At 60.3% G+C, this 57,671-nt stretch carries 47 protein-coding genes and 4 pseudogenes (1 of these 51 running past the window's edge); 37 read left to right on the top strand and 14 right to left on the bottom strand.

What is annotated here, in order from left to right; translation table 11 throughout:
• Together M0814_RS27530 and M0814_RS27525 are read right to left on the bottom strand one after the other, a co-directional pair.
• A protein-coding gene (locus M0814_RS27530) for an FUSC family protein (protein ID WP_177434786.1) crosses the window boundary here: on the bottom strand, window positions 1-374 show its 5' portion. Its footprint begins 667 nt before the window's first position; the window shows 374 of its 1,041 coding nt (coding positions 1-374); it begins with the start codon at window positions 372-374; its stop codon lies off the left edge, out of view.
• A gap of 46 nt (window positions 375-420) precedes the next feature.
• Entirely contained in the window at window positions 421-2,046 is a 1,626-nt protein-coding gene (locus tag M0814_RS27525) for an NADP-dependent glyceraldehyde-3-phosphate dehydrogenase (protein ID WP_003224452.1), read from the bottom strand.
• 372 nt (window positions 2,047-2,418) lie between these two features.
• Between M0814_RS27525 and M0814_RS27520 the strand changes: the two genes are divergently transcribed.
• From M0814_RS27520 to M0814_RS27450, 15 genes are all read left to right on the top strand, one after another.
• Window positions 2,419-2,781 carry a c-type cytochrome gene (locus M0814_RS27520; RefSeq protein WP_103485611.1) on the top strand — a complete coding sequence of 121 codons (363 nt, stop codon included), beginning with the start codon at window positions 2,419-2,421 and terminating at the stop codon, window positions 2,779-2,781.
• Between the two features lie 76 nt (window positions 2,782-2,857).
• Window positions 2,858-4,186 carry a D-arabinono-1,4-lactone oxidase gene (locus M0814_RS27515; RefSeq protein WP_177434787.1) on the top strand — a complete coding sequence of 443 codons (1,329 nt, stop codon included), beginning with the start codon at window positions 2,858-2,860 and terminating at the stop codon, window positions 4,184-4,186.
• 74 nt (window positions 4,187-4,260) lie between these two features.
• The gene (locus M0814_RS27510; RefSeq protein WP_177434788.1) at window positions 4,261-5,469 is read left to right on the top strand and encodes a DSD1 family PLP-dependent enzyme; all 1,209 of its coding nucleotides are present in this window, start codon (window positions 4,261-4,263) and stop codon (window positions 5,467-5,469) included.
• Between the two features lie 147 nt (window positions 5,470-5,616).
• Complete coding sequence (locus tag M0814_RS27505) at window positions 5,617-6,063, top strand: hypothetical protein (protein WP_247868555.1); 447 nt, start codon at window positions 5,617-5,619, stop codon at window positions 6,061-6,063.
• Between the two features lie 271 nt (window positions 6,064-6,334).
• Window positions 6,335-6,946 carry a transposase gene (locus tag M0814_RS27500; protein ID WP_080593238.1) on the top strand — a complete coding sequence of 204 codons (612 nt, stop codon included), beginning with the start codon at window positions 6,335-6,337 and terminating at the stop codon, window positions 6,944-6,946.
• Window positions 6,947-7,020: 74 nt separating this feature from the next.
• Window positions 7,021-8,619 (top strand): ShlB/FhaC/HecB family hemolysin secretion/activation protein, encoded by a 1,599-nt coding sequence (locus M0814_RS27495; RefSeq protein ID WP_103485608.1) that lies wholly within the window; start codon window positions 7,021-7,023, stop codon window positions 8,617-8,619.
• A gap of 12 nt (window positions 8,620-8,631) precedes the next feature.
• Entirely contained in the window at window positions 8,632-10,431 is a 1,800-nt protein-coding gene (locus M0814_RS27490) for a MotA/TolQ/ExbB proton channel family protein (protein ID WP_103485607.1), read from the top strand.
• A gap of 11 nt (window positions 10,432-10,442) precedes the next feature.
• Window positions 10,443-10,868: a biopolymer transporter ExbD gene (locus M0814_RS27485; protein ID WP_003224462.1), complete on the top strand. Its 426-nt coding sequence runs from the start codon at window positions 10,443-10,445 to the stop codon at window positions 10,866-10,868.
• Between the two features lie 3 nt (window positions 10,869-10,871).
• Window positions 10,872-11,573, top strand: coding sequence for an energy transducer TonB (locus M0814_RS27480; RefSeq protein ID WP_103485606.1), 702 nt, complete (start codon window positions 10,872-10,874; stop codon window positions 11,571-11,573).
• 53 nt (window positions 11,574-11,626) lie between these two features.
• The gene (locus M0814_RS27475; protein WP_103485605.1) at window positions 11,627-13,324 is read left to right on the top strand and encodes a putative porin; all 1,698 of its coding nucleotides are present in this window, start codon (window positions 11,627-11,629) and stop codon (window positions 13,322-13,324) included.
• An 18-nt stretch (window positions 13,325-13,342) separates the two neighbouring features.
• On the top strand, window positions 13,343-13,972 hold the full coding sequence (locus M0814_RS27470; RefSeq protein WP_003224466.1) for a hypothetical protein: 630 nt from the start codon (window positions 13,343-13,345) through the stop codon (window positions 13,970-13,972).
• Window positions 13,973-14,001: 29 nt separating this feature from the next.
• On the top strand, window positions 14,002-14,472 hold the full coding sequence (locus M0814_RS27465) for a YbjN domain-containing protein (protein ID WP_003224470.1): 471 nt from the start codon (window positions 14,002-14,004) through the stop codon (window positions 14,470-14,472).
• Window positions 14,469-15,416 (top strand): peptidylprolyl isomerase, encoded by a 948-nt coding sequence (locus M0814_RS27460; RefSeq protein ID WP_103485604.1) that lies wholly within the window; start codon window positions 14,469-14,471, stop codon window positions 15,414-15,416. Before M0814_RS27465 ends, M0814_RS27460 begins: the two co-directional genes overlap by 4 nt.
• Window positions 15,417-15,576: 160 nt before the next feature.
• Window positions 15,577-16,557, top strand: coding sequence for a LysR family transcriptional regulator (locus M0814_RS27455; RefSeq protein WP_103485602.1), 981 nt, complete (start codon window positions 15,577-15,579; stop codon window positions 16,555-16,557).
• Between the two features lie 192 nt (window positions 16,558-16,749).
• Complete coding sequence (locus tag M0814_RS27450; protein ID WP_103485601.1) at window positions 16,750-17,259, top strand: GNAT family N-acetyltransferase; 510 nt, start codon at window positions 16,750-16,752, stop codon at window positions 17,257-17,259.
• Between the two features lie 19 nt (window positions 17,260-17,278).
• Here M0814_RS27450 and M0814_RS27445 read toward each other — a convergent pair whose 3' ends face one another.
• A complete protein-coding gene (locus M0814_RS27445) occupies window positions 17,279-17,971 on the bottom strand; it encodes an aspartate/glutamate racemase family protein (protein WP_103485600.1) in 693 nt (230 codons plus the stop codon).
• 205 nt (window positions 17,972-18,176) lie between these two features.
• Between M0814_RS27445 and M0814_RS27440 the strand changes: the two genes are divergently transcribed.
• A complete protein-coding gene (locus tag M0814_RS27440; RefSeq protein WP_103485599.1) occupies window positions 18,177-18,668 on the top strand; it encodes a hypothetical protein in 492 nt (163 codons plus the stop codon).
• A 132-nt stretch (window positions 18,669-18,800) separates the two neighbouring features.
• Here M0814_RS27440 and M0814_RS27435 read toward each other — a convergent pair whose 3' ends face one another.
• A complete protein-coding gene (locus tag M0814_RS27435) occupies window positions 18,801-19,022 on the bottom strand; it encodes a CcoQ/FixQ family Cbb3-type cytochrome c oxidase assembly chaperone (RefSeq protein ID WP_103485598.1) in 222 nt (73 codons plus the stop codon).
• 15 nt (window positions 19,023-19,037) lie between these two features.
• Window positions 19,038-20,465 (bottom strand): cytochrome-c oxidase, cbb3-type subunit I, encoded by a 1,428-nt coding sequence (gene ccoN / locus M0814_RS27430; RefSeq protein ID WP_103485597.1) that lies wholly within the window; start codon window positions 20,463-20,465, stop codon window positions 19,038-19,040.
• A gap of 225 nt (window positions 20,466-20,690) precedes the next feature.
• Here ccoN and M0814_RS29215 point away from each other — a divergent pair.
• From M0814_RS29215 to M0814_RS27405, 5 genes and pseudogenes are all read left to right on the top strand, one after another.
• Window positions 20,691-20,780: pseudogene (locus M0814_RS29215) on the top strand (metal ABC transporter ATP-binding protein); the annotation flags it as partial.
• A 39-nt stretch (window positions 20,781-20,819) separates the two neighbouring features.
• Complete coding sequence (locus M0814_RS27420; RefSeq protein WP_103484512.1) at window positions 20,820-22,493, top strand: nitrite/sulfite reductase; 1,674 nt, start codon at window positions 20,820-20,822, stop codon at window positions 22,491-22,493.
• Window positions 22,490-22,969: a DUF934 domain-containing protein gene (locus M0814_RS27415; RefSeq protein WP_103484511.1), complete on the top strand. Its 480-nt coding sequence runs from the start codon at window positions 22,490-22,492 to the stop codon at window positions 22,967-22,969. The genes M0814_RS27420 and M0814_RS27415 overlap by 4 nt, the downstream gene beginning before the upstream one ends.
• Before the next feature lie 283 nt (window positions 22,970-23,252).
• The gene (locus M0814_RS27410; RefSeq protein ID WP_003224487.1) at window positions 23,253-24,227 is read left to right on the top strand and encodes a hypothetical protein; all 975 of its coding nucleotides are present in this window, start codon (window positions 23,253-23,255) and stop codon (window positions 24,225-24,227) included.
• Window positions 24,228-24,408: 181 nt separating this feature from the next.
• Window positions 24,409-25,080, top strand: coding sequence for a DUF3313 domain-containing protein (locus M0814_RS27405; RefSeq protein WP_003224489.1), 672 nt, complete (start codon window positions 24,409-24,411; stop codon window positions 25,078-25,080).
• Between the two features lie 119 nt (window positions 25,081-25,199).
• Here M0814_RS27405 and M0814_RS27400 read toward each other — a convergent pair.
• Window positions 25,200-25,832, bottom strand: a pseudogene (locus tag M0814_RS27400) (spermidine synthase); the annotation flags it as partial.
• A pseudogene (locus M0814_RS27395) lies at window positions 25,831-25,977 on the bottom strand (DUF1254 domain-containing protein); the annotation flags it as partial. The pseudogenes M0814_RS27400 and M0814_RS27395, both read right to left, overlap by 2 nt.
• Before the next feature lie 326 nt (window positions 25,978-26,303).
• Between M0814_RS27395 and M0814_RS27390 the strand changes: the two are divergent.
• Window positions 26,304-26,519 carry a cold-shock protein gene (locus M0814_RS27390; protein WP_103484514.1) on the top strand — a complete coding sequence of 72 codons (216 nt, stop codon included), beginning with the start codon at window positions 26,304-26,306 and terminating at the stop codon, window positions 26,517-26,519.
• A 105-nt stretch (window positions 26,520-26,624) separates the two neighbouring features.
• On the opposite strand, the gene M0814_RS27385 is transcribed toward M0814_RS27390, so the two are convergent.
• The gene (locus M0814_RS27385) at window positions 26,625-27,050 is read right to left on the bottom strand and encodes a YciI family protein (protein ID WP_103484510.1); all 426 of its coding nucleotides are present in this window, start codon (window positions 27,048-27,050) and stop codon (window positions 26,625-26,627) included.
• A gap of 557 nt (window positions 27,051-27,607) precedes the next feature.
• On the opposite strand from M0814_RS27385, the gene M0814_RS27380 reads away from it, so the two are divergent.
• The 11 genes from M0814_RS27380 to M0814_RS27330 all read left to right on the top strand — a co-directional run bounded on the left by M0814_RS27380 (window position 27,608) and on the right by M0814_RS27330 (window position 43,260).
• The gene (locus M0814_RS27380; protein WP_103484508.1) at window positions 27,608-27,976 is read left to right on the top strand and encodes a DUF6124 family protein; all 369 of its coding nucleotides are present in this window, start codon (window positions 27,608-27,610) and stop codon (window positions 27,974-27,976) included.
• A 248-nt stretch (window positions 27,977-28,224) separates the two neighbouring features.
• A complete protein-coding gene (locus M0814_RS27375) occupies window positions 28,225-28,728 on the top strand; it encodes a PAAR domain-containing protein (protein ID WP_103484507.1) in 504 nt (167 codons plus the stop codon).
• A complete protein-coding gene (locus tag M0814_RS27370; RefSeq protein ID WP_103484506.1) occupies window positions 28,728-29,426 on the top strand; it encodes a hypothetical protein in 699 nt (232 codons plus the stop codon). The genes M0814_RS27375 and M0814_RS27370 overlap by 1 nt, the downstream gene beginning before the upstream one ends.
• A gap of 91 nt (window positions 29,427-29,517) precedes the next feature.
• Window positions 29,518-29,877, top strand: coding sequence for a hypothetical protein (locus tag M0814_RS27365; RefSeq protein WP_247868553.1), 360 nt, complete (start codon window positions 29,518-29,520; stop codon window positions 29,875-29,877).
• Window positions 29,878-30,106: 229 nt separating this feature from the next.
• Entirely contained in the window at window positions 30,107-30,607 is a 501-nt protein-coding gene (tpx, locus tag M0814_RS27360; RefSeq protein ID WP_003224497.1) for a thiol peroxidase, read from the top strand.
• 176 nt (window positions 30,608-30,783) lie between these two features.
• Entirely contained in the window at window positions 30,784-32,091 is a 1,308-nt protein-coding gene (locus tag M0814_RS27355) for an MdtA/MuxA family multidrug efflux RND transporter periplasmic adaptor subunit (protein WP_003224499.1), read from the top strand.
• Entirely contained in the window at window positions 32,088-35,189 is a 3,102-nt protein-coding gene (locus M0814_RS27350; protein ID WP_103484504.1) for an MdtB/MuxB family multidrug efflux RND transporter permease subunit, read from the top strand. The genes M0814_RS27355 and M0814_RS27350 overlap by 4 nt, the downstream gene beginning before the upstream one ends.
• Before the next feature lie 136 nt (window positions 35,190-35,325).
• A complete protein-coding gene (locus M0814_RS27345) occupies window positions 35,326-38,433 on the top strand; it encodes an efflux RND transporter permease subunit (RefSeq protein ID WP_103484503.1) in 3,108 nt (1,035 codons plus the stop codon).
• The gene (locus M0814_RS27340) at window positions 38,430-39,899 is read left to right on the top strand and encodes an efflux transporter outer membrane subunit (RefSeq protein ID WP_103484502.1); all 1,470 of its coding nucleotides are present in this window, start codon (window positions 38,430-38,432) and stop codon (window positions 39,897-39,899) included. Before M0814_RS27345 ends, M0814_RS27340 begins: the two co-directional genes overlap by 4 nt.
• A 288-nt stretch (window positions 39,900-40,187) precedes the next feature.
• Window positions 40,188-42,269 carry an EAL domain-containing protein gene (locus M0814_RS27335; RefSeq protein WP_103484501.1) on the top strand — a complete coding sequence of 694 codons (2,082 nt, stop codon included), beginning with the start codon at window positions 40,188-40,190 and terminating at the stop codon, window positions 42,267-42,269.
• Window positions 42,270-42,513: 244 nt separating this feature from the next.
• Window positions 42,514-43,260: an SDR family oxidoreductase gene (locus tag M0814_RS27330; RefSeq protein WP_003224509.1), complete on the top strand. Its 747-nt coding sequence runs from the start codon at window positions 42,514-42,516 to the stop codon at window positions 43,258-43,260.
• Between the two features lie 125 nt (window positions 43,261-43,385).
• Here the strand turns inward: M0814_RS27330 and mapR are convergent, their stop codons facing one another.
• The 3 genes from mapR to M0814_RS27315 form a co-directional block, all read right to left on the bottom strand.
• Window positions 43,386-44,795: a GntR family transcriptional regulator MpaR gene (gene mapR / locus M0814_RS27325; protein WP_008087199.1), complete on the bottom strand. Its 1,410-nt coding sequence runs from the start codon at window positions 44,793-44,795 to the stop codon at window positions 43,386-43,388.
• A gap of 168 nt (window positions 44,796-44,963) precedes the next feature.
• Window positions 44,964-46,394: a cytochrome c oxidase accessory protein CcoG gene (ccoG, locus tag M0814_RS27320; RefSeq protein WP_103484500.1), complete on the bottom strand. Its 1,431-nt coding sequence runs from the start codon at window positions 46,392-46,394 to the stop codon at window positions 44,964-44,966.
• 195 nt (window positions 46,395-46,589) lie between these two features.
• A complete protein-coding gene (locus tag M0814_RS27315; RefSeq protein WP_103484499.1) occupies window positions 46,590-46,838 on the bottom strand; it encodes a DUF3203 family protein in 249 nt (82 codons plus the stop codon).
• 122 nt (window positions 46,839-46,960) lie between these two features.
• Here M0814_RS27315 and M0814_RS27310 point away from each other — a divergent pair, with 122 nt between their 5' ends.
• Window positions 46,961-47,473, top strand: a complete 513-nt coding sequence (locus M0814_RS27310; protein ID WP_103484498.1) for an MgtC/SapB family protein — start codon at window positions 46,961-46,963, stop codon at window positions 47,471-47,473.
• A gap of 41 nt (window positions 47,474-47,514) precedes the next feature.
• On the opposite strand, the gene M0814_RS27305 is transcribed toward M0814_RS27310, so the two are convergent.
• Window positions 47,515-47,673 (bottom strand): hypothetical protein, encoded by a 159-nt coding sequence (locus M0814_RS27305; RefSeq protein WP_003224520.1) that lies wholly within the window; start codon window positions 47,671-47,673, stop codon window positions 47,515-47,517.
• A 217-nt stretch (window positions 47,674-47,890) separates the two neighbouring features.
• Here M0814_RS27305 and M0814_RS27300 point away from each other — a divergent pair, with 217 nt between their 5' ends.
• The 3 genes from M0814_RS27300 to glgB all read left to right on the top strand — a co-directional run bounded on the left by M0814_RS27300 (window position 47,891) and on the right by glgB (window position 55,647).
• Window positions 47,891-49,888 carry an alpha-1,4-glucan--maltose-1-phosphate maltosyltransferase gene (locus M0814_RS27300; protein WP_103484497.1) on the top strand — a complete coding sequence of 666 codons (1,998 nt, stop codon included), beginning with the start codon at window positions 47,891-47,893 and terminating at the stop codon, window positions 49,886-49,888.
• 183 nt (window positions 49,889-50,071) lie between these two features.
• On the top strand, window positions 50,072-53,413 hold the full coding sequence (gene treS / locus M0814_RS27295) for a maltose alpha-D-glucosyltransferase (protein WP_103484496.1): 3,342 nt from the start codon (window positions 50,072-50,074) through the stop codon (window positions 53,411-53,413).
• Window positions 53,414-53,415: 2 nt separating this feature from the next.
• On the top strand, window positions 53,416-55,647 hold the full coding sequence (gene glgB / locus M0814_RS27290; protein ID WP_103484495.1) for a 1,4-alpha-glucan branching protein GlgB: 2,232 nt from the start codon (window positions 53,416-53,418) through the stop codon (window positions 55,645-55,647).
• A gap of 147 nt (window positions 55,648-55,794) precedes the next feature.
• On the opposite strand, the gene M0814_RS27285 is transcribed toward glgB, so the two are convergent.
• Together M0814_RS27285 and M0814_RS27280 are read right to left on the bottom strand one after the other, a co-directional pair.
• The gene (locus tag M0814_RS27285; protein WP_103484513.1) at window positions 55,795-56,577 is read right to left on the bottom strand and encodes an endonuclease/exonuclease/phosphatase family protein; all 783 of its coding nucleotides are present in this window, start codon (window positions 56,575-56,577) and stop codon (window positions 55,795-55,797) included.
• A gap of 331 nt (window positions 56,578-56,908) precedes the next feature.
• Window positions 56,909-57,671: pseudogene (locus tag M0814_RS27280) on the bottom strand (hypothetical protein); the annotation flags it as partial.

Below are 57,671 nucleotides of genomic sequence, written 5' to 3'. Positions count from 1 at the left end.
AGCAGGGCGGTGTAACCGCCCTTGCCGATGGCGTGATAGGAGAAGAATCCGCAGACCACGGCCATCGCAAAGTAGGTCAGCCACGGCATGCCGAGCCATGCCTGTTGGGCCACCAGCAGCAGACCGACGCCGGCACCGATCAGGGTGCCGGTGGCGCGTTCGGCGGCTTTCTTGCCGATGTTGCCGTGGTGTTGCAGACCGCCGATCACCACCAGCATGGTCACCGAAGCCCACTCGCCGTGGGGCAGGTTGATGCCGGTGGTCAGCAGAATGGTCGCCAGCAGCCCCAGTGCTACCCGCACCGCGTGAATCACTCGGGCGTGCTGGTAGCGGCGGTACGGGTCCAGCAACGGACGCAGGATTCGCCGCAGCAGCGGTGGCAGTCGGTGGGTGCTGAAGGTACTCAGTGCAAAGTCCTCGTCAGAAGATGTAGTCGGTGGTCAGGAAGCTCGAATCGCGGCCGCGAATGATTTCGCTGATCAGATCCTTGTTGCTGTCCTGGAACTTGGTCGCCACCAGTGTGCGGATCGAAAACACCCGCAGCGCATCGTGTACCGACAGCGTGCCTTCGGCGGAGTTCTTGCGCCCGTTGAACGGGTAGGTGTCCGGCCCGCGCTGGCACTGGGCGTTGAGGTTGATCCGCCCGACCTGGTTGGCGAAAGTGTCGACCAGTCGGCCTATCGCCACCGGGTTGGTGCCGAACAGACTCAGTTGCTGGCCGAAATCCGACTCCAGCACGTAATCGATCACGGTATCGAGATGACGATACGGAACGATTGGCACCACCGGGCCGAATTGTTCTTCGTTGTACACGCGCATTTGTGGCGTCACCGGGTACAGCACGGCTGGGTAGAAGAACGACTCACGACTTTCGCCGCCGTTCGGGTTGACCACTTGTGCGCCCTTGCTCTGCGCATCGGCCACCAGACCGTGCAGGTAGTCGACCTTGCCCGACTCCGGCAGCGGCGTCAGCGCCACGCCGCTGTCCCACGGCATGCCCGGCTTGAGCGTGGCGAGTTTGGCGTTGAATTTTTCGATGAAGGCGTCGACCACGTCCTCGTGCACAAACAGGATCTTCAGCGCGGTGCAGCGCTGGCCGTTGAACGACAGCGAACCGGTGACCGCTTCGCTGACTGCGTTGTCCAGATCGACTTCCGGCAGGACGATGCCGGGGTTCTTCGCATCCAGACCCAGCGCGGCGCGCAAACGGTGCGGTTTCGGGTGCAGTTTCTTAAGATCGCTGGCGGCCTTGTTGGTGCCGATGAAGGCGAAGATGTCGATCTTGCCGCTGGCCATCAGCGCGCTGACCGTCTCGCGGCCGCTGCCGTAGATCACGTTGATCACGCCAGTCGGGAAACTGTCGCGGAACGCCTCAAGCAGGGGACGGATCAGCAGCACGCCGAGCTTGGCCGGTTTGAACACCACGGTGTTGCCCATGATCAGCGCCGGAATCAGCGTGGTGAAGGTTTCGTTCAGCGGATAGTTGTAAGGGCCCATGCACAGTGCGACGCCGAGCGGCACGCGGCGGATCTGGCCGAGGGTGTCCTGCTCCAGTTCGAAACGGCTGGAGCGGCGGTCGAGTTCCTTCAGCGCGTTGATGGTGTCGACGATGTAGTCGCAGGTGCGGTCGAACTCTTTTTCCGAGTCCTTGAGGTTCTTGCCGATCTCCCACATCAGCAGCTTGACCACGGCTTCGCGCTGCTGGCGCATACGCCCGAGGAACGCTTCGACGTGCTGGATCCGTTCGGCCACGCGCATGGTCGGCCACTGGCCCTGACCGCGATCGTAGGCGCGCACGGCGGCGTCGAGGGCGGTGAGGGCGGTGTCGGCGTCGAGCAGTGGCGTGCTGCCGAGGATCACTTGTTCATCGCCGCTTTCGCCATGGATGTAGACCGGGCTACGCACTTGTGCGAGCGGGCCGTCCCAGCGCCGCAGTTCGCCATCGACGAGGTATTCGCGTTGCTCGACCTGACCGTCGAGGCGGTATTTTTCCGGGATGTCGCTGACAGAAGGGAACAGATTGCCAAGGATATTTGCTGTGGTCATGTCGCTACCCCGTATTGATGTCCGTATACAGATCAAAAAGTCTTTACAGGTTATACGCCTGAATGCGCCGACATTTAAACCCGCCAATGTCACGCGAATGTCACGCAGAGATGCGGAACAGAGCTCTGACTGGTTTATGAAATCCAATGTGGGAGCGGGCTTGCTCGCGAATGCGTCCTTTCAACTGACATCCTCATGGCTGACACACCGCATTCGCGAGCAAGCCCGCTCCCACAGTTGAATTGTATGGTTTGAACATTTTCTGCTGGCCCCCGAAGTTCCCCTCACTGTCCCGCAATGCCCTCAACCCGCTGGCGCCGCTGCCTTAAGGTGGGCTCACAACAATAAACGGCATCCCACGCGAGGATCGTTATGCGGGCATTGCGATTGACCTTTTTGCTGGCGCTGGCGATTGCGCTGCCTGGCTGCGGCGATGACGCCAAACCTCCAGCCACCCATCGCGTTGCGAGCAACGCCACCCCCTCCGACCCGGCACTGGCGCAGATCTACGCCAACAGCTGCCAGCTGTGTCACGCCAATCCGGCCGCCAACGCACCATTGACCGGTGACCGTAAAGCCTGGGAACCGCGTATCCAGCAGGGCGCCGACACGCTGCTCGACCACGCCATCAACGGCTACAACGGTATGCCGCCGATGGGCCTGTGCGTCGAGTGTTCGGAAGAACAATTCCTGCAACTGATCGGCTTCATGGCCGACCAGCCCCTCCCACAATAAGGGTGCGCGCATGAGCATGGATCTGACACGCCGGCAGTTGTTGCAGCGGGCAAGCATCGTCGGCGCATTCAGTGCGCTGGCGGCCAATCCCGCGCTGGGGCAATTGATGCGCGCGCCGCGACTGATTCCCTGGCGCAACTGGTCGGGCGGGCAGAGTTGCCTGCCGGCGGCGCGATTGGCGCCGAAGAATCTCGATGAACTGAGCGCTGCGATTCGCCAGGCCCAGGGCAAAATCCGCCCGGTCGGTTCGGCGCATTCGTTCAGTGCGCTGGTGCCCACCGACGGCACGCTGCTGTCTCTGAGCTATTTCACCGGGCTGCTCAATCACGACCCGAAAACCCTGCAGGCCGAATTCGCTGCCGGCACGCCGATGTCGCGCATGGGTGTGCCGCTGAAGGACGTCGGCCAGGCGCTGCAAAACATGGCCGACATCGACTACCAGACCCTCGCCGGGGCGATTTCCACCTCGACCCACGGCACCGGCAAAACTTTTCAGTCCTATTCCGCCCACGTCTGCGGCATGCAATTGGTGACGGCCAATGGTGAGGTGCTGGACTGTGACAGCCAGCGCCATCCCGAGGTGTTCAACGCTGCGCGGGTGTCCTTGGGCGCACTGGGCGTGGCGACGAAAATCCGCCTGCAAAATCGCCCGGCCTATCGCCTGCGCGAACGCCAGTGGATCGCCAAGACCGAAGAGCTGCTGGAAGACCTCGACAAAAACACCCGCGAAAATCAGCACTGGGAAATGCTCGTGGTCACCCATTCCGATTACGCCTTGTCTATCGCCCTCAACGAAACCAGCGACCCGGCCACCCCGCCAATCCCGCCCGAAGAGGAGGGCGGCAACGAGTTCGTGACCCTGATCGAGAAGATCGACAAGTACGGCAGCGATTTCCCTGAGCTGCGCAGCACGCTGCTCAACAGCCTGCGGCATCTGGCGAATTTTGATGATCGGGTCGGTGACTCGTTCGACATCTACGCCAACGTGCGCACCGTGCGCTTCAACGAAATGGAATACTCGGTGCCTGCCGAACACGGCCCGGCTTGCCTGCGCGAGATCCTCAAACTGATTCGCGACAAAGACCTGCGCACCTGGTTTCCCATCGAGTATCGCTACGTGAAAGCCGACGATATTCCGCTGAGCATGTTCGAGGGCCGCGACAGCTGTTCGATTTCGGTGCACCAGCACTATCAGATGGATCACCACAACTTTTTCGCGGCGGTCGAGCCGATTTTCTGGAAGTACAACGGTCGCCCGCACTGGGGCAAGTTGCACACGCTCAACGCCCGCACGTTGCAGCCGCTGTATCCGCGCTGGCGCGAGTTTGTCGAGGTGCGTCAGGCGCTGGATCCGAGCGGACGCTTTCTCAATGCGCATCTGTCGTCAATTCTGGGGGTAAGCTGATGGCGGTCAATCGACGCAATTTCATGCTGGGCACGTTGGGTGTCGGCGCTTTACTGGTGGGCGTGGGCGCCTGGCTGCGACCGGGTGATCGAGGTGCGCCGTACAGTGAATATTTCCGCGCGCTGAATAATGAACTGAAAGACAAAGGCCCGATGCGCCCGGTGCTGTTGATCGATCTGGATCGCCTCGATCACAACATCGACGTGGTGATGCAGTCGGCCAAACGCGGCGGCAAGCAATTGCGTCTGGTGGAGAAGTCCCTGCCGTCGCCGGGGCTGTTGAGCTACATCGCGCAACGGGCCGGGACGCAAAAACTCATGTCGTTTCACCAGCCGTTTCTCAATCACGATGCGGTCACGTTTCCGCAGTCCGACATTCTGCTCGGCAAGCCGTTGCCGGTGCGTTCAGCCGAGCTGTTTTATCAAAACCACAAAGGCTCGTTCGATCCTTCCAGGCAACTGCAATGGCTGCTCGACGGGCCTGAGCGCCTGCAGCAATACCTCGCGCTGGCGCAGGGGCTGGGCGCGCGGATGCGCATCAACATCGAGCTGGATGTCGGCCTGCATCGCGGCGGGGTCAGTGATGTGAATGTGCTGGGGCAGATGCTCACGCTGATCAGCGCCAATCCGCAGCATCTGCAGTTCGCCGGGTTCATGGGTTACGACCCGTTCGTGGGCATGGGCGTGCCGGGGATTCTCGGTTCGCCTGAAGAGCTGTTCGCCAAGGTGATGGTGATTTATCAGCGCTGCGTGGATTTCACCCGCCAGCAGTTTCCGACGTTGTGGAATGACAACCTGTGCCTGAACACCGCCGGCAGCCCGAGTTACCGCATCCATGAAAACGAGCAGATGAGCACCGAGGTTTCGGTGGGCACGGCGATGCTCAAACCGACGCACTACGACCTGCCGTCGCTGGTCGATCACGTGCCGGCGACCTACATCGCCACGCCTGTGTTGAAGAGTACGGGGGCGGTGAACATTCCGGCGCTGGATGACAAGTCGCGGCTGTTCTCCTGGTGGGACACCAACCAGCGCCAGACCTTTTTCATTTACGGCGGCAACTGGATGGCCGAGTTCGAATCGCCGGCCGGACTACAAAGCAACGGAGTGTATGGCCGCAGTTCGAATCAGGAGATGGTCAACGGTTCGAATGCCGTGGGCCTGAACGTCGAAGATCAAGTGTTCCTGCGTCCGACCCAGACCGAAGCGGTGCTGTTGCAGTTCGGTGATTTGCTGGCGATACGCGACGGAAAAATCATTGAAAGATGGCCGGTATATTCCTGAAGTGCTGTTCGTTGTGGTCGTTCAGATTTTCAGTTGTTTGTCCACTGTCAAGTTTGACAGTAGACCCGATAAGGCAGCCGGCGTATTAAACCCTACAGAAGTGTGGTTCATGCTTCTACTTTAATCTCAACTAACAAATGACAGGACATGCGCTTGTCATGGGAGAACGAAATGGCGACCAGTGGAGAATCAGAGACGTCGGGCAGCTTTGAAGTGAAAACCGATGAGCGCGGTGACGTAAGAGCCGATGCACTTTCATTTGAAGATTCGGGTAATGGCTTCAAGGTTTCGGTCAGGGAGGGGGTTGGGGGTCATATGGAGCCTAAGAAATATTTCGAATTGGGGTTTCCGAAGAAGGCTCTTTCGGCCACTTATCCTGTCAGTCAACTGTCTGTTGCGAGATATCTGGATTATTCCGATATGCACAATTTCGCCTATGTTGCCACATCGGGCGAAGTCACTGTCGCGTATACGGACTCACCTCGAAAAACGGAAGGCAAGTTTGATATTTTGATGAAACTAGAGGGTAATCCCAACCCACCTGGCCCTAAAGAGTTGAAAGTTTCCGGAACTTTTAGTCTGAAAACGGTTTGAATTCTTCAACCAAACATGTTGATGCCCGTTGTCATCCAGCTTTGGCGCTTTGCTGAACCGCAGTCTCAGCGAAGCGTCATCTGATTCAGCACCCGCCCCCGGAACAATTCCTTCCTTTGCTGTCGACGCAGCCAATCTCAATTTTTGAAATGAAGCTTTTATGACAAAAGTTCGGTAGCACATAGCCAGTCCGGTCATGCCTATGTAACGCGCTTGAGGGGCCCAACGGGGCGCTTTTCACAAGCCGAGGCGGGACGCCGGGAGTGAGGCAATGGGGACTATGGAACGCTACTCGAAAGTGGGCATGCAGGAACTCGATCAGCGCCTGTCGAAGATCGTCGAAGCGGCGCGCAAGAAGCCGGTTTCGGTGTATCGCTACGGTGCGCCGTGGGTCTGGATCGTGTCGCAGGATGACTGGCAGGGTGCCTTGAAAGAGGTCTCCAGCTACATTCCGCCAGGCCATTCGCTGGTCTTGCTGCGCCCGCAGATCGACGACTTGCTCGATGCCCATCAAGACCTGCTGCACGAACTCAATGCCGAGCCCGGCATGCTCATCCCCGCGCAAACCGTCATGCACATCCTGCTCCTGCAACTGCTGTATTCGGTGCCCAGCGAGCAGCAACTGTATGAGCAGCTCAATTACAACCTGCTGTTCCGCTGGTTCGTCGGTCTTGGCCTGAACCAGAAAGTCTGGAGCTTCAACGTCCTCAGTCGCGACATCGCCACGCTCCTCAACAACCCGCGTGCGGTGCAGCTCATTCAGAAAATCATCGGCGAAGTGTTCTGCGGTGCCTTGCTGCAAATGCCCGAGTTCTCCTTGAACTTCGCGCTGTTGCATACCTGGCTCGGCAAGCACAGCGGTGCCGCGCACGTCAGCAATTAGCCGCGCCAGCCATTGGATGCAACACACAAGGCGTGCAACAGCGCCAACAGGTCATCGCGAATTCAGGGGGTAGTGTGGATCAGATTTTCACGTCACGGCTGGCGCTGTGGGGCTGGCTGCTGGTGACGGCCGGCGCGCAACCGGCATTCGCCGAAGAGGCTGCCGAAGCCGCTGCGCCGCAACGTCTGGTGGACGTCAACGAATACTTCGTGCGCGGCAACACCGTGCTCGACGCGCGGGCCATCGAAGAGGCGGTGTACCCGTTTCTCGGCCCGCAGAAAGCCATGAGCGACATCGAAGGCGCCCGCGATGCCTTGCAGAAGGCCTATCAGGAGCGCGGCTACCAATCGGTGTTCGTCGAACTGCCGGAGCAAGCGGTGGCGGACGGCATCGTCTATCTGCAAGTCAGCGAAACCAAGGTCGGCCGGGTCCGCGTGGTCGGCGCCAAACACTATTCGCCGCTGGACATCCGCGACAACGTCCCGGCCCTGAAAGAGGGCGAGGTGCCGGACTTTGCCAAGGTTCAGGGCGAACTGGCGCAGCTCAATAAAACCCCGGGCCGTCAGGTCATGCCGCTGGTGCGCGAAGGTCAACGCCCCGGCACCATGGACGTCGATTTGCAGGTCGAAGACCAGAACCCCTGGACCGGCAGCATCGGCCTCAACAACGACTACAGCGCCGACACCGAAAAGCTCCGCGCCGTGACCAGCCTCGGCTACAACAACCTGTGGCAGCTCGGCCACAGCATCAACCTGACATTCTTCACCGCGCCGCAAGACACCGACAACGCCAAGGTCTGGTCGGGCTCCTACACCGCGCCATTGACCGAGCGCTGGAGTGTGCAGTTCTCCGGCTACCAGTCCGACAGCAACGTCGCCACCATCGGCGGCAGCAACGTGCTGGGCAAGGGCCATTCCTACGGCGTGTCGGCGATCTACACGTTGCCGTCCAGTGGCAACTGGTCGAACTCGCTGTCGGCCGGTATCGACTTCAAGGACTTCGACGAACGCCTGACTCTGTCCGGCGAGAGCGACAAGGTGCCGCTGAAATACGCGCCGTTCACCTTCGCCTACAACGGCTTCCGCTACACCGAAAAAAGTCAGCTTGGACTCGGCCTGAGCCTGGTCGCTGCCACCCGCAGCATTTTTGGTTACGGCAGTTCCGACCAAGACTTCGACTACAAACGCTACCGCGCCAACCCGAGTTTCGCCGTGCTCAAGGGCGACAGCAACTTCACCTGGACCTTCGACAACGACTGGCAGAGTGCGAGCAAAGGCGCGTTCCAGCTGGCGTCGGGGCCGCTGGTCTCCAACGAACAGTTTTCCGCAGGCGGCGCGACCTCGGTGCGCGGCTATCTGGCGGCCGAGCGCACCGGCGATGACGGCGTGCTGCTCAGTCAGGAACTGCGCACCCCGTCGCTGGCGAAATACGCCGGCAGTTGGATGCAGGAATGGCGCTTCTACGCCTTCGCCGAAGGCGCGCAACTGTACCTGCGCGACGAACTGCCGGACCAGGACGCCAGTTACGCCCTGGCCAGCGTCGGCCTCGGCACCCGTGCCAGCCTCAGCAAATGGCTGTCCGGCAGCCTCGATTGGGGCTACCCGTTACTCGAAGGGCCAAACACCTCGAAGCAGGAATCGCGCCTGCACTTCAACCTTCAAGCCACTTTCTAAAGGAGCACGTTCATGCAGCGCCTCATTCTTTCGTTGTTGATCTGCCTGGGCTTCGTGCTCCCGGCCACGGCTCAGGCCTGGTGGCAAGATGACTGGCATTACCGCAAACAGATCGCCGTCGACACCACGCCGCAGGGCGCCGGGATCAATCAGGCGCTGGGCCGCACCGCGTTGCTGGTGCGCCTGCACACCGGCAACTTCACCTTCGATGGCGTCAAGGAAGACGGCGCGGATTTGCGCTTCGTCGCCGCCGATGACAAGACCGTGCTCAACCACCAGATCGAAAGCTTCGACGCGCTGATGGGCATGGCGCTGATCTGGGTCGATGTGCCGAATGTCGAGGGCGGCCAGCGTCAGGACATCTGGATGTACTACGGCAACCAGAAGGCCCCGGGGACTGGCAACGGCCAACTGACCTTCGATCCGAATTACACCGCGCTGTATCACTTCGACGGCGCTACCGGCACCCCGGCCAAGGACACCACCGCTTACGGCAACACCGCACAAAGCGCCACTGGCGCGGCGATTGACGGTGTGATCGGGCGCGCCTTGCAGTTCAGCGGTCAGCCGTTGTTGCTGCCGGCCAGTCCATCGTTGCAGCACAGCGCGGGCAGCGCGTTCACCTTCAGCGCCTGGCTGCGTCTGGATCAGGCCAATGGCGAGCAACTGATCCTGGCCCGCCGTGAAGGCGCCAACAGTCTGCTGGTCGGGGTCAATCAGGGTGTGCCGTTTGTGGAGATCGACGGCCAGCGCGCCGTGGCCACTCAGCCGCTGAACCCGGGCCAATGGCAGCACGTCGCGCTGACCGCCGAAGGTTCGAAAGTCAGCCTGTACATCAATGGTCGTGAGAGTGCGACCCTCGCTCAGGCGATGCCGGCGTTCAATTCGGTGATGGCGATTGGCGGCGATCTGGCCGCAGGCCCGTACCAGCCATTCGTGGGCGCCATCGACGAACTGCGCCTGTCGAAAGTCGCGCGTCCGGCGCCGTTGCTGCTGGCCGACGCCACCGCGCAAGGTGCCGAGTCGAAACTGGTGGCCTACGGGGTCGATGAAGAACAGTCCGGTTTCGGCTTCGGCAGCCTCGGTTTCCTGCTCAACGCGGTGCCGGTCGACGCCTGGGTGATCATCGCCGTGCTGGTGCTGATGATGTTCCAGTCGTGGATCATCATGCTGCGCAAGAACCGCACCCTCAGCCGCGTGAGCAAGGCCAACGAGGATTTCCGCGAGCAATTCGCCAAGGTCGGTACGCGTCTGGAAATGTTCGCTGACGACGCGCAACTGGCTCAGCTTCTGCAGCATTCGCCGCTGTGGCGCCTGTACTCGGTGGCGGTCAAGGAAATCCGCACCCGCCGCGAGCAGGGCGCCGATACCTCCTCGGTGTCCGCCGCCACCATCGAAGCCATCCGTTGCTCGATGGACGGCGTGCGCACCCGCGAGAACCAGGCGCTCAGTTCGAAACTCTCGACCCTGTCCAACGCGATCGCCGGTGGCCCGTACATCGGCCTGCTCGGCACCGTGCTGGGGATCATGGTGGTGTTTCTCGGCACCGCGATGGCCGGCGACGTCAACATCAACGCGATCGCGCCGGGCATGGCCGCCGCATTGCTCGCCACCGCCATGGGCCTGTTCGTCGCGATCCCGGCGCTGTTTGGCTACAACCGCCTGATCACCCGCAACAAGGAAGTCAGCGCCGACATGCGCGTGTTCGTCGACGAGTTCATCACGCGTCTGGCGGAGATGCACGGCGAGAGCCAGTTCAGTGAGGCGTCGCATCAGCGCGGTCATCACGCCAACCACTCCGTACCGGCCTGAGGAACACTGCCATGGCGTCCGTAAATGCCTCCCACGACGATGACGAAGATGCAGCGGTGGACAGCATCAACATCACCCCATTGGTCGACGTGCTGATGGTGGTGCTGGTGATGTTCATCCTCACCGCCACCGCGCAGGTCTCCGGGATCCAGATCAACCTGCCCAAGGCCAGCGCCTCGGTGTCGCTGTCGGAGGCCAAGACCAAGGCGATTTCGGTCAACGATGGCGGCCAAGTATTTCTCGACGCCTACCCGGTGACCCTGGCCGAGCTGGAGGAACGCCTGCGCATCGAGAAGGCGCAGAGCCCGGACTTCCCGGTGATCGTGCGCGGTGACGCGACCGTGCAGTACCAGAAGGTCATCGAAGTGCTGGATCTGTTGCGCCGGCTCGAACTGTCCCAGGTCGGTCTGGTGACCGGCAAACCGACGCAGGGTTGAGTGATGACCGCACAACTCCCGATCGAGCCGCTGCCGGTGAAGCGTTCGCCGTTGCGTTACCTGAAGTGGGGTGCCGGGCTGCTGCTCGGCGCGCTCGCCGCGTGGTTCCTGTGGCAGTGGGCCAATGACATGAGCGGCGTGCGCCGTGAAGCGCCGAAGGTGCCGACGATCATTCCGTTGCCGCCGCCGCCGCCACCTCCGGAAAAACCACCGGAGCCGGAAACCCCGGTGGAAGAAAAGGTCGTCGAGCCTGAGCCAACGCCCGAGCCGCAGGAGGTCAAGCCTGAGGAAGAGGCGCCGCCATCACCGGCGGACGATCTGGCCAACCCGATGCAAATGGACGGTGACGCGCAGAGTGGCAACGACGCTTTCAACATCGGCGCCGGCAAGGGTGGCGGCATGGCCGGTGCGGGTGGTGGACGCCTGGGCACCGGCACCTACAGCCAGTTCCTCGCGTTCACGTTTCAGCGCTTGCTGCGCGAGAACCCCGACCTGCGCAACCTCGCATTTTCGCTGCAGGCCGATGTGTGGCTGAGCAGCGTCGGCGAAATCACCCGGGTCGAGCTGGTCAAGTCCAGCGGCAATTCCGAGATCGACACCCAGGTGCTGGCGGCGCTGCGTAACGCGCCGCACCTGAGCGAACGGCCACCGGCCTCCATGACTTTGCCTGTGCGCCTGTCCCTGCAAGGGCGGCGTCCGGGTTAACCCACTTATTCATTGCCAAGCATTCAAGCTTTGCCAAAAGGAGTTGTGTGCAGATGATTTCCAACGTGAATCGATTGTCCCTGGCGGTCGGCATGGTCATCGCGACCCTGGTCGGCCAGGCCGCGGCAGCGCCTGCGCCCTCGGAGAACGCCACGATCAATCTGATCCGCTTGCTGGTCGAGCAGGGCATTCTGAAACAGGACAAGGCCGACGCGCTGATCGCCCAGGCGCAGAACGAAGCCGCCCAGGCCAGGCAGGCAGCGGCTTCGACTGCGGTGGCGGCAGGTCCGGTCGCAGCGCCGGGCGATGTGCGCGTGCAGTACGTACCGGCCGCGGTGCGCGACCAGATCCGCGATCAGGTCAAGGCCGAGGTCATGGCCACCGCCAAGCAGGAAAACTGGGCGGCGCCCAACACCTTCCCGGACTGGGCTTCGCGTATCAGCTTCGATGGCGACATCCGCCTGCGCGACGAATCGCGCTACTACTCGGGCAGCAACAGCAACGAAATCGTCGACTTCGCCAAGCTCAACAACAACGGCCCGTACGACGTGAACCCCAACAGCAGCACCAGCCTGCCGCCGCTGCTCAACACCCGTGAAGACCGCACCAACCTATTCCGCCTGCGTGCGCGTCTGGGCATGAAAGCGGTGATCTCGCCGGAGTGGACCGCCGGCATCCGTATCGGCACCGGTTCGGACAATAACCCGGTGTCGACCACCCAGACCCTCGGCGGCGGTTTTGCCAAGAAGGACATCTGGCTCGATCAGGGTTACCTGAACTGGAAACCCACCGATGAGCTGACCTTGACCGGCGGGCGCTTCGCCAACCCGTTCATGTCCACCGACATGCTCTATTCCAATGACCTGAACTTCGACGGTGTAGCGGCGATCTTCGACCACAAGCTCAATCGCGATTGGGGCGTGTTCGGCACCGTTGGCGCGTTCCCGGTGGATTACACCAACGACACCACCACCAGCAACGGTTTCGACAAGGAAGAAAGCGACAACAAGTGGCTGTACGGCGCGCAGATCGGCGCCAAGTGGGCGATCAACAGCAACAACCGCCTCAAGGGCGCTTTGGCCTACTACCGTTTCGACGACATTCAAGGGCAACGCTCCAGTCCTTGCGAACCGTGGGCCGGCGCTCCGGGCTGCGACACCGATGGCACCCGTGCAGCGTTCATGCAGAAGGGCAACAGCGTGTTCCTGCTGCGCGACATCACGCCGAACCCGGCCAACCCGACCACCACACCGGAGCCGCAATTCGTCGGCCTGGCGTCGGAGTTCAACCTGCTCGACCTGAACCTGGTGTGGGACGCCGACCTGCCGCAAGACTTCAAATTGCGCAGCCAGGGCAACTACATCCACAACCTCGGTTACGACGAACGCGACATGCGCAAACGCGCCGAGGGGCAGATCGTCAACAACCTCAACAGCAGCGGCGACATCGAAAGCGGCGCCAATGCGTGGATGGTGCAGTTCACCCTCGGCAACGCGCTGGACCTGAAGAAGCAGGGCGACTGGAACCTGTTCGCCGGCTACAAGTACATCCAGCCGGATGCCTTGCCCGACGGCTTCAACGATTCCTCGTTCCACCTCGGCGGCACCAACGCCAAGGGCTACTTCCTCGGCGGCAATTACGGTCTGGCAAAGAACGTCTACGCCACTGGCCGCTGGCTGAGCACCGAGGCGGTGTACGGCGCGCCGTTCGACATCGACGTCTTGCAGCTTGAGATCAACACGCGCTTCTAAGGCGCCGGGAGTACGGTCATGCACGCACGAGTTTTACTGTTGGGGCTGAGTTTTTTCATGGCTCAAGGGGCCAGTGCCGAAGGCATGGAGGAGCGCTTGCGCACCCAGTTGCGCAGCACCACCCAGCAGTTGCAGGCCCTGCAGAGCCAGCAGGCCCAGGCCAGCGCCGCGCAACTGGCGGCGCAGAACGAGGCCAAGGCTGCGCAGGCGCAGATCAAGCAATTGACCGCCGAACTGGCCAAGGCCAAAGGCGTGGCCGAGCAGCTGGCCGGCCAGCAGCAAAACCTGCACAGCCAGGCGCAGGCGCAAATCGCCGCCAGCAGCGAACAGGTCGGCAAGTTCAAGAAAGCCTACGACGAGTTGTTGGTCATGGCCCGTGCCAAAGAAGCAGAACGGTCTAAGCTTCAGGCGCAATTGGCTGAACGTGACACACAAGTGCAGCAATGTTCAGTCAAGAATCAGCAGATGTATGGCGTCGCCAAGCAGATCCTCAGCGCCTACGAAAACATCGATGTGGCCGAGGTGATGAAGATCCGCCAGCCCTTTGCGGGCAGCGCCCGGGTCAAGTTCGATGAACTGGCTCAGGGCTTTGGCGATGAACTGTACAAGACTCAATTCGATGCGCCGCAAGCTGCGATTGCGCACTGATTAATAGACTCATAGACAAGGAAGAAGTAATGACTCAATTGATCTCCCACGTATCCCCACAATCCCTGACCGAAGTCCTGCAAGCGGCCGGTTATCGCGTCAACCAGACCGAACAGAACGGCATCGTGCAGTTGCTCAGCGCCAGTCAGGGCATTGGCTATGCCGTGCGTTTCGGCAACCCGGCGGTGGAGCAGGGCAGCTACGTCGATTTCACTTTCAGCTGTGCGCTGCGGGTGCAAGGTGAGTTGCCACAGGGCGTGGCCGAACAGTGGAACGCCACCCGGCGTTTTGCGCGGTTGTCGTTGCAGGGCGAGTTTCTGGTGATGGAGATGGACGTGGTGCTGGCGGCCGGTGTGAGCCACGATCACCTGCGCGGTAACCTGGAATTGTGGGATCGCCTGTTGCAGGAGTTCATCGTCTACCTGCGTGATTTCAGCCAGGCCGCACAAGCTTCGACGGCAAAAGTCGCCACCGCTGAGCAAGAGGAAGTCGCGCTGTGAAAAAGCCTGCCATGGTGATCGGCGCCGGGGCAGTGGCGCTGTTGGTGGTAGCCGTGGCGCTGGTGCTGCGACCGGGTGCTGACCCGGTTGCCGCCCAGCAATCGTCGCCGTTGGCGGCGGTTGCTGCGGGGCCTGCGGTGGCGCGGTTGGGCAATCAGCAAGTGACGCCGCAGGAGTTGCAGGCGCTGCTGGCGACCGTCCCGCCGGCGACTCGCGAGCAATTGCGCGGCAACCGTGAAGCGCTGGAGCGCTGGATTCGTTCGCGGTTGGCGGAAAAAGCCGTGCTGGAGCAGGCCGACGCTCAGGGCTGGGCGCAGCGTCCGGACGTGGTGCGGCAAACCCGCGCGGCCAGCGAGCAGATCGTCTTTCGCGATTACTTGCGCTCGGTCAGTACAGTCCCGGCGGACTATCCGAGTACGGCCGAGTTGCAGCAGGCGTATGACGCCGGCAAGGCCAACTGGCAGACTCCGGCGCTGTATCGGGTCAGCCAGATTTTCCTCGCGGTGCCAGATGCCCAGAGTCTGGAAAACGTGCGCAAACAGGCGTCTGAGCTGAGCAGGAAAGCCCAAGGCGCGCCGGGGGATTTTGCCGCGCTGGCGACCCAGTATTCACAGGATCGCCTGACCGCCGAGCGGGGCGGTGATAGCGGGCTGCAACCGTTGCAGCAACTGGTGCCGGAGGTGCGGGGGGCGGTGGCGAAATTGAAGGTTGGTGCGGTGTCCGATCCGGTGCAGAGCGCGGCGGGTTTCCATGTGATCAAACTCACCGAACAGCAACCGGCACGTACCGCGACCCTCGACGAACTGCGCGATCAACTGACCCAGGCCTTGCGTGCGCAACGTCAGGAGCAGATTGCCCAGGCGTATCTGGACGGGATGCTCAATACCGCGACGTTGAGTATTGATGGGGCTGAGCTGAACAAGGTCCTGGAAGAGAAGCACTGATCGTGATTCTCCGCAGATCCGGGTGGGAGCGGGCTTGCTCGCGAAAGCGGTGGGTCATTCAACAAACAAGTTGGCTGGCATGGCCTCTTCGCGAGCAAGCCCGCTCCCACATTAGAACCGTGGCGTTTTCCAAAATACAAAGATCGACAGGGAGTCATCGATGTCATTCACCGAACCCGCAGGACGACAGGGTAGCCCCGACTATCGCTGGGCACAGGGCGAGCGCGAGCCATGGCTGGCGCAAGCTGCGACCATCGATGCCGATGTCGCACAATACTTTCTGGTCAGTGCCCGCTGTGGCTGCTTCATGCAGGCGGCGCGCAGCCTCAACGTGCGTTCGACTCTGCTGCGCAAACAACTGGCGCAGCTCGAGCAGGAACTGCAGCACTCGCTGTTCAGCTTTCAGGGCAGCGCCCTGAGCCTGACCCGCGAAGGCCAGCAGTTGCAGGCGCAACTGGTCGCGCTGGCCCACGAGCGAAAACTGCCGGTGGTCGAGCAACCGTTGATCCGCCTGGCGGTTGCCGAATCGATCCTGCATGACATTATCGGTCGCGACCTGATCGCGTTGCTGCGCCGCAATGCCAGCGTGCGCCTCGAGATCATTGCGCTGGACAGCGAGTTGGCCTTGCGCGCAGTCAGCGCCGACGTGGTGCTGTGGCTGGCTCACGGCGAAACCCCCAGCCCCGGCCCTACCTTCGCCACCAGTCAGCCGCAGGCCCTGGCGCGTCTGGATTACCTGCCGCACATCGCCAAACGCTATTCCCGCGTCACCGCACGCCCGGAGAGTGCCGAAGACCTCAGCGATTTCATGCTGGTGCAATGGCAACACGACCGGCAGATCGACAGTTTCCGGCCGTGGAATCACCTGGTCGAACAGCGTCTGGCGGGTGTGGTGCAGATGCAGTCTTATGAACTGATGCTGGAGATGATCCGTTGCAGCGCTTGCATTGGTTTGCTGCCGGCGTACATGAGTCGTTTCGACCGGGGGCTGGTGGCGTTGCCGGGGCTGTTTGATGAGCCGATGCAGCTACAGGCGTGGCTGGCGGTGAATGCTGAATCCCTGAACGTCGCCGAGGTGCAAACCCTGGTCGAGCTGATCCAGCACACCTTCAATGAGCGCCAGGAGTGGTTCCAGACCTGAGCCAATCCTTCCAACACCCCCAATCCCCTGTGGGAGCGGGCTTGCTCGCGAAGGCGTCAGCACATTCAATATCCGCGACACTTGGCACACCGCTTTCGCGAGCAAGCCCGCTCCCACAGTTTGAAACCTCGCCAAATTGATAACCGGCAGTTTAGAGTGATCAGCCACACATCGATCCAGGAAGGATCTGCCATGCCCGACCACAACCCCGCCATCACCCTCGAACGCTTCAACGAATCCCACATCGAGGCCGTTACCGCGCTGTACAACGATCCGGCCGTGACCCGGCAGGTGTTGCAGATGCCGTTTCAGTCCACCGAGATCTGGCGCCAACGGCTGCTGGCGGAGAACGAGCGGATGGTCAAACTGGTGGCGCTGCATCAGGGCGCGGTGGTCGGTCATCTCGGGCTGGAAAACTATTCGCGGATTCGCCGCGCGCACGCCGGCAGCGTCGGCATGGCCGTCGCTGTGGCGTGGCAGGGCAAGGGGGTCGGGTCGAAACTGCTGGCGGCGGCGCTGGACATCGCCGACAACTGGATGAACCTGCACCGGGTCGAACTCTCGGTGTACGCCGACAACGAGGCGGCCATCGGCCTGTATCGCAAGTTCGGCTTCGAGAACGAAGGCCTGTTCCGTGACTACGCCGTGCGCGACGGGCAATGGGTCGACACCCTGAGCATGGCCCGTCTGCGTCGTCGATAAGCCAAAAAGTCCTGTGGAGTCAATCGTCCAAGGCGAACGCCACCGCCGACTGCGCATGCAGCTCGGTGGTGTCGAGCAGGGGCAGGGCGCTGTGTTCGGGTTTGAGCAGCAGGCCGATTTCCGTGCAGCCGAGGATGATCGCCTGAGCGCCGCGCGCGGTCAGCGCTTCGATCACCCGTTGATAGATCTGGCGCGACTCGTCGCTGATCACCCCGACGCACAGTTCGTCATAAATGATCCGGTGCACGTCCTTGCGCTCGGCGTCGTCCGGCACCAGTACCGTCAAACCCTGCGCAATCAGACGCTGCTTGAGAAAGTCCTGCTCCATGGTGAACGCCGTGCCGAGCAAGCCAACTGTGTGCGCGTGAATGTCCAATGCAGCCTGCGCCGCCGGTTCGGCAATGTGCAGGAACGGAATGCTGATCGCCGCCTGAATCTGCTCCGCGACCTTGTGCATGGTGTTGGTACACAGCACCACGCATTCGGCGCCGCCGGCCTCGAGCCTGCGTGCAGCATCCACCAGAATCGCCGCCGCAGCGTCCCAGCGCCCGGCGTGCTGGGCCTGTTCGACCGGGCCGAAGTCGACGCTGTACATCAGGATTTGCGCCGAGCGTAGTGGGCCGAGGCGGTCGCGGACCTGTTGATTGATGAGACGATAATATTCAGCGCTGGATTCCCAGCTCATGCCGCCGATCAGCCCGATAGTGCGCATTGAAATTCCTCGAACGATGGCCCGTAGCGAAAAAGTCGGGCCCGGGCCGAGTGTCCATCGGTTCAGGGGCGTATGCCAGTACAAAGCAACTGTACCGTTGATCCTTTTGCCAAGTGTCACGGTACCGACGCCCGAGGTTTAACGTACGCCGGCGCGTCGATCTGTCACTATCGACTATCGCAGGCTCTCCCCGAGGAACGTACCGATGAACGACGTACAACAACTGGGCGAAATGCTTCGTCACTATGCCGAGAGTGAAGCACACAAGAAGCAACTGTTCGAAACGCAGTCCCAGGCGTGGGCCAGCCGCATCACTGAACTGTTCGGCCATATCCAGCAATGGCTGGAGCCGGTACAGGCACCGAATCTGCTGGAGGTGAGCCGCGAGGCTTACGTCGCGTTCGGCCCGAGCACACCAGTGGAAACCTCGACCTTCAAGACGGAAAAACTCAGCATCGTGATCGCCGGCAAACCGGTGGAGTTCGTGCCGGACGTGATGGGCAGTGCCGGGCAGATTTCCCTGGCGGTGATGGGCCTGACGGCGGCGCGCTATGGCAGCATTTCGCTGGTGGGCTTGCCCAGTGGCGAGTGGCAATGGCGCAAGACCAATGGCCTGAAGGATCCCGACACCTTTGTGTTTGATGCGGACTTTCTGGCGCAGCAGCTGCAGAGCCTGATTCCGCGCGATCGCAGCTGATATCAGGGCTTCAACCATTTTCCCCTGTGGGAGCGGGCTTGCTCGCGAAGGCGGCAGCCCATTCAACATTGATGGTGACTGATAGACCGCTTTCGCGAGCAAGCCCGCTCCCACAGTGGATTGAGGGTGATCCTACATCTCGAGGTTGACCCAGCCCGGTTTCGCCTCTTCCGGTGCCACCGCCTTCACGGTTTTCCCCGTCGCCAGCTCCACTCGCCGTGCCACCTCCGGATCATCGGCAAACGGCACCATGCTCGCATCGTCGAGGCTTTCCGCCGTCTGGTGGCGCAGGCAGTACTCCACCGCCAGCCACAGAAACACCACGCCCAGCACATTCAAGAAAATGTCGAACATCGTCGGCTCCTTGCCTCAGGCGATCTGTGCCTGGCTGCGCGCCAGCGACACGTCGGCAACCCGCACCGTGCGCCAGACGTTATAGGCCATCAGCAGCATGCCGCTGAGGAAGAACACTCCGCCGGCAAAGCGCACGATGAACCCCGGATGACTGGCCTGCAGTGCTTCGACGAAGGAGTAGGTCAGCGTGCCGTCCTCGTTGATCGCCCGCCACATCAGGCCCTGAGTGATGCCGTTGACCCACATCGAGGCGATGTACAACACCGTGCCGATGGTCGCCAGCCAGAAGTGCAGGTTGATCAGCGGCGTGCTGTACATCTGCTCGCGGCCAAAGACTTTCGGCACCATGTGATAAGTCGCGCCAAAGGTGATCATCGCCACCCAGCCGAGCGCGCCGGCGTGAACGTGGCCGATGGTCCAGTCGGTGTAGTGGGACAGGGCGTTGACGGTCTTGATCGCCATCATCGGGCCTTCGAAGGTCGACATGCCGTAGAAGGCCAGCGACAGCACCAGGAACCGCAGAATCGGGTCGGTGCGCAACTTATGCCAGGCGCCGGACAAGGTCATCATGCCGTTGATCATCCCGCCCCAGCTCGGCGCCAGCAGGATCAGTGACATTGCCATGCCGAGGGACTGCGCCCAGTCCGGCAGCGCGGTGTAGTGCAAATGGTGCGGGCCGGCCCAGATGTACAGAGTGATCAGTGCCCAGAAATGCACGATCGACAACCGGTATGAATACACCGGGCGGTTGACCTGTTTCGGCACGAAGTAATACATCATCCCGAGGAACCCGGTGGTCAGGAAGAAACCCACCGCGTTGTGCCCGTACCACCACTGCACCATGGCGTCGGTGGCCCCGGAATACACCGGATAGGATTTGAACCAGTCCACCGGGATCGACAGGTGATTGACCACGTGCAGCATGGCGATCACCAGAATGAACGCGCCGAAAAACCAGTTGCCGACGTAGATGTGTTTGGTCTTGCGCTGCACCACCGTAGTGAAAAACACGATGGCATACGCGACCCAGACCACCGCCATCCACACCGCGCCGGAGAATTCGATCTCGGCGTATTCCTTGGTGGTGGTGTAGCCCATTGGCAGGGTGATCAGCATGATCACGATCACCGATTGCCAGCCCCAGAACGTGAAGGCCGCGAGCCTGTCCGAATACAGCCGCACCTGGCAGGTGCGCTGCACCGCGTAGTAACTGGCGGCGAATTGCGCGCTGCCGGCAAAACCGAAAATCACCAGGCTGGTGTGCAATGGCCGCAAGCGGCCGAAGGTGGTCCAGGGCAGGTCGAGGTTCATGTCCGGCCACACCAGTTGCGAGGCGATCCATACCCCCATCGCCATGCCCACGACACCCCAGAAAACCGTCGCGATAACGAATTGGCGGACGACCTTGTAGTTATAAGCCTGTCCGATTGTTGCTGTGCTCATGGTCAGTTCTTCCACGGTTGCAAAGTCTTGCCAGGCCACCCGGTCTGGCACGAGCTGCACTGTAGGAACAGCACCGGAAACAAAACAGGCTCAGGAATATTTCATTTGTACGGATCAGATTGAAGTGCTGCCTGCGGCCATCTGCCGCGCCCTGATACGGTTTTTATCGTTTCAGGTGAATCTGTTGCGTGCTGCGCTGCTCGTCCATAGTCAGGGGAAAATCCTGTGGGAGCGGGCTTGCTCGCGAAAGCGGTGTGTCAGTCAACAAGTCAGTTGCCTGACACACCGCTTTCGCGAGCAAGCCCGCTCCCACAGTTTTGAATTTGTGTTCAAACCTGATGAGGTGGCTGCTGCATGTATCAATACGACGATTACGACCGCGCACTGGTGTTCGAGCGCGTTGCGCAGTTTCGCGATCAGGTCGAGCGCTTCATGGCCGGAGAGTTGAGCGAGGAAGAGTTCCTGCCGCTGCGCCTGCAAAACGGCCTGTACCTGCAGAAGCACGCGTACATGCTGCGGGTAGCGATTCCCTACGGGACCCTGAGTGCCGAACAGATGCGCACGTTGGCGAGCATCGCCGCCGATTACGATCGCGGCTACGGCCACTTCACCACGCGGCAGAACCTGCAATTCAACTGGATCGAACTGGCGCAGGTACCGGACATCCTCGAGCGCCTGGCGCAGGTCAACATGCATGCGATCCAGACCTCCGGCAACTGCGTGCGCAACATCACCACCGAAGCCTTCGCCGGGGCCGCGGCGGACGAAATGATCGACCCGCGCCCACTGGCAGAAATCCTCCGCCAATGGTCGACGATCAACCCGGAATTCCTGTTTCTGCCGCGCAAGTTCAAGATCGCCATCTGCTCGGCGAAGCAGGATCGTGCGGCGATCATGATGCATGACATTGGCCTGTATCTTTACCCGGGGCGCGACGGGCAAATGCTCCTGCGGGTGATCGTCGGTGGCGGGTTGGGGCGCACGCCGATCCTCGGTCTGCAGATCCGCGAAGGTTTGCCGTGGCAGCATCTGCTGTCCTACGTCGAGGCGGTACTGCGGGTCTACAACCGGCATGGCCGGCGCGACAACAAGTACAAGGCGCGGATCAAGATTCTGGTCAAGGCGCTCGGCATCGAGGCATTTGCGAGGGAAGTCGAAGAAGAGTGGCAGCACCTCAAGGACGGCCCTGCGCAGTTGACCGAGGCCGAGTATGAGCGAGTCGCCCGGGCATTCGTGCCGCCGATCTATCACACCCTGGCTGACACCGATCTGGACTTCGGCACGCGTCTGGCCGAAAGCCCGGCGTTCGCCCGTTGGGTCGCGCGCAACGTGCAGCCGCACAAGAAACCCGGTTACACCAGCGTGGTGCTATCGACCAAACCGGGGCTGAGCGCGCCGCCGGGTGATGTCACCGGGTTGCAGATGCTGGCGGTGGCCGACTGGTCGGAGCGTTTCGGTTTTGGCGAAATTCGCATTGCCCACGAGCAGAATATCGTCCTGCCCGATGTACGAAAGTCTGATCTGTACGAACTCTGGCAGCTTGCCTGCGAGCGCAATCTGGGCAGCGCCAACGTCGGCCTGCTGACCGACATCATTGCCTGCCCGGGCGGCGATTTCTGCGCACTGGCAAACGCCAAGTCGATCCCGATTGCCCAGGCGATTCAGGCGCGTTTCGACAACCTCGATTACCTGCACGATCTGGGCGACATCAGCCTGAACATCTCCGGTTGCATGAACGCCTGTGGCCATCACCACATCGGCAATATCGGCATTCTCGGTGTCGATAAAAACGGCAGCGAGTGGTACCAGATCACCCTCGGCGGTGCGCAAGGCAAAAACAGCGCACTGGGCAAAGTCATCGGCCCTTCGTTCAGCGCAACTGAAGTGCCACAGGTGATCGAACGGATCATCGGCACTTTTGTGCGTTACCGCGAAAGTGAGGAACTGTTTGTCGACACCGTAGCGCGCATTGGCCTGGAGCCGTTCAAGGAACGGGTTTACCCGAAAGTGCTGGAGGTGTCGGCATGAACAATTTGCTGCGGCTGGAGCAAGGTGTCGCACGCCTGATCGAGGATGATCCGTGGACGCTGGTTCGCGAGCCGGAGCAGGGCAGGCCTGCGGGGTTGCTGATCCTGCCGCTGGCGCACTGGCTGCAATCGTCCTCGACCCACGCGGTGTGGCTGAGCCCGGACGATGAAGTTGAAAGTGTGGTGCCGTGGCTGGCCTCGTTGCCGTTGATTGCCCTGGACTTCCCGAGCTTTCGCGACGGTCGCGCCTACAGTCAGGCGTATCTGCTGCGCAGCCGGTTTGGCTGGGCCGGCGAGTTGCGCGCAATTGGCGATGTGTTGCGCGATCAGCTCAGCCATATGCGCCAGTGCGGGTTCGACAGTTTTGCGGTGCGCGAGGACAAATCGGCCGAAGATGCATTGAAGGGCCTAGCCGGCATGAGCGTACTGTACGGCCGCTCGGTGATTGAGCCGCGCCCCCTGTTCCGTAGACGCTGAAGACTCTGTGGCGAGGGAGCTTGCTCCCGCTGGAGTGCGCAGCACTCCCAAACAGGCATGATGCGATCCGTCAGATAAATCGCGTTGTCTGGTTTGGGGCGGCTTCGCCACCCAGCGGGAGCAAGCTCCCTCGCCACAGGTGTTTGCGGTGACATGCAAGGGAAACCCTTACATCCCGCAGCATTCCCGGATTTTTCCTTGGGTCGATGCTGGCCTTTTGGTAGAGTCCCCGTCGCCAGCGGGTTTTCGGCTGGACGACGGAACGAAGAAGGGAGTCTGGGTAGTGAGTGCGGGCAAAAAGATTTTGGGCCTCACCGCGTTGCTGTTGATGCTGACGCTGTGGGCCAGTTACTTCTATGTGTTCAAGGAAAACCGCGACGGCCAGTTGGGCGGCGCCGGTGAAAGCACCGCGTGGTGCGGCGCGCCGCCGTCCACCGAAGCGGCGCTGTTGGGCAAGGATCAACTGACCTTGCGCGTCACCAACAACCTGCGCGGCGAGTTCATGCTCAGTGGCTCGCTGGTGGTCTCCGAACGCACCTTCAACCGCTACGATCTGGGCCGCAACGAACTGCGTCTGCGCCTGGAACCGTTGCAGTGGTCGTACGGCGTCACGCCGATCTTCCTCGAACAGGTCAAGGTTCAGCCTCTGAGCCGCAACCTCGCCTCACCGACCAAAAGCGCCTACGCCGAGCTTGAACCTCGCCCGATCGGCGTGCAGGGCCAGGTCACCGACTTTCCGTTCGACACCTATCGCTACGGCTACAAACCGGTGCTGTATTACCTCAAGGGCAGCGAGCGCATTGACCTGCGCTTCAAGAACATCACCACGCTGATGGATATGTCCAACACCTTCACGCCGATCCAGAAGTACAACCGCGTCGAATACATCAACGAGAAAAACTCGATGATCCGCGACGAGGACTACAAGGCCTACGGCCCGCACGAATGCGCGTTCAGCGTCGAGCGCAAAGGCTCGTTCAAGGTCGTGGTGCTGTTGTTGCTGCTGGTGCTGTGCCTGCCGTTGCTGCACGTGTTCTATCGCGACGAGCCGGGGATCGACTTCCTCGCGACGCTGGTGGCGATTGCCGTGGTGCGGGTGCTGCTGGTGGGGCCGGTGCAGGACTTCCAGCTGTACAACATCGACTTCCTGTTCGGCGCGGCGATTCTGCTGGTGGGTTCGGTGTCGCTGATCAAGGCGATGCGCGCCAACAGCCGGCGCGAGATGGCGTTGAAGAGTGGGGCGACGTCTTCCTGGTAACACCCGGAACCTGATCTCGACACAGGAACTGTGGGAGCGAGCCTGCTTGCTCCCACAAAGCATCAGTGTCTATGCAACCGCGTGGGAATCTTGCGTGTGTGCAAGGTAATTTCCCCGGCATTGGCTATAACTGTATTTCCCGCCAGGCAATATATCTCGGCGTTCTGACAGGAGTTACAGCATGAAGCTTGCAGTAATGATGGGCACCCTCTGCATCGCCACCCTTGGCGTGGTGGGTTGCTCCAGCAAAACCGTCGCTCCCGATGAGTATTCCGGCTTTCTCAAGGACTACAGCCAGCTCAGGGAGGCCAAATCGCCCTCGGGTGCCGAGGTGATGCGCTGGATTGATCCGAAGGTCGATATCAGCAAGTTCACCAGCGTGTACGTCGAACCGACCCAGCTCTATCCAAAGCCGCAACCGACCGCGAAGATTTCCCAACAGACCCTCAACGGGATCACCGCTTACTACGATCAGGCGCTCAAGCGTGAAATCAGCAAAGACCTGCCGTTGGCCAACGGCCCCGGCCCGGGCGTGATTGTGGTGCGGGCGGCGATCACCGCAGTAAGCAGCAAGACCGAAGGCCTGCACGCGTATGAAGTGATCCCGGTGGCACTGGTGGCGGCAGCGGTCAGCACTGCCAGCGGTATCCGCGATCAGGAAACCACCCTGGCCACCGAAGCCGTGTTCCTCGACGGCGGCAGCAACAAGGTTGTGGCGCAAGTGGTGCGCAAAGGCACCGGCAAACCATTGGAAAATGACACGCAGGCGATGACGGCCTCCGACGTCAAACCGGTGATTGATGGCTGGGCGAATGACATGCATCAGATGTATCTGAAGCTCAAGTCCAAATAACTGAGGGGCCTTGTAGGAGCTGCCGCAGGCTGCATCTTTTGATCCTGGTTTTTAAAAACAACATCAAAAGATCGTCCGATCGCGGCCCGAGCCTGCGGCAGCTCCTGCAAGAGGCAGCATTACTGCCCTACAAACCACCGGAAATACGGGTTCGCCCGATCCCCCTGCATCACCTCGCGGATATCCCGCCCCCAGGCTTCCCGATCACCGTCATAGGCGTGCAGGCTGGCGCGGTAGAACTGCATCAGGCGCTGGCGGTGCGCCTCCATTCGCTCGGTGAACCCGGCATCGGCATTGACCAGAGGCGGCGGCACATACAAATCCAATAGCGCCGGCAGCACTCTGGTTATCTCTTTGCTGCGCACCCACGGCGCGTATTCGATGCGCGGCTGATCATCGGTCACCGCCGGCGCGTCTGCGGCAAAACGCTCAAGCCCGGCGCGATCAGTCGCCCAGGTCGCGAGCAGCGCGGCGGCTGAGCCGATCCCGACATCCTGCAAGGTGCTGCGTACGCTGTCCTGCTGGAAACGCTCGGTGATTTTCGTGGCGTCGAGTTGCATCGGCTGCAGCGAACCGACCAGCAACATCTCGTGGAATTCGCTGGTCCACAGCGAGGCATACGGGAACACATCGAGGAAGCTGCGCACCAGCGCGCGCGAGTCGTCGATGTTCTGCGTTGGCAGTGGCAGCCACTGGGCGACAATGCCTTGTGGTTGCAGGCGGCTGACGGCCAATTGGTAGAAGTCGCGCGCCGATGTAGTTCGCCTCTTCGGCAGAGTTGCCGAAGATGCCCATGTTGGCGCCGGCGTAGCGATACAGGTAATTGCCCTTGAGGTGATCGCGGGTACCGAACAGGTCACCGCTGCTGATTTCGTGCGTGTCGACCTTGTCTTTTTTGCGATCCCCGTTTCCCTGGTGGCTACTGCATGGACGCCTCGGCACTTCTTGGCCGTTGGACGTATTCCCTTTTTAATCAAGCCTGTAGGACACGTCTGATTGACGCTAGCAGCAAATCGGCGGTTATCCAGTCGAATGGATTAATTCTTTGGTTTTGTCTACGAAATCACAGAACGATGGTGTAACGACTGGACGCCTACCGTTGGTCGAAAAGCGAGGAGCACCTGTCAGACTTGACAGTTGCAGGGGACGTGGAACCAGCGCTGTATGGCGGTGAGAGGCCGATGTCTATCGGTCACCGAATGGACGGTTGAGAGGTGATGGAAATGGCTACCGGGACGGTTAAGTGGTTTAGCGATTCACAGGGTTTTGGTTTTATCACTCCAGATGAGGGAGACTGCGATCTATTTGTGCATTCTTCTGAAATTACCTCCTCTGGGTTTAAAACGCTTCAGGAAAATCAAAGGGTTTCTTACGAGTTAATCGAGAAAATACTAGACTCGAAAAAGAAAGTTGTAGTTGGAAATGTTCAAGTGCTTTGAACATCCCGCTATGTAGGAGCTGCCGAAGGCTGCGATCTTTTGATCTTGAAGAAAAGATAAAGTCAAAAGATCGCGGCCTTCGGCAGCTCCTACAGGGTCAGGGGATTAGCCGTTTTTCTCGGCCTGTTCGCGAACGCGCTCTTCTTGTGCGCGCGCCTCGGGGGTGAACTCGGCGCCGAAATCTTCAGCAGAGAAGATCTGGCGGATCTCGATATCGGAATCGCCTGGCATCGGATTCGGACAGCGCTTGACCCATTCGATGGCTTCTTCCTTCGATTTCACTTCCCAGATCCAGTACCCGGCCACCAGCTCCTTGGTCTCGATGAACGGCCCGTCAGTGACCGTGCGTTTGTCGCCGGAGAAATGCACGCGTGCACCTTTGCTGCTCGGGTGCAGGCCGTCGGCGTCGATGAGGATGCCGGCCTTGACCAGTTCTTCGTTGAAGTTGCCCATGGCGGTGATCAGTTCTTCACTGGGCATGATGCCGGCTTCGGAGTCGGCGCTGGCTTTGACAAGAATCATGAATCGCATGGTGGTTTCTCCAGGGAATGGGGGGATTCATGGTTTAGTCGAATGGGCCGCGCATGAATCGACAGGTGTCTGAATAAAAGACGCAAAGCTGCGCTTTAACAAATGCAATCCGACACGCTGCAACTGCCAATGCAGGAGCTGCCGCAAGCTGCGATCTTTTGCCCCTGTCGTTAAAAACCAATATCAAAAGATTGCAGCCTTCGGCAGCTCCCCGTGCGTATTTCAATTCAGGATGTTTAAACGCTGTTTCGATTTTGCGGAACGTTCCCACAGGGTTTTCAGGTTGTCCGTCGGACGTCGGGTCTCTAGCCTGTGTTCGTCGCTGCCAATTCAGCGACCGGGACTGGAAACCCCGACGGGTATTAGTGGCGCGTACACGCCTTTCATAACGTATCCTTGCGCACTTCGAATGTGTGCACTCCGTTATGGCGGCTGTGCGCGGGGGACCTTCGGGTCGTCCGGGTCGCCGCTGCCCGGGTTTCCAACCTGCGTACAGCTGCCACCTCTTCGTCCGGAAACCGAAGGGGGCAGCTCCGACTATTCAGTGGAGTTACACCATGAAAAAACCAACACCCAACCCCCCAGAATCAGACGCCAACACCACAACCCCTTACGCATCAGTCGACAGTAAAAAACTCCACGAAGCCGCCGACCGCGCCCTCGACTACTACCTCAATCCCGCCGCCCGTATCATGTCCAGCGCCAACGAGCCGGAGTCCATGTACCTCGCCAATCCCAGGTACAACACCGAATCTCTTCTAGCCAACGCCAGCGAAACCCTCGGCTCGGCCAGCGAGATGCTCATCAACTTCGCTGCCTCGCTGGAAACCTCCCAGCGCAAAACAGCACTGGGTATTGCTCAGGTCGTCATGCTGGGCGAGTTGGCGGTAAATCAAGCACTGGATCACGTAGAACTTAAAGACTGATTGATCATGATCCTTCCCTCGCGCAGCAAAGCAATGCAGCCCTTGACGCTCTGCGTCAGATTCGTGAGTTGGCGCGCAGAGCTCTCTTGTTACATTCCTTTGCCGCGCGTTGGAACGGTCAACGACCAACCAAAAAAGACTCTAGCCGGTCGTATTTTCTATCCGGTCCGGAGGTGCCATGGATACCCTGTTTTCCAAAACAAGATCGGGTAACATCCGCAGGTCGTGATATTCAATGGAGAGAAACGATGGCAGGAAAGCCAGTCGCAAGGCTCGGAGATCCAGGGAGTCACGGTGGAAATATCACCACTGGATCAAGTCCTATTTTTGTTAACTCGACTCCCGTAGCTTTGGTAGGAGATATCTATTCCTGCCCGATTCACGGCAGTAATCCCATAACAACGGGCGCCCCCCATGTTTTTGGGTTGGGAAAGGACGTTGCCCATGTCGGTTCCCAAACGGCATGTGGAGCGACGATTACTGCTGGATCACCCGACACCTTCGTCGGTGATTCTGGTAGTGCTCCGGCCAGCTTCTTCTCGCAGTTTCTGAAAGAAAAGACTTTCGTCGAGTTTCAGTTGCTTAATGAAAGAGATGAACCTGTAGCCAACGAGGCGTATGAATTGACGCTTCCCGATGGAACCTTGATGACTGGCGTCCTCGACGAAAATGGCTTTGTGCATGTTGCAAATATTCCCAGAGGGAGTTGCAGCATAAAGTTTCCGAAACTTGAAGATACGGAACATCTTTAATGGTTCAGCCTACTAAAACTACCAGCACAACCCAGGCAGCAAAAAATACAGGCGCATCAGGGAAAACCACAAAAACCAATCAGGTGGTCGTATCCGGTGCGTATATGGAAGTGCTGGTGGGTGGTCCCTACACCCGCGATAAAGAAGAGCATCCTTTCGGGCACGCGGCTTTACACGTGGTGGTCGATAGCAAAGACATTACTTATGACTTTGGTCGCTATGGAAAAACCTGGGGCACATTCGATAGCGAGGGCGAAGGCGTGTTGAACGTCTGGACGTCCTTCAAAGCGTACATCTCTGGTGAAAACAGTTTGGGGCGTACAACAACAGGTTTTGTTTATTTTTTGGAAAATGCAAAAGCCGAGGCTGTGATCGCTCATTTCGACGGTATTGTCGCCCAGCAAAAAGAACAGCGAAAAAAGACTGCCTCATCAGCTCGGTATGTCTTGCCATCGAACTATCATCCGACTACGAATAACTGCACAACCGTGACAATTGCAGGAGCAAAGGTTTCGGGAAAGTCAATTGTGCAGAACCCGGCGAAATTCAATGAGATGCGAGGTCTTTCTTTCATCGAAAGACAGGCAGCGCGTACGCAAAGTAGTCCGAAGGACGGTATTTTCATGCCGGCGGATTTACAAGCCATGCTCGAAGCGAATACCGAGGCCCCTTATGATAAGAAAAATGTTTACAAATAGGCGTCTTGGCCTATGGCTGGTGGCAGTTTTATCCGTCAATGCGTTTTTTTTGGCTTTTCTGATTTTTGGCGATATTTCGAAGGGGCACAATATGAAAATGATCAAAACTAAAGAACCGTTGCTGATTGAAGGGCCAAATGGCGACGAGAATTACTATGTCCTGCCTTTGGGGACTACCCTTTATCACGATAAAAGCTTTCCTGAAGGGCATGACCGTTATGTGGTGTATCTCAATCATAAAGGTGCAATTGCACACGAAGAAGTACCCATGAAGCCTGAGTATGGCGGTTCATTTATAGATCCGCTCTGGCTGATCAATGTTGATGAGCAAACCTTGAAAGAAATTTTCAAACGGTTTCCGCTCTCCAAAACCGATATTGCCGCTGCTATCAAGGGCAATGAAATAACCAAGGATGATCTAGCCGACATCATCCGATCTATGCCCGACTGACCAATTCTTTTAGCTGTCGGTGAAACGAGGCTGCGATGTTTTGATCTTGATGAAAAGATAAAGTCAAAAGATCGCAGCCTGCGGCAGCTCCTACAGGGGGTGGGTTGTATACAATTTTTCGCGCAGACCCCTGACAATTTTCATTCAGGGCATAGGTCGTCGGACAATTTCGTGGTTAACTTCGGCCTCTTGCATGCTTTCCAATCAAAACATCAGAAGGACTAAAGTCATGGCTCAAGTCACCCTCAAAGGCAACCCGGTTCAAGTCAACGGCCAGTTGCCACAAGCCGGTTCCAAGGCGCCAGCCTTTTCTCTGGTTGCCGGCAATCTGTCCGACGTCACCCTGGCGAGCTTCGCCGGCAAGCGCAAAGTGCTGAACATCTTCCCAAGCGTCGACACTCCGACCTGCGCGACTTCGGTACGCAAGTTCAACGCTCAGGCCAACGAACTGGCCAACACCGTGGTGCTGTGCATCTCGGCTGACCTGCCATTCGCCCAAGCCCGCTTCTGCGGCGCCGAAGGCCTGGAAAACGTGCAGAACCTGTCGACCCTGCGCGGCGCCGAGTTCATCGAGAACTACGGTGTAGCCATCGCTGATGGCCCGCTCAAAGGCCTGACCGCCCGCGCCGTGGTGGTGCTGGACGAGAACGACAACGTGCTGCACAGCGAGCTGGTCAAGGAAATCGCTGAAGAGCCGAACTACGACGCAGCACTCGCCGTACTGAAATAAGCGCTTTTACAATTGTTAACGGCCTGGCCCTGTCCAGGCCGTTTTCATTTGTGTATCAGTGTCTTGGCTCACACCTTGTAACGTAAGTTGAAAGTAAATAGCCGGTAAAGCTGCTTTGCTTAAGTCCCGTCAGTGCTTATCGTTCAGCCTCCCGTAAAAAGAAGCCCACGCGCCCAATGGTAAATCACTCCATGCAATCGTCCTCCCGTAACTCTCGTCGCTGGCTGTTGAGCCTGCTTGTGCTGCTGATCATCGCCGCTTTGTGCTGGAAATTCTGGCCCGCCGGTTCAGCCCACAAGGAGGGCGCGCAGAAAGCTGCTGCCGGCCACACCGGGCGTTCGGGGATGATGCGGCCGGGCTTCGGCGGGGCGGCCGGGCCGATTCCGGTGCGTGTGGCACCGGCGGTCACGGGTGACTTCCCGCTGTATTACAAGGCCCTGGGTACGGTCACCGCGCTCAATACCATCAATGTGCGCAGCCGGGTGGGCGGCGAACTGGTGAAGATCAATTTCGAAGAAGGGCAGATGGTCAAGGCCGGCGACCTGCTGGCAGAGATCGATCCGCGTCCTTATCAGAATGCCTTGCTCCAGGCTGAAGGCACCTTGCTGCAGAATCAGGCGCAGTTGAAAAACGCACAGGTCGACGTCGAGCGTTATCGTGGCCTGTATAAGGAAGACAGTATCGCCAAGCAGACCCTGGACACCGCCGAAGCGCTGGTCGGCCAGTATCTGGGCACGGTCAAGACCAATCAGGCGGCGGTCAACGACGCCAAGCTCAATCTCGAATTCACCAAGATCCGCGCACCGATTGCCGGTCGCGTCGGCCTGCGTCAGCTCGACGTCGGCAACCTGGTGGCGGCGAACGACACCACGTTCCTCGCCGTCATTACCCAGACTCAGCCAATCAGCGTGGTGTTCACTCTGCCGGAGAACAATCTGGAAACCGTGCTGGCGCGTTACCACAGCGGCGCCAAACTGCCCGCTGAGGCATGGGATCGCGGCGACACCAAAATCCAGGCCACCGGCGTCCTGCAAAGCCTCGACAACCAGATCGACGTCGCCACCGGCACCCTGAAGTTCAAGGCCCGTTACGATAACCGCGACCAGTCGCTGTTCCCCAATCAGTTCGTCAACGTGCACCTGTTGGCTGACACCCTCAAGGGTGTAGTGCTGGCACCGTCGGCAGCCATTCAGTTCGGCACCAATGGCACCTTCGTCTATGCAATGGACGGCGACAAGAAAGTCACCATCCGCCAACTGAAGATCGGCGCGAGCGATGGCAACAACACGGTGATCACCGAAGGTCTCGCGGCGGGCGACCGCGTGGTGCTCGAAGGCACCGACCGCTTGAAGGAGGGCAGTGAAGTCGAAGTGGTCAACGACAGCAATGACGTGCCGACAACGCCGACCGAACACCTGCAAGGCAAGCCCGCAGCCAGCGCGCATGACACCGCCTCTACAGACAAGGCCAAGAAGGGCGCATGAACATTTCGCGGCTGTTCATCCTCCGTCCGGTAGCCACTACCCTGAGCATGCTGGCCATTGTTCTGGCCGGCCTGATTGCCTATCGCCTGCTGCCGGTCTCGGCCTTGCCGCAGGTCGATTACCCGACCATTCGCGTCATGACCCTGTACCCCGGCGCCAGTCCGGACGTGATGACCAGTGCCGTGACCGCGCCGCTCGAGCGCCAGTTCGGGCAAATGCCCGGCCTGACGCAAATGGCCTCGACCAGCTCCGGCGGCGCTTCGGTGCTGACCCTGCGCTTCAGCCTCGACATCAACATGGACGTCGCCGAGCAGCAGGTGCAAGCCGCGATCAACGCTGCGACCAATCTGCTGCCAACCGATTTGCCGGCACCACCGGTGTACAACAAGGTCAACCCGGCGGACACCCCGGTGCTGACCCTGGCGATCACTTCAAAAACCATGCTCCTGCCCAAGCTCAATGACCTGGTCGATACGCGCATGGCGCAGAAGATCGCCCAGATCAGCGGTGTCGGCATGGTCAGTATTGCCGGCGGTCAGCGTCAGGCAGTGCGGATCAAGGTCAACCCGGAAGCCCTCGCGGCGAACAGCCTGAACCTGGAAGACGTGCGCACCCTGATCGGCGCGTCCAACGTCAACCAACCGAAAGGTAACTTCGACGGCCCGACGCGGGTCTCGATGCTCGATGCCAACGACCAACTGACGTCGCCCAAGGACTACGCCAACCTGATCCTCGCCTACAAGAACGGCGCGCCGCTGCGTCTGAAGGATGTGGCGGAAATCGTCGACGGCGCGGAGAACGAACGTCTCGCCGCGTGGGCCAACCAGAATCAGGCGGTACTGCTGAACATCCAGCGTCAGCCGGGCGCCAACGTGATCGAGGTGGTCGACCGGGTCAAGGCCTTGCTGCCGAGCATCACCGACAACCTGCCGGCCGGCCTCGACGTCACCGTGCTCACCGACCGCACCCAGACCATCCGCGCCTCGGTTACTGACGTGCAGCACGAACTGTTGATCGCCATTGCGTTGGTGGTGATGGTGACCTTCCTCTTTCTGCGGAGAGCCAGCGCGACGATCATTCCGTCGGTAGCGGTGCCGCTGTCGCTGATTGGCACGTTTGGCGTGATGTACCTGGCCGGCTTCTCGGTCAACAACCTGACCTTGATGGCGCTGACCATCGCCACCGGTTTTGTGGTCGACGATGCGATTGTGATGCTGGAAAACATCGCGCGCTTCATCGAGGAGGGCGACAGCCCGATGCAGGCGGCTCTCAAAGGCGCGAAGCAGATCGGCTTCACCCTGATTTCCCTGACCCTGTCGCTGATCGCGGTATTGATTCCACTGCTGTTCATGGCTGACGTGGTCGGGCGGCTGTTTCGCGAGTTCGCCATCACTTTGGCGGTGGCGATCCTGATTTCCCTGGTGGTTTCGCTGACCCTGACGCCGATGATGTGCGCGCGCTTGCTCAAACGTGAACCGCAAGAACACGAGCAGGGCCGTTTCTACCGGGCCAGTGGCGCATTCATCGACTGGATGATCGCTGCTTACGGGCGCAAGTTGCAGTGGGTGCTCAAGCACCAGCCGCTGACCCTGATGGTGGCCATCGGTACCCTGGCGCTGACCGTGTTCCTTTATATGGTTGTACCCAAGGGCTTCTTCCCGGTACAGGACACCGGGGTGATCCAGGGCATTTCCGAGGCGCCGCAGTCGATTTCCTTCGCGGCCATGGGCGAGCGTCAGCAGGCGCTGGCCAAGGTGATTCTCGAAGATCCGGCGGTTGAAAGCCTGTCGTCCTACATCGGTGTCGACGGCGACAACGCCACGCTCAACAGCGGGCGCCTGCTGATCAATCTCAAGCCGCACGGCCAGCGTGATCTGAGCGCCACGCAGGTGATCGCGCGCCTGCAACCGCAACTCGACAAGCTGGTCGGCATCCGCCTGTTCATGCAGCCGGTGCAGGACCTGACCATCGAGGATCGAGTCAGCCGTACCCAGTACCAATTCAGCATGTCCTCGCCGGATTCTGAACTGCTCAGCCAGTGGAGCGGGCGTCTGGTCGAGGCACTGGCCCAGCGTCCGGAGCTGACCGACGTCGCCAGCGACTTGCAGGATAAAGGCCTGCAGGTCTATCTGGTGATCGACCGCGACGCGGCTTCGCGTCTCGGTGTCTCGGTGCAGAACATCACCGATGCGCTGTATGACGCCTTCGGCCAGCGGCAGATCTCCACCATTTACACCCAGGCCAGCCAGTACCGCGTTGTGTTGCAAGCGCAGGCCGGGGAGAAGATCGGGCCGGCGGCGCTGGATCAGATTCACGTCAAGACCACTGACGGTGCGCAGGTGCGCCTGTCGAGCCTGGCCCATGTCGAGGAGCGTCAGGCGCAACTGGCGATTACCCACATCGGTCAGTTCCCGGCGGTGATGATGTCGTTCAACCTGGCGCCCGGCGTGGCGCTGGGGCATGCGGTGGACATCATCGATCAGGTGCAGAAGGACATCGGCATGCCGATTGGCGTGCAGACCCAGTTCCAGGGCGCGGCCGAAGCGTTCCAGGCCTCGCTGTCGAGCACCTTGCTGCTGATTCTCGCGGCGGTGGTGACCATGTACATCGTGCTCGGCGTGCTTTACGAAAGTTACATCCACCCGATCACCATTCTCTCGACCCTGCCATCGGCGGCGGTCGGCGCCTTGCTGGCGTTGCTGCTCAGCGGCAATGACCTGGGCATGATCGCGATCATCGGCATCATCCTGCTGATCGGTATCGTCAAGAAGAACGCGATCATGATGATCGACTTCGCCCTCGACGCCGAACGCACGCAGGGCATGGCGCCGGAGCAGGCGATCTATCAGGCGGCGCTGCTGCGTTTCCGGCCGATTCTGATGACCACCCTGGCCGCACTGTTCGGCGCGGTGCCATTGATGCTCGCCACTGGTTCCGGGGCGGAACTGCGTCAGCCACTGGGGCTGGTAATGGTCGGCGGTTTGCTGGTGAGCCAGGTGCTGACCCTGTTTACCACGCCGGTGATCTACCTGTACTTCGACCGCCTCGGTCGGCGCTTCGGCAAAACCAATGCTGACAGTGATGAGGTGGTGGTATGACTTTGCACCGCCAAATAACCTGTGGGAGCGAGCTTGCTCGCGAAAGCGGTAAGTCAGTCACTGACGATGTTGGATATGCCGGCCTCTTCGCGAGCAAGCTCGCTCCCACAGGGGTTGGTGGTTGGAGCTGGCCTGAATGAACCTCTCCGGTCCTTTCATCAAGCGCCCGGTCGCGACCATGCTCCTGAGCCTGGCGATCATGCTGCTGGGCGGTGTCAGCTTCGGCCTGTTGCCGGTATCGCCGCTGCCGCAAATGGATTTCCCGGTGATTGTGGTCCAGGCCAGCCTTCCCGGTGCCAGCCCCGAGGTGATGGCGTCTACGGTGGCGACACCACTGGAGCGCTCGTTCGGCGCGATTGCCGGTGTCAACACCATGAGCAGCCGTTCCAGCCAGGGTTCGACCCGGGTCATTCTGCAATTCGACCTTGACCGCGACATCAACGGCGCGGCGCGGGAAGTGCAGGCGGCGATCAACGCTTCGCGCAACCTGTTGCCGAGCGGGATGCGCAGCATGCCGACCTACAAGAAGGTCAACCCGTCGCAGGCGCCGATCATGGTGCTGTCGCTGACCTCGGACGTGCTGGAAAAAGGCCAGCTCTATGACCTGGCCTCGACCATCCTCTCGCAGAGCCTGTCCCAGGTGCAGGGCGTAGGTGAAGTGCAGATCGGCGGCAGTTCGCTGCCGGCGGTGCGCATCGAACTCGAACCGCAGGCGCTGAACCAGTACGGCGTGGCGCTCGACGATGTGCGCAAGACCATCGCCGGGGCCAACGTGCGCCGGCCCAAGGGCTCGGTGGAAGACAGCGAGCGCCTGTGGCAGATCCAGGCCAACGACCAGTTGGAGAAAGCCAAGGATTACGAATCACTGATCATCCACTACAACAACGGCGCAGCCCTGCGTCTGAAGGACGTGGCCAAGGTCAGCGACGGCGTCGAAGACCGCTACAACAGCGGTTTCTTCAACGATGACGCGGCGGTGCTATTGGTGATCAACCGCCAGGCCGGCGCCAACATCATCGAGACGGTCAACGAGATCAAGGCGCAGTTGCCGGCCCTGCAAGCGGTACTGCCGGCCAGCGTCAAACTGAACCTGGCAATGGATCGCTCGCCAGTGATCAAGGCCACGTTGCACGAAGCGGAAATGACCCTGTTGATTGCCGTGGCACTGGTGATTCTGGTGGTGTTCCTGTTCCTCGGTAATTTCCGCGCCTCGCTGATCCCGACGCTGGCGGTGCCGGTCTCGCTGGTCGGCACCTTCGCGGTGATGTACCTGTATGGCTTCTCGCTGAACAACCTGTCGCTGATGGCGCTGATTCTCGCCACCGGGCTGGTGGTGGACGATGCGATCGTGGTGCTGGAAAACATCTCCCGGCACATCGACGAAGGCGTCAAACCGATGAAAGCCGCGTACCTCGGGGCCAAGGAAGTCGGGTTCACCTTGCTGTCGATGAACGTCTCGCTGGTGGCGGTGTTTCTGTCGATCCTGTTCATGGGCGGGATTATCGAGAGTCTGTTCCGCGAGTTCTCGATCACACTGGCGGCGGCGATCGTGGTGTCGCTGGTGGTGTCCCTGACGCTTACGCCGATGCTCTGCGCGCGCTGGCTCAAACCGCACACCCCGGGTGAAGAAAACCGTTTGCAACGCTGGAGCCGGCGGACCAACGACTGGATGGTCGGCAAATACGCCACCAGCCTCGACTGGGTGTTGCGTCATCGTCGTCTGACATTGCTCAGTCTGTTGATCACGGTCGGGGTGAACGTCGCGCTGTATGTCGTGGTGCCGAAAACCTTCATGCCGCAACAGGACACCGGCCAGTTGATCGGTTTCGTGCGCGGTGATGACGGTCTCTCGTTCAGTGTCATGCAGCCGAAAATGGAAACCTTCCGCCGCGCCGTGCTCAAGGATGACGCGGTGGAAAGCGTCGCCGGGTTCATCGGCGGCACCAACGGCACCAACAACGCCTTTATGCTGGTGCGGTTGAAACCGATCAAGGAGCGTCAGCTCTCGGCGCAGAAAGTCATCGAACGTCTGCGCAAGGAAATGCCCAAGGTTCCCGGCGCCCAGTTGATGCTGATGGCGGATCAGGACCTGCAGTTCGGCGGTGGCCGCGAGCAGACCACTTCGCAATACAGCTACATCCTGCAAAGCGGCGATCTGGGTTCGTTGCGCGAGTGGTATCCGAAAGTCGTCGCCGCGTTACGGGCACTGCCCGAGCTCACGGCCATCGACGCCCGCGAGGGGCGCGGCGCGCAGCAGGTCACGCTGATTGTCGACCGCGATCAGGCCAAACGCCTCGGCGTCGACATGAACATGGTCACAGCGGTGTTGAACAACGCCTACAGCCAGCGGCAGATCTCCACGATCTACGACAGCCTCAATCAGTATCAGGTGGTGATGGAGGTTAATCCGAAGTATGCGCAGGACCCGGTAACGCTCAATCAGGTGCACGTGATTACCGCTGACGGCGCGCGGATTCCGTTGTCGACCATCGCCCATTACGAAAACAGCCTGGAAGACGACCGCGTCAGCCACGAAGGCCAGTTCGCCTCTGAAGACATTTCCTTCGATATGGCCGAAGGCGTGACGGTGGAGCAGGGCAGTGCCGCGATCGAACGGGCGATTGCCAAGCTTGGTCTGCCGGAAGACGTTATCGCGAAAATGGCCGGCACCGCTGACGCCTTTGCCGCGACGCAGAAGAGCCAGCCGTTCATGATCCTCGGTGCGCTGCTGGCGGTGTATCTGGTACTCGGCGTGCTGTATGAAAGCTACATTCATCCGCTGACGATTCTCTCGACCTTGCCCTCGGCTGGCGTCGGCGCGTTGCTGTCGATCTATGCGCTGGGCGGCGAGTTCAGCCTGATCTCGCTGCTCGGGTTGTTCCTGTTGATCGGGGTGGTGAAGAAAAACGCGATTCTGATGATCGACCTGGCGCTGCAACTGGAGCGTCATCAGGGCCTGTCGCCGCTGGAGTCGATCCGCAGCGCCTGCCTGCAACGGCTGCGGCCGATTCTGATGACCACCCTGGCGGCGATCCTCGGCGCCTTGCCGTTGCTGCTCAGCCGTGCGGAAGGTGCGGAAATGCGCCAACCATTGGGCCTGACCATCATCGGTGGCCTGATCTTCAGCCAGGTGCTTACCCTTTACACCACGCCTGTGGTTTACCTCTATCTCGACAAGCTGCGCCACCGCTTCAACCAGTGGCGTGGCGTGCGTACTGACGCCGCTCTGGAAACTCCGCTATGACTGACCGTTCGCTTTTCAATCTGGCCACTGCGCGCGGCTCGCGTCTTTTGAGTCTGTCGCTGTGCGTGGCGATGCTCAGTGCCTGCGCCGTCGGCCCGGACTATCAGCGACCGCAGACCGCCGAGGTCGCGCAATACAAAGAGGCCGAAGGCTGGCGCCAGGCCAATCCGAGCGACTCGCTGGCCCGTGGCGCCTGGTGGGAGTTGTATGGCGATCAGCAGCTCAATGGCCTGATCGAGAAACTCAACAGCTCCAACCAGACGGTGGCGCAATCCGAAGCCCAGTACCGTCAGGCCCAGGCTTTGGTGCGCAGTGCCCGGGGGGCGTTTTACCCGAACGTTGACCTGAGCCTGGGCAAAACCCGCTCCAGCCAGGGCACCGGCAGCAGCAGTTCGAGCCTGAGCAGTTCCGCCAGCGGCATTCGCGACACCTACAATGCGCAGTTGGGCGTGAGTTGGGAAGCGGATATCTGGGGCAAGTTGCGCCGTGGCCTGGAAGCCAACGAGGCCAGCGCCCAGGCGAGCTTCGCCGATCTGGCGGCGATGCGCCTGAGCCAGCAGTCGGAGCTGGTGCAGAATTACCTGCAACTGCGGGTGATCGATCAGCAGAAGAGGCTGCTCGAAGCCACCGTCACGGCTTACGAGAAATCGCTGCAAATGACCCAGAACCAGTACCGTGCGGGCATTTCCGGGCGCGATGCGGTGGCGCAGGCACAGACTCAGCTGAAAAGCACGCAGGCCGATCTGGTGGATCTGATCTGGCAACGGGCGCAGTTTGAGAATGCTATCGCCGTCCTCACCGGGCAGGCGCCGGCCGAGTTCAGCATTGCCGAAACCCAGAGCATTCCGAACCTGCCGCAGATTCCGCTGAGTCTGCCGTCGCAGTTGCTGGAACGCCGCCCGGACATCGCCTCGGCGGAGCGCTCGGTGATTGCCGCCAACGCCAACATCGGTGTGGCGAAAGCCGCGTATTACCCGGATCTGACCTTGAGCATGAGTGGTGGTTACAGCAGCAGTACCTCGAAAAATCTGTTAACGCTACCGAACCGTTTCTGGTCGGTCGGGCCGAAACTGGACTTGCCGATATTCGACGGCGGCATCCGTTCGGCCGAGGTTGACCGTACCGAGGCGGTGTATGACCAGACCGTCGCCAAGTACCGCCAGACCGTACTCGACGGCTTCCGTGAAGTGGAAAACTATCTGGTGCAACTGAAGGTGTATGAAGACGAAGCCGCTGTGCGTCAGGAAGCACTGGAGGCGGCGCGCGACTCGCTGCGTCTGACCCAGAACCAGTACAAGGCCGGGTTGATTGCCTACATCGATGTCGTGGTGGTGCAGGCGACTGCGTTGAACAACGAACGGACTGTCCTCAACATCTTGCAGAGTCGTCTGCTTGCCAGCGTGCAATTGATTGCGGCGCTGGGCGGTGGCTGGGACGGACAACTCGATGTCAGCGACAATCGCTGATCCGTAGGAGCGAGCCTGCTCGTGAAGGCGTCAGTTCGGTCGGCATCTGCGATGAACGTGCTGGCTTTTTCGCGAGCAGGCTCGCTCCCACATCGATCGCGCTGATTGCCTGAATCCTGGGAGTGAGGCCCGGGCCAGAGCCTCGCAAAACCATCAAACAAGCGTTTCATCGGGTTGATGGCAAAATGATTACTTTGTCAGTGCGTTCTTCTGCGCAATCAGTACAATCGCCGCATTTGCCCGGCCGAGAATGGATGCAGTACGGCGCGGGTGGTTGCGAGAATCCCCATGCTCATCGGTAATTATTCCTTCACTCTGGTTTTCATTTCGTTGTGTGTGGCGATTCTCGCGTCCTACACCGCGCTCGACCTGACCGGGCGCATCGCCAGCGCCCGTGGGCGCGCAGTGCATCTCTGGACGGCGGGCGGTGCACTGGCGATGGGGGTTGGCGTGTGGTCGATGCATTTCATCGGCATGCTGGCTTTCAAGCTGCCGATCGATCTGGGCTACGACATGGCGATTACCGCGCTATCGCTATTGATCGCGGTACTGTCCTGCGGGTTTGCCCTGTGGCTGGTCAGTCAGCCGAAACTGCCTGTGTTGCAACTGGCCTTTGGTGCCTTGGTCATGGGCGCCGGCATCAGTGCGATGCATTACACCGGCATGGCTGCGCTGCGCATGACCCCAGGAATCGATTACGACCCGACGCTGTTCGGCGCGTCATTGCTGATCGCGGTGGGTGCTTCGGCAGCGGCGTTGTGGATCGCCTTCCGCTTGCGCCAGCAATCGCCGTATGTGCGCCTGATCCGCGGCGGCGCGGCGGTGATCATGGGCATTGCCATTGTCGGCATGCACTACACCGGGATGGCCGCCGCGCAGTTTCCCGCTGGCAGTTTCTGCGGTGCGACGCTTGACGGGCTCAAGGGCAATGGCCTCGACAATCTGGTGCTGATCACCACGCTGGCGGTGCTGTCGATCGCCTTGCTCACTTCGATTCTCGATGCTCGCCTCGAAGCGCGTACCGCCGATCTGGCGCATTCGCTGACCCTGGCCAACCGTGAACTGACGCAACTGGCGTTGCATGACACCCTGACCGGCCTGCCGAACCGCATGTTGCTGGACGACCGGATCAATCAAGCGATGAAAAAGGTTGAGGAACAGGGCGGCTGTTTTGCGCTGATGTTCATCGATCTGGACGGCTTCAAACCGGTCAACGATGCCTTTGGCCACCACATGGGTGACCAGTTGCTGCGCGAAGTCGGGGTGCGCCTGCGTGAAGACTTGCGCAGCCAGGACACGCTGGCGCGGATCGGCGGCGACGAATTCGTGCTGCTGGTGCGCCTGAGTGAACCCGACGATGCCCTGAGCCTCGCCGCGCGCCAGGTCGGGTTGATCGCCCAGGCCTTCCGCGTGGCCGAGCACGACTTGCAGATATCCGCCAGCGTCGGCATCGCCTTGTACCCGGGCAATGGCCAGAGCGCTCAGGAGCTGTTGATGAACGCCGACGCGGCGATGTATCACGCCAAGGGCGGCGGCAAAAACGGCTACAGCTTCTTTGATGCCTCGATGAATAACAACGCGCGCAAGCAGCTGCAACTGTTGCAGGATCTGCGCGCAGCGCTGGAGCACGGTCAGTTCAGCCTGTATTTCCAACCCAAATTCGACGCGGCCAGCGGTCGTGCGGTCGGCGCTGAAGCGCTGCTGCGCTGGCAACATCCGACCCAGGGCATGTTGCTGCCGGACAAGTTTATCGATCTGGCGGAGAAAACCGGTCTGATCATCGCCATCGGCGAATGGGTGCTCAACGAAGCTTGCCGGCAGATGCGCGAATGGTACGTGCTCGGTTACACCGACTGGCGAATCGCGGTGAACCTCTCGGCGTTGCAGTTCTGCCACGCAGGACTGGTGCGCAGCGTGGCCAAGGCGCTGGCGACGCATCATCTGCCGGCCAACAGCCTGACTCTGGAAATCACCGAAACCACGGCCATGAGCGATGCCGATGCGAGCATGACGGTGTTGCAGGAGTTGTCGGACATGGGCGTCGACTTGTCGATCGACGACTTCGGCACCGGCTACTCGAGCTTGATGTACCTCAAGCGCTTGCCGGCCAACGAGCTGAAGATCGACCGCGGATTTGTCCGTGATCTGGAACACGACAGCGACGACGCGGCCATCGTCTCGGCCATCGTGGCGTTGGGGCAAGCGTTGGGTCTGCGGATCGTCGCCGAGGGTGTGGAGACCGGAATGCAGCAGGACTTCCTCACGCAGTTGGGGTGTGATTCGTTGCAGGGCTATCTGTTGGGGCACCCGATGCCGGCGGATGTGTTCCTACAGAACATTGCCCGTGGAGAGGCTGTGGCGCCTGTCTGACTGCAGTCTGTGGCGAGGGAGCTTGCTCCCGCTGGGGCGCGAAGCGGCCCGCGCTTTTACTCGGTTGTACCGTGTTGGGCGGATTCGCGTCTGCTTCGCAGCCGAGCGGGAGCAAGCTCCCTCTCCACAAAAAACATCTCAGTCTCGTACATGGTTTTGTCTTTGACAGAGCCCATGCAAAACCGCCCAATGGCGGTTATTCTTCCACCCGACTGTTACGTGTGCATTGGGGGGAAGGGCCAGCATGGATAAAGTCATTGTGATCACCGGTGGCGGGCGCGGAATTGGCGCCGCTACGGCGTTGTTGGCTGCCGAGCAGGGCTATCGGATCTGCATCAACTATCAGTCGGATGAACAGGCCGCGCAAAGCGTGCTGGAGCAAGTGCGGGCGCTGGGGGCCCAAGCCATTGCGGTGCGCGCCGATGTCAGTATCGAAGACGAAGTGATCGCGCTGTTTCAGCGGGTCGATACCGAACTGGGTCGGGTCACCGCGCTGGTGAACAACGCTGGCACCGTCGGGCACAAATCGCGGGTCGATGAAATGTCCGAGTTCCGCATTCTCAAAATCATGAAAACCAACGTGCTGGCACCGATCCTCTGCGCCAAACACGCGATCCTGCGCATGTCGCCCAAACACGGCGGGCAGGGCGGCAGCATCGTCAATGTTTCGTCGGTTGCGGCACGCCTGGGGTCGCCCAACGAGTACGTCGACTACGCCGCGTCCAAAGGTGCGCTCGACACCTTCACCATCGGTCTGTCCAAGGAAGTGGCGGGCGAGGGGATTCGCGTCAACGCGGTACGTCCGGGTTATATCTATACCGATTTCCACGCGTTGAGCGGTGATCCGGACCGGGTCAGCAAGCTTGAGTCGGCGATCCCGATGGCCCGGGGCGGGCGGCCGGATGAGGTGGCGGAGGCGATTGTGTGGTTGCTGTCGGACAAGGCTTCCTATGCGACCGGGACGTTTGTTGATTTGGGGGGCGGGCGTTGATCTTTGAGATTTGTATTGGCTGATCCGGCCTCTTCGCGAGCAAGCCCGCTCCCACAGGGTAAACGCATTCCAAAGGTGGGAGCGGGCTTGCTCGCGAAGGCGTCATTGGCAGCAACATCAATCTGTCAGAACGACCGCACAATCCGCCCCAACGTCTCCATCGCTTTCTCCGAGTCCTCGGTCCACGGGCTGCCGTAATTCAACCGGATACAGTTCCGAAATCGCTGGGTCGGCGAGAAGATCGGCCCCGGCGCGATGCTGATGCCCTGCGCCAATGCCATCTGAAACAATTTCAATGAATCCATCTGCGGTGGCAGTTCCAGCCACAGGAAGTAGCCGCCGGCCGGCTGGCTGACGCGGGTCTGCGCCGGGAAGTAGCGGGCAATCGCCGCGAGCATCGCGCTTTGCTGTTCTTCCAGGGCGTAGCGCAGTTTGCGCAGGTGGCGGTCGTAGCCGCCGTGTTGCAGATAGTCGGCGATGGCCGCTTGCGCCGGCATCGAGGCGCACAGCGAGGTCATCAGTTTCAGCCGTTCGATTTTCTGCGCGTAGCGCCCGGCGGCGACCCAGCCGATGCGGTAGCCGGGGGCCAGGCTCTTGGCGAACGAACCGCAGTGCATCACCAGTCCTTCCGTGTCGAAGGCCTTGGCCGGTTTCGGTGCTTGCTGGCCGTAATAGAGTTCGGCGTAGACGTCGTCTTCGATCAGCGGCACCTGATGCCGGCGCAGCAGTTCCACCAGTTCCTGTTTCTTCGCCTCAGGCATGGTCGCGCCCATCGGGTTCTGGAAACTGGTCATGCACCAGCAGGCCTTGATCGGATGCCGTTCAAGCGTTTGCGCCAGTACACCGAGGTCGATGCCGTCACGCGGGTGCACGGGGATTTCCACGGCTTTGAGCTTCAAGCGCTCCAGCACTTGCAGGCTGGCATAGAACGCCGGGGCTTCGATGGCCACCAGATCGCCCGGTTCGGTGACCGCTTGCAGGCACAGGTTCAGCGCTTCGAGGGCGCCGTTGGTGATCAGCAGTTCTTCCATCGGCAGCATCAGCCCGCCGACCATGTAGCGCAGGGCGATCTGCCGGCGCAGTTGCGGATTGCCCGGCGACATGTCGGTGACCACCATGCGCGGGTCCATCTCCCGCGCCGCACTGGCCAGCGAACGCGACAGGCGCTGCAACGGGAACAGCGTCGGGCTGGGGAATGCCGAGCCGAAGGGCACGGTGCTCGGATCCTTGATCGATTCCAGTACCGAGAACACCAGTTCGCTGACGTCGACTTCGGTGGAGTCGTTGACGTGGCTGCTGATCACCGGCTCGGAAAACGGGCTCGGTGCGTGGGTGTTGACGAAGTAGCCGGAGCGCGGCCGCGCGCGGATCAGACCGCGACGTTCGAGCAGGTAATAGGCCTGGAACACTGTGGACGGGCTGACCCCGTAGGTCTGGCTGGCGTAGCGCACCGAGGGCACCCGTTGCCCGGGGCCGAGGACGCCGGAGCGGATCAGTTCAGCGATGTCGTCGGCGAATTTTTCGTAGCGTTTCATCGGTATCCCGCGATGGACTGAATTCGGATTGCTTTTTGTGGCGAGGGAGCTTGCTCCCGCTGGGCTGCGTAGCGGCCCCAAAAGCTTGTGAGTGCTACGCACTCAAGCGGGAGCAAGCTCCCTCGCCACAGGTATCGCAGTGTCAAAAGAGGACAGCATCTTAAAGGCTCAGCGATTCATCGGCGCCACAAACCTGCTTTTCGCCACGCTATAAATCTCAGGCTCGTCGCTGTCGGCGATCTTGAAGCTCAAGGTCTGCGAGCTGCTGGCCGGGCGCTCCGTGGTCATCGCCACCGACACCGGCACATCGACGATCTCCCCCGGCGCCAGGCTCAGCTCGGTCTTGCCCTGCAACTGGAAGCCGTCGCCATCCACCAGGCTCAGGTTGTAGTCCTGACGCTGCTGGGTCTTGTTGATGACCTTGAGGGTGTAGATGTTCTCGATCTGGCCCTGACCGTTTTCGCGGAACAGCCCTCGGTCCTTGGTCACGTCGAGCGAGACCATCGGCCGTTCGACCAAGGCCAGCGCCAGGGCGCCGATCATCACCAGCAGCACCGCGACGTAGCCGATCAGCCGTGGCCGCAGCAGATGGGTCTTGCCGCCCTGCAATTCACGCTCGGAACTGTAGCGAATCAAACCGCGCGGGTAGTTCATCTTGTCCATGATCGAATCACAGGCGTCGATGCATGCCGCGCAGCCGATGCATTCCATCTGCAAGCCATCGCGGATGTCGATGCCGGTCGGGCAGACCTGCACGCACAACTGGCAGTCGATGCAATCGCCGAGGCCGGCCTCGGCGGGCTTCACGTCACGTTTGCGCGGGCCACGGTTTTCGCCACGGGCGACGTCGTAGGAAATCGCCAAAGTGTCTTTGTCGAACATCACGCTCTGGAACCGCGCATACGGGCACATGTGCATGCACACCGCTTCGCGCAGCCAACCGGCGTTGATGTAAGTGGCGGCGGTGAAGAACAGCACCCAGAACAGGCTGACCCCGCCGATTTGCAGGGTGAACAGTTCTTCGGCGAGCGGACGGATCGGCGTGAAGTAGCCGACGAAGGTCAGCCCGGTCAGCACGCTGATCGCCAGCCACAGGGTGTGCTTGGCCGCGCGCCGCGCCAGTTTGTTCAGGCTCCAGGGCGCCGCTTGCAGTTTGATCCGTTGGTTGCGCTCGCCTTCGGTGACCTTCTCGCACCACATGAATATCCATGTCCAGGAACTCTGTGGGCAGGTGTAGCCGCACCAGACCCGGCCGGCGAACACGGTGATGGCGAACAGGCCGAACGCGGCAATGATCAGCAGCGCCGAGAGCAGGATGAAATCCTGCGGCCAGAAGGTCGCACCGAAGATGTGAAATTTGCTTTCGGCCAAGTCCCACAGCACGGCCTGACGACCGCCCCAGTTCAGCCACACGGTGCCGAAGAACAGCAGAAACAGAAATCCCGCGCCGCTCATGCGCAAGGTGCGGAACAGGCCGGTGAAACTGCGGGTGTGGATGTGATTGTCGGTGGAGCCGGCCTTCGCCTTCATCGGGCGACCAGGCACATTTTTTATGGTGGGGCTTGCTTCTACGGTTCGGACGGGGATTTGTTCGCTCATGGTCGTTCGCTCATCAGCCTCCATCAGGCGGATGAACTATGAGCGCCGAACTGTTTGCATAACAGGCTCAGCTATTTGAATAAAAAGCGTATCAGATGGCTTCTGACCCACGCCCTGCGACAACTTGAAGCAGCCCGCAGACGCAGGCGCAAACGCCTATCGCAGGCGTCTGCGCCGGGTGTTGATCAGGGTCAGTCAAATCACCGAATCACTCTCGTCGGCCTTCAGATGCTTGCGACCATCCTTTGCGCCGGCGACGGTCAAGGCATCAGCTTCCGCTTCGGTGATGTAAACGCGCCGACTTTCAATTTCCACAAACGACATGGCCTTTTCACTATCTGTTTTGACTTCCAGCGTGTCGCAAATGCGAATTTCCTCGCCATTTTCAACGGTGAAAAAACACACTTTTGCTTCGGGATTGGATTCATCGATTCGAACGGGCATGGGGCTGTCCTTTTTTCTCGGGTGTCTGAAAGGTTAGGGCGCGCGCTTTGCCGATCGTTCTGCGCAACTGATTAATGGTCGCTGCTGTCCATCCACTGACGACATAAAAAAAGGACGGAGCGATGAACGCTTGGTGGGATGAAGTGTGGGAAACGCTGCAAGCAGAATTCGCTGACGTCGGCGATGCCTCGCAACTGACACGCATCACCGTGCGCCTGTTGATGGCAGCAGTGCTGGGCGGGATTCTCGGTTTTGAACGTGAGCACAAGGGCAAGGCCGCTGGGGTGCGCACGCACATGCTGGTGGCGCTCGGTGCGGCGTTGTTTGTGCTGGTGCCGCAGACTTCAGGGGCTGAATCCGATGCGATGAGTCGGGTGTTGCAGGGGGTTATCGCCGGGATCGGCTTCTTGGGTGCCGGGACGATTCTGAAAAATCAGGAAGGCGATGAAGGCCATGTCAGAGGGCTGACCACGGCGGCCGGGTTGTGGATGACAGCGGCAATCGGGGTGGCGGCCGGCCTGGGCAGGGAGGCGACTGCGTTGCTTAGCACGTTGTTGGCGTTGGGGGTTTTCAACGTGATGCCACGAGTGGTCAGGTTGTTCGAGAAGAATGACGAGAAAAACCAACACCTGTAACCGATCGTTCCCATGATGGATGGAAACGATCGATCGGGTCCTTAGACTATCACCGGCGGCATCGTCGTCGGCGGCTCTTCCTTCGGCGGTGGCGTGGTGCCCGGTGGTTCCTGTTCGGGGATCGGCTGCGGCTCGGTCTCGGGCAGCGTGGGTTTGTCGATGTTCGGATCAGGCGTTTCGGCCGGGATCGGGATGTTCATCTGTAGACCTCCGTGTGGCACATGGCGTGAGAAGTGCTTAAGTGGATTGACCACCGTGTGATGAATTCGATCCGCTTTTTTGTCCAGGCAAATCCCTGTGAACTTTTCCCCGCGCCGGTCGCTCGGAACCTAAGTCAGTTCAAGTCGGGGCCGGTGCCTCGTTGTGACCACCGATCCGGCACAAGAGCGTCCTTGGGGCGTTAAGGAGAGATGCTCGATGTCTGCTGAAAAACCTTCAGAGCAGAGCTACAACCCGCATATGCCGCTGTCGCAGGCGTTGCTGCTGCCGCGCATCGTGATTGAAAACACCATGCCGACTCTTGATGGCGGCCAGTTTGCGGTCAAGTCGATTGCCGGTCGCGACGTCGTCGTCACCAGCAAAGTGTTTGCCGACGGCCACGACAAGCTCGCGGTGCGCATCCGCTGGCACGAGGAGGGCGCAGAGGCCTGGCAGAGCGAGGTCATGAACGACCTCGGCAACAACAGTTGGGAGGGGCGCTTTCGCCCCGAGCATCAAGGACGCTTTGTGTTTTGCGTCGAGGCCTGGATCGATCACTTCGCCAGTTTCCAGTATGAACTGGAGAAAAAGCACAACGCCGCCGTCCCGGTTTCATTGGAGCTGCAGGAAGGCCGCAGCATGGTGCAGCAGGCCGCCGAGCGCAGCGAAGGTCAGCTCAGCGAACAACTCGCCGCGTTGCATCATGAATTGTCCGGCCTGCTCGAAACCGAGCAGGTGGCGCTGTTTCTGCACCCGCGCAGTGCGCAATTGATGGCGCAGGCCGATCACCGCGCCTACTTTAGCCTGAGCGCCGAGTTCCCGATGGACGTCGAACGTGAACTGGCCGAGTTTGCCAGTTGGTACGAGCTGTTTCCGCGCTCGATCACCGACGATCCCAACCGTCACGGCACCTTCAACGACGTGCACGCGCGTCTGCCGATGATTCAGGACATGGGCTTTGATGTGCTGTATTTCACGCCCATTCACCCGATTGGCCGCGCCCACCGTAAGGGCCGCAACAATTCACTGACCGCTGGCCCCGATGATCCGGGCAGTCCGTACGCGATCGGCAGCGAGGAGGGTGGTCATGAGGCGATTCACTCGCAGCTCGGTACCCGCGAAGACTTCCGCCGGTTGGTCGCTGCTGCCGCTGAGCATGGTCTGGAAATCGCCCTCGATTTCGCCATCCAGTGTTCCCAGGATCACCCGTGGCTCAAGCAGCATCCGGGCTGGTTCAACTGGCGCCCGGACGGCACGATCAAATATGCGGAAAACCCGCCGAAGAAATATCAGGACATCGTCAATGTCGACTTCTATGCGCCGGAGGCGATTCCCAGTCTGTGGGTCGAGCTGCGCGATATCGTCATTGGCTGGGTCAACGAGGGTGTGAAGATCTTTCGCGTCGACAATCCGCACACCAAGCCGCTGCCGTTCTGGCAATGGCTGATCGCCGATGTGCGGGCGCTGCACCCGGAGGTGATCTTCCTCGCCGAGGCATTCACCACACCAGCGATGATGGCGCGCCTGGGCAAGGTCGGTTACAGCCAGAGCTACACCTATTTCACCTGGCGCAACAGCAAGTCCGAGCTGGCGAGCTACTTCACCGAACTCAACGAGTCGCCGTGGCGCGAATGCTACCGGCCGAACTTCTTCGTCAATACCCCGGACATCAACCCGACGTTCCTGCATGAGTCGGGGCGACCGGGGTTTCTCATCCGCGCGGCGCTGGCGACCATGGGCTCGGGTCTGTGGGGCATGTATTCCGGTTATGAGCTGTGCGAAGCGGCGCCGGTACCGGGCAAAGAGGAATACCTCGATTCGGAGAAGTACGAGATCCGCGTCCGCGACTTCAATGCGCCGGGCAACATCATTGCCGAAATCGCTCAGCTCAACCGCATCCGCCGGCAGAACCCGGCGCTGCACACGCATCTGGGGCTGAAGGTCTACAACGCGTGGAACGACAACATTCTGTACTTCGGCAAGCGCAGCTTTGACGGCAGCAACTTCATTCTGGTGGCGGTGAGCCTCGATCCGCACAACGTGCAGGAGGCGAATTTCGAACTGCCGCTGTGGGAGATGGGCCTGTCCGACGACGCAACGACCCACGGTGAGGACTTGATGAACGGGCATCGCTGGGACTGGCATGGCAAGTACCAGTTCATGCGGATTGACCCGGCGTATCAGCCGTTCGGGATTTGGCGGATTACTGCCGCGTAAGGTCGTGCACAGAACCTTGTGGCGAGGGAGCTTGCTCCCGCTCGGCTGCGCAGCAGTCGTAACCCAAGTGAACGCGGTGCATCAGAACAAATGCAATGGGGCTGCTTCGCAACCCAGCGGGAGCAAGCTCCCTCGCCACAGGTATTAGCCGCGTGGCTTTCCAGAATTCAGCAGGAGTTTCACATGGCGAAGAAACCCAAGGCAGCCACCTTTATCAAAGACCCGCTCTGGTACAAGGATGCGGTGATTTATCAGGTTCACGTCAAATCGTTTTTCGACTCCAACAATGACGGGATCGGTGACTTTCCCGGCCTGATCGCCAAACTCGATTACATCGCCGATCTCGGCGTCAACACTATCTGGCTCTTGCCGTTCTATCCCTCGCCCCGTCGCGACGACGGTTACGACATTGCCGAATACCGCGGCGTGCACAGCGACTACGGAACCATGGCCGACGCCAAGCGCTTCATCGCCGAGGCGCACAAGCGGGGTTTGCGGGTGATCACCGAGCTGGTCATCAACCACACCTCGGATCAGCACCCGTGGTTCCAGCGGGCGCGCAAGGCCAAGCCTGGCTCGGCGGCGCGCGACTTCTACGTGTGGTCGGATGACGACCAGAAATACGACGGCACGCGGATCATCTTCCTCGACACCGAGAAGTCCAACTGGACCTGGGATCCGGTCGCCGGTCAGTACTTCTGGCACCGTTTCTATTCGCACCAGCCCGACCTGAATTTCGACAACCCGCAAGTAATGAAAGCCGTGCTGTCGGTGATGCGCTACTGGCTGGACATGGGCATCGACGGCCTGCGTCTTGACGCGATTCCGTACCTGATCGAGCGCGACGGCACCAACAACGAAAACCTGCCGGAGACCCACGACGTCCTCAAGCAGATCCGTGCCGAGATCGATGCGAATTACCCTGACCGCATGCTGCTGGCCGAAGCCAACCAATGGCCGGAAGACACCCAGCTGTACTTCGGTGACACCGATGCCGAGGGCGTCAACGGTGACGAATGTCATATGGCGTTTCACTTCCCGCTGATGCCGCGCATGTACATGGCGCTGGCCCAGGAAGATCGCTTCCCGATCACCGACATTCTGCGGCAAACCCCCGAGATTCCGGCCAACTGTCAGTGGGCGATCTTCCTGCGTAACCACGATGAGCTGACGCTGGAGATGGTTACCGACAAGGAGCGCGACTACCTGTGGAATTACTACGCCGCTGACCGTCGCGCGCGGATCAACCTAGGTATTCGCCGGCGTCTGGCGCCGTTGATGGAGCGTGACCGCCGCCGCGTGGAATTGCTCAATAGCCTGCTGTTGTCGATGCCGGGCACGCCGACCCTGTATTACGGCGATGAAATCGGCATGGGCGATAACATCTACCTCGGCGACCGCGACGGCGTGCGCACGCCGATGCAATGGTCGATCGACCGCAACGGCGGTTTCTCCCGCGCCGATCCGGCCAGTCTGGTGCTGCCGCCGATCATGGATCCGCAATATGGTTATCTGTCGGTCAACGTCGAAACCCAGGCCGGCGACCCACATTCGCTGCTCAACTGGACCCGCCGCATGCTCGCCGTGCGCAAGCAGTCCAAGGCCTTCGGTCGTGGCACGCTGAAAATGCTTTCGCCGAGCAACCGACGGATTCTGGCCTACACCCGCGAATTCACCGACGCCGACGGCAAGCACGAAATCATCCTCTGCGTGGCCAACGTCTCGCGCAGCGCGCAGGCGGCGGAACTCGATCTGTCGGCCTACGTCGGCATGGTCCCGGTGGAGATGCTTGGCGGTAACGCATTCCCGCCGATCGGCCAACTGAATTTCCTGCTGACTCTGGCACCGTACGGTTTCTACTGGTTCGCCCTGGCTGCGGAAAACCAGATGCCGAGCTGGCACGTGGAACCGGCGCAGAGCCTGCCGGACTTCACCACGCTGGTGCTGAAAAAACGCATGGAAGAATTGCTCGAAGCGCCGACCCGCAATACCCTGGAGCAGGGCATTCTGCCGAGCTGGCTGCAGAACCGCCGCTGGTTCGCCGGCAAGGACGCAGCCATCGAGCAGGTCAATCTGGCCTACGGCGTGCGCTTCGGCGATGCGCAGCATCCGGTGCTGCTCAGCGAGATCGAAGTCACCAGCGCCGGGCAGACCAGCCGCTATCAACTGCCGTTCGGCTTCATCGCTGAAGATCAGGTCGGGCCGGCGTTGCCGCAGCAACTGGCGTTGTCACGCGTACGTCGCGGGCGTCAGGTCGGTCTGATTACCGATGCCTTCAGCCTCGAAACGTTTGTGCACGCGGTGTTGCAAGGCATGCAGAGCGCCACCGTGCTCCACTCCGAACAGGGCGAGATTCGTTTTGCGCCGACTGCGAAGCTGGAAAAACTCGGCCTCGGTGCCGAGTCGGAAGTGCGCTATCTGTCGGCCGAGCAGTCGAACAGTTCGGTGGTGATCGGCAACAGTCTGGTGCTGAAGCTGATCCGCAAGGTCGCCTCAGGTGTGCATCCGGAACTGGAAATGAGTGCGTACCTGACCGAGGCCGGCTTCGAGAACATCTCGCCGCTGCTCGGCTCGGTGATCCGGCGCGATAGCGCTGGCGAAGACAATCTGCTGATGATCGCCCAAGGCTATCTGAGCAATCAGGGCGATGCCTGGGAATGGACGCAGAACAACCTCGAACGAGCGTTGCGTGATGAACTGGCCGACTCGATGTCCGAGCAGGAGCAGCACTACAACGCCCTCGGCGAACTGAAGGACTTTGCCGGCATGCTCGGCCAGCGTCTGGGTGAAATGCACCAGGTGCTGGCGGCGCCAACCGACAACCCCGACTTCGCCCCGCAAACCACCAGTGCCAAGGATGCTCAAGCGGCCGGCAAGGACGTTGCGGCGCAGGTCGAGCATGCCTTGAAGCTGCTCAAGCAACATCAAAGTCATCTGAGTGCGGCGGATCAGAAGATGGTCGCGCGGCTGCTGGACAACAAAAAGGTCATCCTCGGCCATGTGCAGGAACTCGCGCAAAAAGCCGTGGGCGGCTTGCGTATCCGTGTCCACGGCGACTTGCACCTGGGTCAGGTGCTGGTGATCAAGGGCGATGCTTACCTGATCGACTTCGAGGGTGAACCGGCACGGCCGCTGCACGAGCGGCGTGGCAAACACAGTCCGTACAAAGACGTCAGCGGCGTGCTGCGCTCCTTCGATTACGCAGCGGCGATGACCATCAACGTGCACAACGTCGATCACAGTCCAGAGTCCGAAGCGGCCCGCCATCGGGTTGCCGAGCGCTATCTGCGTGAGGCGCGCGAGGCATTTGTTCAGGCATATCGCCAAGCGGCAGCTAGTCTTGATCATGCCTGGCAGGATCCTGCGGGTGCCGACGCTGCGCTTGCGCTGTTCGGCCTGGAGAAGGCGGCCTATGAAGTGGCCTATGAAGCCGAAAATCGCCCCACGTGGCTGCCCGTGCCGTTGCACGGTTTGTATGGGTTATTGACAGGGCTTAAAGCCTTTTCCGATCTTGGTGGAGAGTAGTCATGAGTTTCTCGAACAAGGAACAGGGTCACGCTAAAGAAGCGTTACTGCCGGCGGCGCAGGACATCGACGCGCTGGTGCGCGCCGAACATCACGACCCGTTTTCCATTCTCGGTCCGCACGGCGATGGTGCCGGCGGGCAGTTCATCCGAGCTTATCTGCCGGGTGCGTTGAAAGTTGAAGTGCTGGACAAGGACAGCGGCGAAGAGCGCGGTGAACTGACCGCCACCGAAACCCCGGGGCTGTTTGTCGGCCACTTCGCGCAGGCGCGGCCGTATCTGTTGCGCACCCGTTGGGCCGGCGGCGAGCAGGTGGCGGAAGATCCCTACAGCTTCGGTCAGTTGCTCGGCGAAATGGATTTGTATCTGTTCGCCGAAGGCAATCACCGTGATCTGAGCAGCTGCCTCGGCGCGCAATTGACTACGGTCGATGGCGTCGACGGCGTGCGTTTTGCCGTGTGGGCGCCGAATGCCCGGCGGGTGTCGGTGGTCGGTGACTTCAACGTGTGGGACGGTCGCCGCCATCCGATGCGCCTGCGCCATCCATCCGGGGTCTGGGAGTTGTTCATTCCGCGCCTGCAGGCGGGGGAGTTGTACAAGTACGAGATCCTTGGCGCCCACGGCATCCTGCCGTTGAAGGCCGACCCGATGGCCCTGGCTACCAGCCTGCCGCCGGACACCGCCTCGAAAGTCGCCGCACCGTTGCAGATCAATTGGCAGGATCAGGACTGGATGAACGGCCGCCGCGAGCGGCAGAAGCATTCCGCGCCGCTGTCGATCTACGAATTACATGCCGGATCGTGGCAATGCGAGCTGGACGATCTGGGCGAAGTCGCCCGCCAGTACACTTGGCCGGAACTGGCCGAACGCCTGATTCCTTACGTCAAGGAACTGGGTTTCACCCACATCGAATTGATGCCGATCATGGAGCACCCGTTTGGCGGCTCATGGGGTTATCAATTGCTCTCGCAATTCGCCCCGAGTGCCCGATACGGCACGCCGGAGCAGTTCGGTGAGTTCGTCGACGCCTGCCACCGCGCCGATATCGGTGTGATTCTCGACTGGGTGCCGGCGCATTTCCCTACCGATACCCACGGTCTGGCGCAGTTCGACGGCACGGCGTTGTACGAATACGGCAACCCGCTGGAGGGCTTCCATCAGGACTGGGACACGCTGATCTACAACCTGGGGCGCACCGAAGTCCACGGCTACATGCTGGCGTCGGCGCTGCACTGGTTGAAGCATTTCCACATCGACGGTTTGCGCGTGGATGCGGTGGCCTCGATGCTCTATCGCGACTATTCGCGCAAGGCCGGCGAATGGGTGCCGAACCGTCACGGCGGGCGCGAGAATCTGGAAGCCATCGATTTCCTTCGCCACTTGAATGACGTGGTCGAGCTGGAAGCCCCGGGGGCGCTGGTGATCGCCGAGGAGTCCACCGCATGGCCGGGCGTCAGCCAGAGCACGCAGCAGGGCGGCCTCGGTTTTGCCTATAAATGGAACATGGGCTGGATGCACGATTCGCTGCACTACATCCAGCAGGACCCGGTGTACCGCGCGCACCATCACAACGAATTGAGTTTTGGCCTGGTTTACGCCTGGTCCGAGCGTTTCATCCTGCCGATTTCCCACGACGAAGTGGTGCACGGCAAGCATTCGCTGATTGACAAGATGCCCGGTGACCGTTGGCAGAAATTTGCCAACCTGCGCGCCTACCTGAGCTTCATGTGGACCCATCCGGGCAAGAAACTGTTGTTCATGGGCTGCGAATTCGGCCAGTGGCGTGAGTGGAATCACGATCAGCAACTGGACTGGTACCTGCTGCAATACTCGGAACACAAAGGCGTGCAGAAACTGGTCGGCGACCTCAATCGCCTGTACCGCGAGGAACCGGCGCTGCACGATCAGGACGATGCGCCGCAGGGTTTCCAGTGGCTGATCGGCGATGACGCGATCAACAGCGTGTACGCGTGGCTGCGCTGGAGCAAGGACGGCAAACCGGTGCTGGTGGTGGCCAACTTCACCCCGGTGCCGCGTCAGTCGTACCGGGTCGGCGTACCGTTCGCCGGACGCTGGAACGAAATGCTCAACAGCGATGCTGACACCTACGCCGGGTCCAACTATGGCAATGGTGGCGGGGCGTTTACCGAAGAGGTGGCGAGCCATGGCCAGTCGCTGTCGCTGGAGTTGAATCTGCCGCCGCTGGCGGTGCTGATTCTCAAGCCGGAGGGCTAGTCCAGCCACCGCTAACCCTGTGGGAGTGAGCTTGCTCGCGAAGAGGTCGGAACATTCAACATCTCTGTTGCCTGATCCGCCGTCATCGCGGGCAAGCCTGCTCCCACAGGTGTTTTCGGTGATCCGGGGATCGCTGCCGCAGCAGGATTACAGGTGCACTTCCACCGCCAGCGGCAAGTGGTCCGACAGGTGCGTCCACGGCTTGTTGCCGAGGATCTGCGGGTCGTGACTGCTGGCATTGCGCAGGTAAATACGGTCCAGGCGCAGCAGTGGAAAACGCGCGGGGTAGGTCTTGGCCGGACGACCGTGGTGGCGTTCGAAGGCTTCGTGCAGATAATCGCGGCGGGCCAGGGCGACATTGCCCTGCAACTGCCAGTCGTTGAAGTCGCCGGCGATGATCACCGGCGCATCGTCGGGCAATGATTCGAGCAACTGGCAAAGCAGCTGCAACTGCAATTGGCGATGACTTTCCAGCAGACTCAGGTGCACGCAGATCGCGTGGACTTCGGCGTGCCCCGGCACGTCCAGCACACAGTGCAGCAAGCCGCGGCGCTCGGGGCCGGTGATCGACACGTCGAGATTGCGGTATTCACGGATCGGGTATTTCGACAGCAGAGCATTGCCGTGGTGGCCATCGGGATAAACCGCGTTGCGCCCGTAGGCGAAATCGCTCCACATGCTGTCGGCGAGAAATTCGTATTGCGAGGTTTGCGGCCATTCGTTGTAGCGATTGGAATGCCGCTCGTGTTCGCCCACCACTTCCTGGAGAAACACCAGATCGGCCGAGGTGCTGCGCACCGCTTCACGCAGTTCCGGCAGGATGAAGCGCCGGTTGAGGGCGGTAAAACCCTTGTGGGTATTGACCGTCAGCACACGCAAGCGATGGATGACGGAGGCGTCGACGGCGTGACGCTTGGGATCGCTGGACACGTTCACTCCTCTGAAAAAACGGCTTCCTTCTCATGCGACTGATGCAGTGGGGTGGCAGTTCCTTCCAGATGCCTCAGGCCGTAATACAAATCTCGGAGCCGCCAGGAAACCTGTGGGAGTGGGCTTGCTCGCGAAGGCGTTCGACCGGACAACAGCAAAATCTGTAATACCCCGAACATTTCAGATCAAAAAAAAGATTGTGTAGTCTGTGATTCGTATCTATCGGTGTAAGTAAAATACGATTGATTGTGTGGAAAACAAAAAGGAGGAGGATTAATTAATCCTCCTCCTTTTTGTTTGCTGCTTTCCGCCATTATTTACTTTTGCGAGGTCATAGGCGGAATATGAAATTATCAAAGGAGACCGCGTTGTTGCCAGTTGTGACAATCATTTTTTGTATTCCATCTTTCTGAAATTCAAGGAACGCTACTGCCTCAGAATGCGATGTTAATAGTGGTTTTTCGCCTAGCGGTCTGTTGTTTGAATCATAAAATTTCGCTACTGTCCCTGGGAGGTAGGAGCCTGCGTAGTTGAACGATATATATGAGTAAGCATGCCTGAATGTAAGTGTAATCGTTTTGGGGCCACCATTTATCATTAAGGATTCCCCGGAGAAAGGTCGTGGGTATCGAAGGTCGTAGAAGATAAATATGTCTTGTCCTTGCCCTGGAGTGCGCTCAATTGTCATTGAGGGAATATCCAATCTTGTTGGGTGACTTTCACTCATGTTGTCAAAATTCTCACTCAGTATGGGGAGCGATACGATGACTACCCACGCAGCCGACACCTGCCCACTGCCATACAGCGCGGTGGCGGTGAAGCTATGATCGTCCACGCTCAAGCCTGTCATGGTCAGTTCCCACAGGCCGGTTGTCAGGTTAACCGTCGCTTCACCTTTGACGGTGTTGCCATCCTTGATCTGGACTTTCTGACCCTTGGCGCCGGCCCCTGACGCCGTGACCGTGGTATCGACGGTGGTCCCGCCTTTGGCAATCGCGACCCCTTTGGAGTCTATGGTCTTGGTAATGGTCGGCGCGGTATTGGCCGTTACAGTCAACGTCCATGCCGCCGACACCTGCCCACTGCCATACAGA

It is taken from the genome of Pseudomonas sp. MWU12-2020, assembly GCF_023100605.1.
In the GTDB taxonomy this organism is placed as follows: domain Bacteria; phylum Pseudomonadota; class Gammaproteobacteria; order Pseudomonadales; family Pseudomonadaceae; genus Aquipseudomonas; species Aquipseudomonas fluorescens_H.
Note: the sequence above shows the minus strand (reverse complement) of the source record. Positions and strands in the feature narration are given on the sequence as shown.

What these genes read in the sequence shown, in the direction of transcription:
- M0814_RS27525 (WP_003224452.1), bottom strand. Translation starts at nt 2,046, where the DNA reads ATGACCACAGCAAATATCCTTGGCAATCTGTTCCCTTCTGTCAGCGAC.
- M0814_RS27520 (WP_103485611.1), top strand. Translation starts at nt 2,419, where the DNA reads ATGCGGGCATTGCGATTGACCTTTTTGCTGGCGCTGGCGATTGCGCTG.
- M0814_RS27505 (WP_247868555.1), top strand. Translation starts at nt 5,617, where the DNA reads ATGCGCTTGTCATGGGAGAACGAAATGGCGACCAGTGGAGAATCAGAG.
- M0814_RS27500 (WP_080593238.1), top strand. Translation starts at nt 6,335, where the DNA reads ATGGGGACTATGGAACGCTACTCGAAAGTGGGCATGCAGGAACTCGAT.
- M0814_RS27490 (WP_103485607.1), top strand. Translation starts at nt 8,632, where the DNA reads ATGCAGCGCCTCATTCTTTCGTTGTTGATCTGCCTGGGCTTCGTGCTC.
- M0814_RS27485 (WP_003224462.1), top strand. Translation starts at nt 10,443, where the DNA reads ATGGCGTCCGTAAATGCCTCCCACGACGATGACGAAGATGCAGCGGTG.
- M0814_RS27480 (WP_103485606.1), top strand. Translation starts at nt 10,872, where the DNA reads ATGACCGCACAACTCCCGATCGAGCCGCTGCCGGTGAAGCGTTCGCCG.
- M0814_RS27475 (WP_103485605.1), top strand. Translation starts at nt 11,627, where the DNA reads ATGATTTCCAACGTGAATCGATTGTCCCTGGCGGTCGGCATGGTCATC.
- M0814_RS27470 (WP_003224466.1), top strand. Translation starts at nt 13,343, where the DNA reads ATGCACGCACGAGTTTTACTGTTGGGGCTGAGTTTTTTCATGGCTCAA.
- M0814_RS27465 (WP_003224470.1), top strand. Translation starts at nt 14,002, where the DNA reads ATGACTCAATTGATCTCCCACGTATCCCCACAATCCCTGACCGAAGTC.
- M0814_RS27455 (WP_103485602.1), top strand. Translation starts at nt 15,577, where the DNA reads ATGTCATTCACCGAACCCGCAGGACGACAGGGTAGCCCCGACTATCGC.
- M0814_RS27450 (WP_103485601.1), top strand. Translation starts at nt 16,750, where the DNA reads ATGCCCGACCACAACCCCGCCATCACCCTCGAACGCTTCAACGAATCC.
- M0814_RS27445 (WP_103485600.1), bottom strand. Translation starts at nt 17,971, where the DNA reads ATGCGCACTATCGGGCTGATCGGCGGCATGAGCTGGGAATCCAGCGCT.
- M0814_RS27440 (WP_103485599.1), top strand. Translation starts at nt 18,177, where the DNA reads ATGAACGACGTACAACAACTGGGCGAAATGCTTCGTCACTATGCCGAG.
- M0814_RS27435 (WP_103485598.1), bottom strand. Translation starts at nt 19,022, where the DNA reads ATGTTCGACATTTTCTTGAATGTGCTGGGCGTGGTGTTTCTGTGGCTG.
- ccoN (WP_103485597.1), bottom strand. Translation starts at nt 20,465, where the DNA reads ATGAGCACAGCAACAATCGGACAGGCTTATAACTACAAGGTCGTCCGC.
- M0814_RS27420 (WP_103484512.1), top strand. Translation starts at nt 20,820, where the DNA reads ATGTATCAATACGACGATTACGACCGCGCACTGGTGTTCGAGCGCGTT.
- M0814_RS27415 (WP_103484511.1), top strand. Translation starts at nt 22,490, where the DNA reads ATGAACAATTTGCTGCGGCTGGAGCAAGGTGTCGCACGCCTGATCGAG.
- M0814_RS27405 (WP_003224489.1), top strand. Translation starts at nt 24,409, where the DNA reads ATGAAGCTTGCAGTAATGATGGGCACCCTCTGCATCGCCACCCTTGGC.
- M0814_RS27390 (WP_103484514.1), top strand. Translation starts at nt 26,304, where the DNA reads ATGGCTACCGGGACGGTTAAGTGGTTTAGCGATTCACAGGGTTTTGGT.
- M0814_RS27385 (WP_103484510.1), bottom strand. Translation starts at nt 27,050, where the DNA reads ATGCGATTCATGATTCTTGTCAAAGCCAGCGCCGACTCCGAAGCCGGC.
- M0814_RS27380 (WP_103484508.1), top strand. Translation starts at nt 27,608, where the DNA reads ATGAAAAAACCAACACCCAACCCCCCAGAATCAGACGCCAACACCACA.
- M0814_RS27375 (WP_103484507.1), top strand. Translation starts at nt 28,225, where the DNA reads ATGGCAGGAAAGCCAGTCGCAAGGCTCGGAGATCCAGGGAGTCACGGT.
- M0814_RS27370 (WP_103484506.1), top strand. Translation starts at nt 28,728, where the DNA reads ATGGTTCAGCCTACTAAAACTACCAGCACAACCCAGGCAGCAAAAAAT.
- M0814_RS27365 (WP_247868553.1), top strand. Translation starts at nt 29,518, where the DNA reads ATGAAAATGATCAAAACTAAAGAACCGTTGCTGATTGAAGGGCCAAAT.
- tpx (WP_003224497.1), top strand. Translation starts at nt 30,107, where the DNA reads ATGGCTCAAGTCACCCTCAAAGGCAACCCGGTTCAAGTCAACGGCCAG.
- M0814_RS27355 (WP_003224499.1), top strand. Translation starts at nt 30,784, where the DNA reads ATGGTAAATCACTCCATGCAATCGTCCTCCCGTAACTCTCGTCGCTGG.
- M0814_RS27350 (WP_103484504.1), top strand. Translation starts at nt 32,088, where the DNA reads ATGAACATTTCGCGGCTGTTCATCCTCCGTCCGGTAGCCACTACCCTG.
- M0814_RS27345 (WP_103484503.1), top strand. Translation starts at nt 35,326, where the DNA reads ATGAACCTCTCCGGTCCTTTCATCAAGCGCCCGGTCGCGACCATGCTC.
- M0814_RS27340 (WP_103484502.1), top strand. Translation starts at nt 38,430, where the DNA reads ATGACTGACCGTTCGCTTTTCAATCTGGCCACTGCGCGCGGCTCGCGT.
- M0814_RS27335 (WP_103484501.1), top strand. Translation starts at nt 40,188, where the DNA reads ATGCTCATCGGTAATTATTCCTTCACTCTGGTTTTCATTTCGTTGTGT.
- M0814_RS27330 (WP_003224509.1), top strand. Translation starts at nt 42,514, where the DNA reads ATGGATAAAGTCATTGTGATCACCGGTGGCGGGCGCGGAATTGGCGCC.
- mapR (WP_008087199.1), bottom strand. Translation starts at nt 44,795, where the DNA reads ATGAAACGCTACGAAAAATTCGCCGACGACATCGCTGAACTGATCCGC.
- ccoG (WP_103484500.1), bottom strand. Translation starts at nt 46,394, where the DNA reads ATGAGCGAACAAATCCCCGTCCGAACCGTAGAAGCAAGCCCCACCATA.
- M0814_RS27315 (WP_103484499.1), bottom strand. Translation starts at nt 46,838, where the DNA reads ATGCCCGTTCGAATCGATGAATCCAATCCCGAAGCAAAAGTGTGTTTT.
- M0814_RS27310 (WP_103484498.1), top strand. Translation starts at nt 46,961, where the DNA reads ATGAACGCTTGGTGGGATGAAGTGTGGGAAACGCTGCAAGCAGAATTC.
- M0814_RS27305 (WP_003224520.1), bottom strand. Translation starts at nt 47,673, where the DNA reads ATGAACATCCCGATCCCGGCCGAAACGCCTGATCCGAACATCGACAAA.
- M0814_RS27300 (WP_103484497.1), top strand. Translation starts at nt 47,891, where the DNA reads ATGTCTGCTGAAAAACCTTCAGAGCAGAGCTACAACCCGCATATGCCG.
- treS (WP_103484496.1), top strand. Translation starts at nt 50,072, where the DNA reads ATGGCGAAGAAACCCAAGGCAGCCACCTTTATCAAAGACCCGCTCTGG.
- glgB (WP_103484495.1), top strand. Translation starts at nt 53,416, where the DNA reads ATGAGTTTCTCGAACAAGGAACAGGGTCACGCTAAAGAAGCGTTACTG.